We start from the raw sequence: 55,613 nt of genomic DNA, 5'->3' as shown, positions 1-55,613 counted from the left end.
CCGAAGCTTCATGGGGACGGCGGCTGCCGGCCTTCTCATCGGCGGTGCCGGCGGCGCGCTGGCTGCGCCACTTACTGCCTCACCCAGTGCTTTCAAAGTGGACGAACCGCTGACGCCAAAGGAAGCCGTGACCACCTACAACAATTTCTACGAGTTCGGCGTCAACAAGGAGGATCCGTCGCAGAATGCCGGAGATTTCAAGCCGACACCGTGGTCGGTCAAGGTCGAGGGCATGGTCGGCAAGCCAAAGGAATTCGGCCTCGAAGAACTCATGAAGATACCGCTCGAAGACCGCACCTATCGGCTGCGCTGCGTCGAAGGCTGGTCGATGGTCATTCCCTGGATCGGCTTCCCTCTTTCGGCCCTGCTCGATCAGGTGGAACCGCTCGGCAGCGCCAAATATGTCGCTTTCGAAACGGTCGTGCGGCCGGAGGAGATGCCTGGCCAGAAAGGCTTCTTCCAACCTCTGCCCTGGCCTTACATCGAAGGCCTGCGGCTTGACGAGGCCCGGCATCCGCTGACCATTCTTGCAGTCGGTCTCTATGGTGAAACCCTGCCGAACCAGAACGGTGCCCCGATCCGTCTCGTCGTGCCATGGAAATATGGCTTCAAGAGCATCAAATCGATCGTCAAGATTTCGCTGGTCGAACAGCAGCCGCAGACGACCTGGAAGAACGCCAATGCGCGTGAATACGGCTTCTATTCCAACGTCAATCCGGCCGTCGACCACCCCCGATGGAGCCAGGCGACCGAACAGCGGATCGGTGAAGGCGGCTTCTTCGGTGCAGGCCGGCGACCCACCCTGCCTTTCAACGGCTATGCAGAGCAGGTGGCAAGCCTCTATGCAGGCCTCGACCTCAAGGCGAACTATTGAGAATGGCGGTCCTCCCCACCCTGCCCCGCCGATATCACTCCGCCAGCATCTGGATGCTCTATGTGATCGGACTCTGTCCCGCCGCCTGGTATTTCTACCTGGCGGCCACCGGCGGGCTGGGCTTCAACCCCGTCAAGGAATTCGAGCATCTGCTTGGCATCTGGGCGCTGCGCTTCATCATCGCGACGCTCGCGATCACCCCGCTGCGCGATCTCGCCGGCATCAACTGGATCCGCTACCGGCGCGCACTTGGGCTTCTCGCCTTCTATTACGTCCTGATGCATTTTTCGGTCTATGCACTGCTCGACCTCAGGCTCGACCTCGGGGCGGTCGGCGGCGACATTGCGAAGAGGCCTTACATCACCATCGGATTTGCTTGCCTCCTGCTCCTCCTCCCGCTCGCACTCACCTCCAACAACTGGTCTATCCGTAAGCTCCAGCAGGGCTGGAACAAGCTTCACAAGCTCGTCTACCTGATCGCGGCCGGCGGTGCGTTCCACTATGTGCTCGCGGTCAAATCGGTGACACTGGTGCCGTTCATCCACATTGCGCTCGTCGTCCTGCTGCTCGCTTACCGCCCGCTGCGGCGACCGGTTCTCAACTGGAGGCGCGGCAAGCCTGCCTTACGGCCAGCACGTTAAACGGAGGAAGACGACAGAGTTGACGTTTCACGGGGCCGCGACGACTATCCCGCGATGGGAAGAAATGCCGGTAACCAAGTGGAGCCGACAGCGGTCCTCGATCCCGACGGTCTGGGCCAGGGCTGGTGGATAGACTTGCTTTGGTGGTGGCGTTTCCGGCAAAGTCGGCGGAGTGCCATTTCCTGGTTCAAGCCAACGCCGGCCGATGAGGACCGGATAGAACGCCATCCGCAAATCCGTCGTTTCGGCGACGTCACGATCGCCATCGCAAAATTTGATGGCAAACAATGGATCACCCGGGAGCGCGACTGGTTCGGTTGGCCGGATCCCCCGCGTTACGCGTTGTTCGCCCTTCAGGGAGAGACGATCTGGATGGCGAGGGACTTCGATCGCTGGCCACCCTCCTGGTCCGGACCGCCGGCGGCAGACCAGCAACCGCCGGCGACATGATGCGAGCGCCCATCCGATGCAAAGACTGGGCCTCACCGGCGAAATGGTTGTCCCGATAATGGCAAAGGCCGGGCTCGCGCCCGGCCTTTCTTCGGACCGCGGGAAATCGGCCCTGCTGCGCCCTTGGGGGAGGAAGCGCAGATACTAGTATTGAACACCGATGGGAAACGCCGTTCATTGATGCAGCTCAAACATCGGCACAACAACGTCAGTGCTTACGCAGAAAAGCCGGGCGTTGCCACCCGGCTTTTTCTAAATCCGACTATGCGGACAGGATTATGCGGCTTCGGCAGCTTCTGCTTCAGCAGCAACACGAGCCTTGTCGGCTGCGCCCTTGGCGTCGACATCGCGCTCGACGAACTCGATGACGGCCATGGCAGCGTTGTCGCCCTGGCGGAAGCCAGCCTTCATGATACGCAGGTAACCGCCGTTGCGGGTTGCGTAACGCGAGGCAATGGCGTCGAACAGCTTCTTGACGGCGTCCTGATCCTGGATCTGCGAGATCGCCTGGCGGCGAGCGTGCAGGTCGCCGCGCTTGCCGAGGGTGACGAGCTTTTCGACGATCGGACGGATTTCCTTCGCCTTCGGCAGGGTCGTCACGATCTGCTCGTGAGTGATGAGCGAAGCCGCCATGTTGGCGAACATCGCCTTGCGGTGGCTTGCGGTACGATTGAGCTTGCGGCCGGCTACTCCGTGGCGCATGGCTATTCTCCTTTAATGCAGGGACCCACTCTTCTTAGGGCCTGCCGTTTCCTGGCACATACAGACATCCGGATCTTTGGACAAGGTGCCTGCTGTTTGACGGGGAAAGGCAGTCAAAACCTGCCTTTGCTAATTTCAGTACTGGTCTTCGTAGCGCTTGGCGAGATCTTCGATATTTTCCGGCGGCCAGGCGGGAACTTCCATACCAAGATGGAGGCCCATGGATGCCAGAACTTCCTTGATCTCGTTCAGCGACTTGCGACCGAAATTCGGAGTGCGCAGCATTTCCGCCTCGGTCTTCTGGATGAGGTCGCCGATATAAACGATGTTGTCGTTCTTCAGGCAGTTGGCCGAACGGACAGAGAGTTCCAGTTCGTCCACCTTCTTGAGGAGCGCCGGGTTGAACGCCAACTCGGTGACGGATTCTTCTTCGGCTTCCTTCTGCGGTTCGTCGAAATTGACGAACACGCCGAGCTGGTCCTGAAGGATCCGGGCGGCGAAGGCAACAGCGTCTTCGCCTGTGACCGAGCCGTCGGTTTCGATCGTCATGGTCAGCTTGTCATAGTCGAGAACCTGTCCTTCACGGGTGTTTTCCACCTTGTAGGACACCTTCTTGACCGGGGAATAGAGGCTGTCGACCGGGATAAGCCCGATCGGAGCGTCTTCCGCGCGGTTGCGATCGGCCGGAACATAGCCCTTGCCGTTGTTGACCGTGAACTCCATGCGGATTTCTGCGCCCTCGTCGAGTGTGCAGATCACGTGGTCGGGGTTCAGGATCTCAATATCGCCGACCGTCTGAATGTCGCCGGCGGTGACAGCGCCTGGGCCCTGCTTGCGCACGACCATGCGCTTGGCATCGTCGCCATCCATCTTGATGGCGATTTCCTTGATGTTGAGCACGATGTCCGTCACATCTTCCCGGACGCCCGGGATGGAGGAGAACTCATGCAATACGCCGTCGATCTGCACTGCGGTAACAGCAGCACCGCGCAGAGACGACAGAAGCACGCGGCGAAGCGCGTTGCCGAGCGTCAGACCGAAGCCGCGCTCCAGGGGTTCGGCAACCAGCGTTGCCTTGGTACGGCCGGAGGAGGAGAATTCCACCTTGTTCGGCTTGATCAGTTCCTGCCAGTTCTTCTGGATCATGACTAAATACCTTCCGTTCGTTGCCACCATTCAATCGTGGCAACCGAGCATGAGGAACACCGAGAGGAACGAAGATGTTCATCGGCTATATGGGTAAAGCCGCCGAACCTCCGAGAGAGGATCAGGCGGCTATGCCCGAGTTCACGAGAGAGGCCGCCTTTCGGCAGCCCCTTCCATTCCGACGATCAGACGCGGCGCTTCTTGCGCGGGCGGCAGCCGTTGTGCGGGATCGGGGTCACATCGCGGATCGAGGTGATCATGAAGCCGGCAGCCTGCAGAGCGCGCAGAGCCGATTCACGGCCGGAGCCCGGACCGCAAACTTCGACTTCCAGCGACTTCATGCCATGCTCCTGAGCCTTCTTGGCGCAGTCTTCGGCAGCGATCTGAGCCGCGAACGGGGTCGACTTGCGCGAACCCTTGAAGCCCTTAGCACCAGCAGACGACCAGGCAATGGCATTGCCCTGCGCGTCAGTGATGGTGATCATCGTATTGTTGAAGGTTGAATTGACGTGAGCTACGCCCGACGTGATATTCTTGCGTTCGCGGCGGCGAACGCGGGTGGCTTCCTTGGCCATATTATCCCTTTCGTTGATCTCTGCACCGCCGTAATTCCAGCGGCTCCACCTTGGAGTGATCCATAAACGTCACGGCGAGCAGCGGCAACGCCCCTACCCACCAAGACCGATCACCCAAAATTACTTCTTCTTGCCAGCAATCGCCTTAGCCGGCCCCTTGCGGGTACGGGCGTTGGTGTGCGTGCGCTGACCGCGAACCGGAAGGCCGCGGCGATGACGCAGGCCGCGGTAGCAGCCGAGGTCCATCAAGCGCTTGATGTTCATCGAGGTTTCGCGACGAAGATCACCTTCGACCTGATAGTCGCGGTCGATGGTTTCGCGGATCTGAAGGACTTCCGAGTCCGTCAGCTGATGGACGCGCTTCTCAGCCGGAATACCGACCTTTTCCACGATTTCCTGCGCAAATTTCGTGCCGATCCCGTGAATATAGGTCAGCGCGATAACGACGCGCTTCGCAGTCGGGATGTTGACGCCAGCGATACGTGCCACGCCTATTCTCCTTGGTTCCAGTTGCCATCCGGCAAGTGGTACTTCTTCTATGAGAGCAGCCACTCAGCGGCCGCCAGTTCAAACGCCATACGGAACAGGTCAAAACGACCGGTCCCGGATGTCCTTGCGGGAAATCCGCGCCGATCGCTCAATAGCTGTCGCGAGTTGGCGCGGTGTTTAGCGGAATCAGCGCCGAAATGCAACCGCTCCGCCCAAGATTCTTTAACAGATCGATGACGGCCTCCTAGAGAGCCGCCAGGATTGCCTCGATATCAGCCGTGACCTCGTCGATCTCGGCCATGCCATCCACAACCTTGAGCTTGCCCTTGGCGTGGTAATAACCGATCAGCGGCGAGGTCTCCTTGTAATAGACCTCGAGACGCTTGGTCATGGTCTCGGCATTGTCGTCCGGCCGGCGCTTGAAATGCGTCGAGCCGCACTTGTCGCAGACGCCCTCGCTTGCCGGCTTCTTGTCCGTATCGTGATAGACCGTACCGCACTGGGCGCAGGAATACCGGCCCGAGACGCGGCGAACGAGCTCTTTGTCGTCCACTCGCAGCTCGATGACCACGGAAAGATCGAGGCCCTTCGACCGCAACATTTCCTCGGTCGCATCGGCCTGGACGAGCGTACGGGGGAAACCGTCGAGGATAAAGCCGTTGGCGGCATCCGCCTGGTCGATTCGCTCGGAGACGATCGCGTTGACGATGTCGTCGGAGACGAGGTTGCCTGCGTCCATAACCGCCTTGGCACGCTTGCCAACTTCCGTCTCGGCGGCCACCGCGGCCCGAAGCATGTCCCCCGTGGAGAGCTGCGGTATGCCGTGCTTCTCCACGATCCGCTGGGCCTGGGTTCCCTTACCCGCGCCCGGCGGCCCCAAAAGAATCAATCTCATCGTCCCCTCTTTCCTCCGCGCAGTTTCGACTTCTTGATCAGACCCTCATACTGCTGCGCAATGAGATGTCCCTGAATCTGTGCAACCGTATCGAGGGTTACACTGACAACGATCAAAAGCGAAGTACCACCAAGGGCTAATGGCACGCCCGTGCGGGCAACCAGGAACTCCGGCAGGATGCAGACGAAGACGAGGTAAATCGCGCCGACCACCGTGATGCGGGTCAGCACGTAATCGATGTATTCGGCTGTGCGCTCGCCCGGACGGATGCCGGGAATGAAGCCGCCATGCTTCTTCAGATTGTCCGCCGTATCCTTCGGATTGAAGACGATGGCGGTATAGAAGAAGGCGAAGAAGGCGATCAGCATGCCGTAGAAGAGCATGAACAGCGGCTGGCCGTGACCGAGCGCAGAAATGATCATGGTCGCCCAGTTCGGGAGCTGGCTGTTGCCGGCAAAGCCTGCCGCCGTCGCCGGCAGAAGCAGCAGCGACGAGGCAAAGATCGCCGGGATGACGCCCGAGGTATTGAGCTTCAACGGCAGGTGCGACGTATCGCCCTGGAACATGCGGTTGCCGACCTGGCGCTTCGGATACTGGATCAGAAGGCGGCGCTGGGCGCGCTCGACAAACACGATCAGGGCGATGACCCCGATGGCCACCACGATGACAGTGAGAATCAGCGCCGTCGGAAGGGCGCCGGTGCGGCCGAGCTCCAGTGTGCCGGCCAGTGCGGTCGGAAGACCTGCAGCGATGCCCGCGAAGATGATCAGCGAAATGCCGTTGCCGATGCCGCGCGAGGTGATCTGCTCGCCGAGCCACATCAGGAACATCGTCCCGCCAAGGAGCGTCACAACGGTGGAAATGCGGAAGAACCAGCCCGGATCCGCGACGATGCCCTGCCCGCTCTCGAGGCCGACGGCGATACCATAGGCCTGCAAGGTGCCGAGCAGGACGGTGCCGTAACGGGTGTACTGGTTGATGATCTTGCGGCCTGCCTCGCCCTCCTTCTTGAGGTTCTCAAGCGAAGGCACGACCGAGGTCATCAGCTGCACGATGATCGACGCGGAAATATACGGCATGATGCCGAGGGCGAAGATCGCCATGCGCTCGACGGCGCCGCCGGCAAACATGTTGAAGAGGCCGAGAATGCCGCCAGCCTGGCCGCGGAAAGCCTGAGCGTAGGCTTCGGGGTTCAGGCCCGGAAGCGGGATATGCGTGCCGAGGCGATAAACAAGCAATGCTGCAAGGGTAAACCACAGCCGCTTTTTGAGGTCCTCCGCCTTGGCGAAGGTGGAAAAATTCAGATTGGAGGCAAGTTGTTCCGCTGCAGAAGCCATGCAATTCTCCGCCCGACCAAATCTCCGGCGGCGGGGGAAATGCCGGACCCGGAAAGCAGTCTAAAAATTCTGGTTCAAAAAAACCGGGCGCGGAGATTGCGGACGCAATCGGATGCCTCACCCTGTTTTCCGTATGATCCCGGTCAGGCGACCAACAGGATCGCTTCGGGATCGTGAGGCTCACATATGGAGTTAAAATCGCCCGGTGTGAAGCTCAAACCGGGCGATTTTCAAACGATTTATTCCGCCGCAGCTTCAGCTACAGCGAGAAGCTTTACCGAACCGCCGGCCTTTTCGATCTTTTCGACGGCAGCCTTGGAAGCGCCGGCAACTTCGATCGATACCTTAGCCTTCAGCTCGCCGTCGGACAGGATGCGCACGCCGTCCTTCGGGCGACGGATGACACCGGCAGCCTTGAGGGCAGCAGCGTCGATCGTGGCCTTCGGGTCGAGCTTCTTGGCATCGATCGCGGTCTGGATACGGCCGAGCGAAACGACGACGTAGTCAGAGGCGAAGATGTTGTTGAAGCCGCGCTTCGGCAGGCGGCGATAGATCGGCATCTGGCCGCCTTCGAAGCCGTTGATCGCAACGCCGGAACGGGCCTTCTGACCCTTCACGCCGCGACCACCGGTCTTGCCCTTGCCGGAACCGATACCGCGACCGACGCGGATACGATCCTTGGTGGCGCCTTCGTTGTCCTTGATCTCATTCAGTTTCATGGTCAATTCCTCCGTCTCACTTCTCGTCGACAACGCGAACGAGATGCTGGACAGCCCGGATCATGCCACGAACGGAAGGAGTGTCTTCCAGGGTGCGGACCCGGTGCATCTTGTTGAGGCCCAGACCAACCAGCGTTGCGCGCTGGACAGCCGGACGGCGAATAGGCGAGCCGATCTGTTCGACCGTGATCGTCTTTGCTTCAGTCTTCTTCGTAGCCTTGGCCATGGATCAGACTCCTCTTATTCTTCAGACGCGTTGCCGGAAGCGGCGCGGCGAGCCTGCAGCGTGGCGTATTTGAGACCACGCTGAGCTGCAACGTCCTTCGGATGCACCTGATGCTTCAGGGCGTCGAACGTGGCGCGAACCATGTTATAAGGGTTCGACGAACCGGTCGACTTGGCGACAACATCGTGCATGCCAAGGGTTTCGAAAACGGCGCGCATCGGGCCGCCGGCGATGATGCCGGTACCGGCCTTGGCGGAGCGCAGCAGAACCTTGCCGGCGCCGTGACGGCCGTTGACGTCGTGATGCAGCGTACGGCCATCGCGCAGCGGTACGAAGATCAGTTCGCGCTTGGCAGCTTCAGTTGCCTTGCGGATGGCTTCCGGCACTTCGCGTGCCTTGCCATGGCCAAAGCCAACGCGGCCCTTCTGGTCGCCAACGACGACGAGGGCTGCGAAACCAAAACGACGGCCGCCCTTGACGACCTTGGCGACGCGGTTGATCGCGACCAGCTTGTCGACGAATTCGCTATCGCGCTCTTCGCGGCTCTGGCGATCTTCGCGCTGGCCTCTTCTTTCTTGTGCCATTGTCCTTTTCCTTTTTCTTTTCCGGGTGCAACGGGCAATTTCCGGGAGCCAACCATCCCCTGTCCATGAAGGACTAAGATGGAACGACTGATGATTGCGGCAGAACCGCGTTTCGCCCGGCCTCTCCTCTTTGAAGGAAACCGGGCGAAAATTCTTAGAAGCTCAGACCGCCTTCGCGGGCAGCTTCGGCGAGCGCCTTGATGCGGCCGTGATAGATGAAGGCGCCGCGATCGAACACGACTTCCTTGACACCGGCCTTGGCGGCACGTTCGGCTACCAGCTTGCCGACGGCGGCAGCAGCCGCGACGTCAGCGCCGGTCTTCAGCGCCGAGCGCAGATCAGCGTCGAGCGTGGAAGCGGCAGCAAGAGTGCGGCCGGCCACGTCATCGATGACCTGGACATAGATGTTCTTCGACGAGCGATGAACCGACAGGCGCGGACGGCCGTTGGCAACCGCCTTGATCTGGCGGCGCACGCGGCTCGCGCGCTTTGCAAGTGCTTGTTTCCTGCTAGCCATTTCGCGTGATCCTTACTTCTTCTTGCCTTCCTTGCGGACGATCCGTTCCTCGGCGTACTTGACGCCTTTGCCCTTGTAGGGCTCCGGACCGCGGTATTCGCGGATTTCCGCGGCAACCTGACCGACCTGCTGCTTATTGATGCCGGTCACGACGATTTCCGTCGGCTTCGGAACGGCAATGGTGATGCCCTGCGGCGGTTCATAGACCACGTCGTGGGAGAAACCGAGCGCCAGCTGCAGGTTCTTGCCCTGCATGGACGCGCGGTAACCGACGCCGTTGATCTCGAGCTTGCGCTCAAAACCGTCCTTCACGCCTTTGAAGATGTTTTCGATCATCGTGCGGGACATGCCCCACTTGGAACGAGCATCCTTCGAATCGTTGACCGGGGTCACCGAAACGGCATTGTCTTCGAGTGCCAGCTTGATCTCGTCGTTTGCGACGAAGAACAGCTCGCCCTTCGGGCCCTTGGCAGTCACTTTCTGGCCATCAACAGTGGCCGTGATCCCTGCAGGAACCTGAACGGGCTTTTTACCGATACGAGACATGTTTCAATCCTGTCTGTTCGTTATGGAGTTCCCCTGCTCAAGTCTTAGAAGACCGAGCAGAGAACCTCGCCACCAACGTTCTGTTCGCGAGCCTGGTGATCGGCCATCACGCCCTTCGGGGTCGAAAGGATGGTGATGCCGAGGCCGTTCGCGACCTGCGGAATGGACTTTACCGAGACATAGACCCGGCGGCCCGGCTTGGAGACGCGGCCGATCTCACGGATCACCGACGCACCTTCGTAGTACTTGAGTTCGATTTCGATCTCGGACTTGCCGTTACCGTAATCGATTTCCGAATAACCGCGGATGTAGCCTTCCGCCTGCAGAACGTCGAGGACGCGAGCGCGCAGCTTGGAAGCCGGCGTGCTTACGGTCGACTTGCGGCGAGCGGCACCATTGCGGATACGGGTGAGCATATCGCCCAAGGGATCAGTCATGGTCATCTAACGATCTCCTTACCAGCTCGACTTGACGATGCCCGGCACTTTGCCGAGGTTGCCGAGCTCACGAAGCGCGATACGCGACATCTTGAGCTTGCGATAGAAAGCGCGCGGGCGACCGGTGACTTCGCAACGGTTGCGGATACGCGTCTTCGAGCCATCGCGCGGCAGCGAAGCGAGCTTGATAGTTGCTTTGAACCGCTCTTCGATCGGAAGGTCCTGGTTCATGATGGTCGCCTTCAGAACAGCGCGCTTGGCAGCGTGCTGAGCGACGGTCTTGCGGCGGCGCTTGTTCTTTTCAACTGCGCTGGTTTTCGCCATATCGGGAGTTCCTTTTTAACGCTCGTCGTTACGGTTACTGACGGAACGGGAAGTTGAACTCTTTCAGAAGAGCCCGCGCTTCGTCGTCGTTGGTCGCCGTCGTGCAAACGATGATGTCCATGCCCCACATCTGATCAACCTTGTCGTAGTTGATCTCAGGGAACACAATGTGTTCCTTGATGCCCATAGCGAAGTTGCCACGGCCGTCAAAGCTTTTCGGATTCAGGCCGCGGAAGTCGCGAACGCGCGGAAGCGCGATGTTGACCAGGCGATCCAGGAATTCATACATGCGGGCGCCGCGCAAAGTGACCTTCGCGCCGATCGGCATCTGTTCGCGGACCTTGAAGCCTGCGATCGAGTTGCGAGCGCGCGTGATGACCGGCTTCTGACCGGCGATCGCTGCGAGGTCTGCAGCAGCAACGGTTGGCTTCTTCGAGTCAGCCGTCGCTTCGCCAACGCCCATGTTGATCACGATCTTGTCCAGCTTCGGGATCATCATCTCGTTCGCGTAGGAGAACTGCTCCTTCAGCGCGCCGCGGATGCGGGAAACATATTCCTTCTTGAGCCGCGGCTCATATTTTGCCTCAGCCATCGATCACATCTCCCGTACGCTTGGCCACACGCACCTTCTTGCCGTCGACGACGGAGAAGCCAACGCGGGTCGGCTTGCCGTCTTTCGCGGCGATCGCGATGTTCGACAGGTGAATGGAAGCTTCCTTGTTGATGATGCCAGCTTCCTGCGTCTGTGACTGACGCTGGTGGCGCTTCACCATGTTGATGCCACGCACGACGGCGCGGTCTTCCTTCGGCAGAACCTGGAGCACTTCGCCAGTGCGGCCCTTGTCCTTGCCAGTCAATACAACGACGTTGTCGCCCTTCTTAATCTTCTGCATGTCTCGCGCTCCCTTACAGTACTTCCGGAGCCAGCGAGATGATCTTCATGTGGTTCTTGGCGCGAAGTTCGCGCGGAACCGGTCCGAAGATACGGGTGCCGATCGGCTCTTTCTTGTTGTCGATGAGGACCGCTGCGTTGTTGTCGAAGCGGATGACGCTGCCGTCCGGACGACGGATGTCCTTGGCGGTACGCACAACAACCGCCTTCATCACGTCACCCTTCTTGACGCGGCCGCGCGGGATGGCTTCCTTGATCGAAACGACGATGACGTCGCCGATGGAAGCATACTTACGCTTCGAGCCGCCCAGCACCTTGATGCACATGACACGACGTGCGCCGGAATTGTCCGCCACGTCGAGGTTTGTTTGCATCTGAATCATGTCAGGTCGCCTTTTTCTAATGACCGGCGCTACCGAACGCTGAAAACGTACGGAGCCGGCTTTGGACAGAATTTCGATGTGCGCGGGATGGGTCTTGCCAAGGTGGTTTCCCTGAAAGGGACCTTCCCTGCGCTCAAAGCAAAAGAACGCCCGTTACCGAGCGTCCTGCGCCAATGCGCTGCTTCATACAGATATTTCAGCCAGACGCAAGGGCCTGGCCGAAATCTCTGTAAAATTAAGCCTGGGCGGCAACCACCGTCCAGCGCTTATCCTTGGAGATCGGCGCGCATTCCTCGATGGAAACAACGTCACCAACCTTGTACTGGTTGTTCTCGTCATGCGCCTTGTACTTCTTGGAACGGCGGACCGTCTTTTGAAGCAGCGGATGCGCGAATCGGCGCTCTACCCGGACAACAACGGTCTTCTCGTTCTTGTCGGAAACGACTACGCCCTGCAGAATGCGTTTCGGCATATTATTCTTCCTTAAGCCTTGGCTTCTGCCGCCTTCTGGCGGGCAATGGTTTTCACGCGGGCGATGTCCTTGCGGACTTCGTTGATGCGCGAGGACTTTTCCAACTGACCGGTGGCCTTCTGGAAGCGCAGGTTGAACTGCTCCTTCTTGAGGTCGGCGAGCTTGTCCTTGAGCTGATCGGCCGTGAGGCCGCGTACGTCTTCGGCTTTCATCGTGCCTTCTCCTTACTCTGCGATGCGCTGTACGAAGCGCGTCTTGACCGAGAGCTTGGCGGCGCCGAGACGAAGCGCCTCGCGGGCGAGCTCCTCCGAAACACCATCGATCTCGAACATCATGCGGCCGGGCTTGACCTTGCAGGCCCAGTATTCGACAGAGCCCTTGCCCTTACCCATACGCACTTCGGTCGGCTTCGCGGTCACCGGAACGTCCGGGAATACGCGGATCCACACACGGCCGGCGCGCTTCATGGCACGCGTGATCGCGCGGCGGGCCGCCTCGATCTCGCGGGCGTTGACGCGGTTGGGTTCCTGGGACTTCAGGCCGAATTCGCCGAAGGCCAGATCGAAGCCGCCCTTGGCCACACCCTTGATGCGACCCTTGAACTGCTTGCGGTACTTGGTACGCTTTGGCTGCAACATTTTCTTACTTCTCCGAGCTTATCTTTCGCCAGCGTTGATCAAGCGTTTTCGCGTTCGCGGCGACGATCACCACGATCGCCACGGTCACGTTCACGGCTTGCCGGACCCTGCGCGTCGCCTTCCAGCGCGCGACGTTCGGAAGCCATCGGATCGTGCTCAAGGATTTCGCCCTTGAAGATCCAGACCTTGATGCCGCAGATGCCGAATGCGGTTTCGGCTTCCGCCGTACCGTAGTCGATGTCAGCGCGCAGCGTGTGAAGCGGAACGCGACCTTCGCGGTACCATTCCGTACGGGCGATTTCGGCACCGCCGAGACGGCCGGCGCAGGTGATCTTGATGCCTTCGGCGCCAAGACGCATGGCGGACTGAACAGCACGCTTCATCGCACGGCGGAAAGCCACGCGGCGCTCGAGCTGCTGAGCGATCGACTGGGCGACGAGCGTCGAGTCGATTTCCGGCTTGCGCACTTCGACGATGTTGAGGTGCGTTTCCGAATTGGTCATCGTGGCGATCTTCTTGCGAAGCTTCTCGATGTCCGCACCCTTCTTGCCGATGATCAGACCCGGGCGAGCCGAGTGGATCGTAACGCGGCACTTCTTGTGCGGACGCTCGATGACCACCTTGGCGATACCGGCTTGCTTCAGCTCCTGCATCAGGTAGGCGCGGATCTTCAGATCCTCATGGAGGAGCTGGCCGTATTCGGCATTGTCCGCGAACCAGCGGCTGTCCCAGGTACGGTTGATGCCGAGGCGAAAACCGATCGGATTAATTTTCTGGCCCATTATGCGGCCTCCCCTTTTTCCTCGACTTCGCGAACGACGATCGTCAGGTGCGCAAACGGCTTCTCGATGCGAGATGCACGGCCGCGGCCACGAGCGTGGAAACGCTTCATCACGATCGACTTGCCGACATAAGCTTCCGAAACGATCAGCGAGTCGACGTCGAGGTCATGGTTGTTTTCGGCATTGGCGATTGCGGACTCGAGAGTCTTCTTCACCGTGCCGGCGATGCGCTTGCGCGAGAATTCAAGTTCTGCAAGCGCGCGTTCGACCTTCTTGCCGCGGATCATGGCGGCAACGAGGTTCAGCTTCTGTGGGCTGACGCGGAGGGTGCGGGCAACTGCCTGCGCCTCATTGTCCTTCAGCCGGCGTTCGGTCTTAGCCTTCGCCATGATTACTTCCTCTTCGCCTTCTTGTCCGCGCCGTGACCGTAATAGGTACGGGTGGGAGCGAATTCACCGAACTTGTGTCCGACCATGTCTTCGTTGACGCTGACCGGAATGTGCTTCGAGCCGTTGTAGACGCCAAACGTCAAACCAACGAACTGCGGCAAGATCGTGGAGCGACGGCTCCACATCTTGATCACTTCACTGCGTCCGCCTTCACGTACCTTCTCAGCCTTCTTGAGAAGATAGCCGTCAACAAACGGACCTTTCCATACTGAACGAGCCATTGAACGACTTCCCTTCTCTTACTTCTTACGGTCGTGGCGGGAGCGCATAATGAACTTGTCGGTGGACTTGTTCGAACGAGTGCGCTTGCCCTTGGTCGGCTTGCCCCACGGGGTGACCGGATGACGGCCACCGGAGGTGCGGCCTTCACCACCGCCGTGCGGATGGTCGACCGGGTTCATGACGACGCCGCGGTTATGCGGACGCTTGCCGCGCCAGACGGTGCGACCAGCCTTGCCGTCGTTGATGTTGCCGTGGTCCGGGTTGGAAACGGCGCCGACGGTTGCAAGGCACGAGCCCGGCACCAGGCGCTGTTCACCCGAGTTCAGGCGGAGGATCGCCATGCCGGCATCGCGGCCGACGAGCTGCACGTAGGTGCCTGCCGAACGGGCGATCTGACCGCCCTTGCCCGGCTTCATTTCGACGTTGTGAACGATCGAGCCGACCGGGATGTACTGCAGCGGCATGGTGTTGCCCGGCTTTACGTCGACAGCCTTGTCGGATGCGATGACCTTGTCGCCCGCAGCAAGGCGCTGCGGTGCGAGGATGTAGGCCAATTCGCCGTCCTCGTACTTGACGAGCGCGATGAACGCGGTGCGGTTCGGGTCGTATTCCAGACGCTCGACCGTGCCTTCGACGTCGAACTTGCGACGCTTGAAGTCGACCAGGCGGTAAGTACGCTTGTGACCGCCGCCGATGAAGCGGGCGGTGATGCGACCGAGGTTGTTACGGCCGCCACTCTTGGAGAGACCTTCCGTCAGCGTCTTGACAGGCTTGCCCTTCCAAAGGCCGGACCGGTCGACGATGACCAGCTGACGCTGGCTCGGGGTCGTCGGGTTGAAGCTTTTCAATGCCATTATCTTATACCTCAGAGACCGGTGGAGACGTCGATCGTCTGACCTTCGGCCAGGGTCACGACAGCCTTCTTTACGTCCTTCTGCTTGCCGATGAAGCCGCGGAACCGCTTCACCTTGCCCTTGCGGACAAGCGTGTTGACGGCCGTGACCTTCACGCCGAACAGCGCCTCTACGGCAGCCTTGATCTCCGGCTTGGAAGCAGTCTTGGCAACGTTGAAGACGACCTGGTTCTGCTCGGATGCCAGCGTCGACTTTTCGGTGATCGCCGGCGAGACGATCACATCATAGTGGCGAAGATCCGTCATTTGAACCGCTCCTCCAGAGCTTCTACCGCAGCCTTGGAAAGCACGAGCTTGCCGCGGCGCAAGATGTCGTAAACATTGATGCCCTGAACCGGCAGAACATCGACGTTCGGGATGTTCTGAGCGGCGAGCTTGAAGTTGTTGTCGAGCTCGGCGCCGCCGATGAACAGCGCGTTGGTGAAACCGAGTTCGGCGAAGGAGCCGGCCAGAGCCTTGGTCTTCGCTTCAGCGGCCACCAGGTTGTCGACAATGATGAGGTCTTCCGACTTCATCTTGGCAGACAGGGCGTGACGCAGGGCGAGAGCGCGGACCTTCTTCGGAAGATCATGCTCATGGCTGCGGACGACCGGACCATGAGCACGGCCACCGCCACGGAACTGCGGAGCACGGGCCGAATGGTGACGAGCGCGGCCCGTACCCTTCTGCTTGTACATCTTCGCACCGGTGCGGGAAACTTCCGAACGGCTCTTGGTCTTGTGGCTGCCCTGCTGCTTCTTGGCGAGCTGCCAACGAACCATGCGGGCCAGAATGTCTTCGCGGGGATCGAGGCCGAAAATCTCGTCCGACAGGGAGACCTTGCCGGCGTCTTTTCCCTCGAGGGTCTTGACGTTGTATTCCATTGTAGCTGGCTCCCTTACTTCGCGGCCGACTTGACGGCGTCGCGAACGACGATCCAAGCGCCCTTGGAGCCGGGTACGGCGCCCTTGACGAGGATCAGGCCACGGTTCTCGTCGGTGGAGACGATCTCGAGGTTCTGGGTGGTGACACGCGTCTGGCCCATATGACCAGCCATGCGCTTGCCCTTCCAGACCTTGCCCGGATCCTGGTTGTTACCAGTCGAACCATGCGAACGGTGCGAAACGGACACACCGTGTGTGGCGCGCAGACCACCAAAGTTGTGACGCTTCATGGCGCCGGCAAAACCCTTACCAATCGAGGTACCGGTGACGTCCACCAGCTGACCGGCCGTGAAATGATCGGCCTTCAGCTCAGTGCCGACATCGATCATGTTGTCTTCGGAAACGCGAAACTCGACGAGCTTCGCCTTTGGCTCGACATTTGCGACGGCAAAGTTGCCGCGCATTGCCTTGGAGGTGTTCTTTACCTTCGCCGTGCCGGCACCGAGCTGAACGGCGGTGTAGCCATTCTTCTCAACGGTGCGGTGTGCGACGACCTGGCAGTTCTCCAGCCGCAATACGGTTACCGGGATATGCTCGCCGGCGTCGTTGTAGACGCGGGTCATTCCCACCTTCTGTGCAATTACACCCGAACGCATCGGTTCAATCCTTCTCACTCAGTCTGAAACCGAAGTCTCAGAGCTTGATCTCAACATCGACACCAGCGGCGAGATCGAGCTTCATCAGCGCGTCTACCGTCTGCGGTGTCGGGTCAACGATATCGAGAAGGCGCTTGTGGGTGCGCATCTCGAACTGCTCGCGGCTCTTCTTGTCGATGTGGGGGGACCGGTTAACCGTAAACTTCTCGATGCGGGTCGGAAGCGGAACGGGGCCCCGGACGCTAGCACCGGTGCGCTTCGCCGTCGACACGATCTCGCGCGTGGAAGCATCGAGAATCCGGTGATCGAACGCCTTCAGGCGAATGCGGATATTTTGGCCGTTCATTCGACGTTATCCTTGTTGTCTGTTATCCACGTGCCGAACGAAAGGCACGGGTTTGTTCTTTTTCCTAAGGCGGACCACCGGTTTCAAAGATCGAAGGGGACACCGAGCCGGTATCCCTTTCCACTCTCCGGGCCTTTCGACCCACCTTATATTTTGATTGCTGCCCCGATAGCGAAGCAGGGGCAAATCGCGCTCGCGCGCCATTTGCTACATTTTTATGTCATAAGCAAGCGGCTAAACGGCCGCTTGCTTAAAAGAATTCATGCATCCGGCGCAGATCTGGTCTGCACCGGCCCCATCATCGCTTACTCGATGATGGAAGCGACGATGCCGGCGCCGACGGTGCGGCCGCCTTCGCGGATGGCGAAGCGCAGCTTTTCTTCCATCGCGATCGGCACGATCAGCTCGACGTCAACGGTGACGTTGTCGCCAGGCATGACCATTTCCGTGCCTTCCGGCAGCGTCACGATGCCCGTCACGTCCGTCGTGCGGAAGTAGAACTGCGGACGGTAGTTGGTGAAGAACGGCGTATGACGGCCGCCTTCTTCCTTCGTCAGGATGTAGGCTTCGGCCTTGAACTTCTTGTGCGGCTTGACCGAACCCGGCTTGCACAGAATCTGGCCACGCTCGACGCCGTCACGGTTCACACCGCGGATCAGCGCGCCGATGTTGTCGCCGGCCTGGCCCTGGTCGAGCAGCTTGCGGAACATTTCAACGCCGGTCACCGTCGTCTTCGAGGTCGGGCGGATGCCGACGATCTCGACTTCTTCGCCAACCTTGACGATGCCACGCTCGACGCGGCCGGTCACGACCGTACCACGACCCGAGATCGAGAACACGTCTTCGATCGGCATCAGGAACGGCTGGTCGATCGGACGCTCAGGCGTCGGGATGTAGGCGTCAACCGCTGCCATCAGCTCGCGGATCGCGTCTTCGCCGATCTTCTTGTCCGAATCTTCAAGAGCAGCAAGCGCCGAACCCTTGATGATCGGAATGTCGTCGCCCGGGAAGTCGTAGGACGACAGGAGTTCGCGCACTTCCAGTTCGACGAGCTCGAGAAGCTCGGCGTCGTCAACCTGGTCGACCTTGTTCAAAAACACAACGATCGCCGGAACGCCAACCTGACGGGCAAGCAGGATGTGCTCGCGGGTCTGCGGCATCGGGCCGTCGGCGGCCGAGCAAACCAGGATCGCGCCGTCCATCTGCGCCGCACCGGTGATCATGTTCTTCACATAGTCGGCGTGGCCGGGGCAGTCGACGTGCGCATAGTGGCGGTTCGGCGTCTCGTATTCGACGTGCGCCGTCGAAATGGTGATGCCACGGGCCTTTTCTTCAGGAGCCGCGTCGATCTGGTCATAGGCCTTGTATTCGCCGAAATACTTCGTGATCGCGGCCGTCAGCGACGTCTTGCCATGGTCAACGTGACCGATCGTGCCAATGTTGACGTGAGGCTTGTTGCGCTCAAACTTGCTCTTTGCCATTTCCGGCTCTCCGTTCTTGTCCCCGTCAGGGGTTATTCTCTCATTTGATAGGGCGGATTACTCCGGTCACTTCTGACCGGAGTACTTGGCCTGAATTTCATTCGCGACGTTCGTCGGGACCGGCGCATAGTGATCGAAGGTCATCGAGTACTGGGCGCGGCCTTGGCTCATGGAGCGCAGGTTGTCGACGTACTTGAACATGTTCGCCAGCGGCACGTGGGCGTTGATCACAACGGCAATGCCGCGCGATTCCTGGCCCTGGATCTGGCCACGGCGGGAGTTCAGGTCACCGATCACGTCACCGACGTAATCTTCCGGCGTTACGACTTCGACCTTCATCATCGGCTCGAGGAGCTGAGCGCCGGCCTTCTTGGCTGCTTCACGGAAGCAGGCGCGGGAAGCGATTTCGAACGCGAGAACCGAGGAGTCGACATCGTGGAAGGCGCCGTCGATGAGGGTCGCCTTGACGCCCAGCATCGGGAAGCCTGCCAGCGGACCAGACGACAGGACGCTTTCGATACCCTTCTGAACGCCCGGGATGTATTCCTTCGGAACAGCACCGCCGACGATCTTGGATTCGAAGACGAAATCGTCGCCGTCCGGGTTCGGTTCGAACACCAGCTTGACGCGGGCGAACTGACCGGTACCACCGGACTGCTTCTTGTGGGTGTAGTCCTCTTCGTGCTTCTTCGTGATGGTTTCACGATAAGCAACCTGCGGAGCACCAACAGTCGCTTCCACCTTGAACTCGCGACGCATACGGTCGACGAGAATGTCGAGGTGAAGTTCGCCCATGCCGGCGATGATGGTCTGGCCGGACTCTTCGTCGGTCTTGACGCGGAAGGACGGATCCTCGGCAGCCAGACGGTTGAGCGCGAGGCCCATCTTTTCCTGGTCGCCCTTGGACTTCGGCTCGATGGCGATCTGAATGACCGGCTCGGGGAATTCCATACGCTCCAGGATAACCGGCTTCAGCGGATCGCAAAGCGTATCGCCCGTGGTGGTTTCCTTGAGGCCTGCGAGAGCAACGATGTCGCCGGCGAAAGCTTCTTCGATGTCTTCGCGGGAGTTCGAGTGCATCTGCAGCATACGGCCGACGCGCTCGCGCTTTTCCTTGACCGTGTTCATCAGCGACGAGCCCTTTTCGAGCTTGCCCGAGTAGATACGGCAGAAGGTGAGCGAACCGACGAAGGGGTCGTTCATGATCTTGAACGCGAGCATCGAAAGAGGCTCGTTGTCGTCGGCATGGCGGTCGATTTCGGCTTCGGTCTTGACGTCGATGCCCTTGATCGCCGGAATGTCTGCCGGGGACGGCAGGAATTCGACAACGGCGTCGAGGAGCGGCTGAACGCCCTTGTTCTTGAAGGCGGAGCCGCAGAACATCGGGAAGAACTTGACGTCGATCGTGCCGCGACGGATGAGCGCACGGATCTTATCGTTGTCCGGCATGATGCCGTTCAGATAGTCTTCCATGGCTTGCTCGTCGATTTCGACGACGGTTTCGATCATCTTTTCGCGGAATTCTTCGGCGCGTGCCTTCAGATCTTCCGGAATCTCGACGACGTCCCACTGGGCGCCGAGCGATTCATCACGCCAGACGAGAGCGTTCATCTCGATGAGGTCGACAACGCCCTTGAATTCGGTTTCAGCGCCGATCGGCAGCTGGCAGACGACAGCAGTCGCACCGAGGCGGGTCTTGATCATCTCGACGGAGCGGTAGAAGTCTGCGCCGGTCTTGTCCATCTTGTTGCAGAAGATCATCCGCGGGACGTTGTACTTGTCGGCCTGGCGCCAGACAGTTTCCGTCTGCGGCTCGACACCTGCGTTGGCGTCGAGGAGAGCGACCGCACCGTCGAGCACGCGCAGCGAACGCTCGACTTCGATCGTGAAGTCGACGTGGCCGGGGGTGTCGATGATGTTGAAGCGGCGCATCTTGCCGTCACGGCCCTTCCAGAAGGTCGTGGTGGCAGCGGACGTGATGGTGATGCCGCGTTCCTGCTCCTGCTCCATCCAGTCCATGGTGGCCGCGCCATCGTGAACTTCACCGATCTTGTGCGACTTGCCGGTGTAATAAAGGATACGCTCGGTGGTCGTCGTCTTGCCGGCGTCGATGTGCGCCATGATACCGAAATTGCGGTAGTCTTCGATTTTATATTCGCGAGCCATAGGACTGCCTTTCGAAATTCGATCGGGTGAAGATTACCAACGGTAATGCGAGAACGCGCGGTTTGCGTCGGCCATCTTGTGCGTGTCTTCACGCTTCTTGACGGCGCTGCCGCGATTGTTTGCGGCATCCATAAGTTCACCGGAAAGACGATCGACCATGGTCGTTTCGTTACGCTTGCGAGCAGCAGCGATCACCCAGCGGATCGCGAGAGCCTGACGGCGCTCCGGACGAACGTCGACCGGAACCTGGTAGGTTGCACCACCAACACGGCGCGAGCGAACTTCGACATGCGGCGCGACGTTGTCGAGCGCCTGATGGAAGATACCCAGCGGGTCGGCCTTGGACTTGCCCTGCACGGCGTCGAACGCGCCATAGACAATGTTTTCAGCCACGGACTTCTTGCCGTGGAGCATGATCGCATTCATGAACTTCGTGACGACGAGATCACCGAACTTCGGGTCCGGGTTGATCTCACGCTTTTCTGCACGATGGCGTCGGGACATACTTCTTCTCGTCTCTTAAAATGTTGCTGGCGCTTTATCACGCGGAGAACCTCGCGCAGCGCCGGATAGGATGAAATCCGAAGGATTACTTCGGACGCTTTGCACCGTACTTCGAACGGCGCTGCTTGCGGTTCTTGACGCCCTGGGTGTCGAGAACGCCGCGGATGATGTGATAACGAACGCCCGGCAAGTCCTTTACGCGGCCGCCACGGATCATCACAACCGAGTGTTCCTGAAGGTTGTGACCTTCACCCGGGATGTAGCCGATGACTTCGAAGCCGTTGGTCAGGCGGATCTTGGCGACCTTACGCAAAGCCGAGTTCGGCTTCTTCGGGGTCGTCGTATAAACGCGGGTGCAAACGCCGCGCTTCTGCGGGTTTTCCTGCAGAGCAGGAACCTTGTTGCGCTTTACCTGTGCCTGACGCGGCTTGCGGATCAGCTGGTTTACGGTAGGCATATAACCATCCCTTGCAAAATCTTCTTCCAAGCCCTTGCGGGCCATTCTGATGCCGTTTCCGGCGACGACACACACATCTCCTCATGCGCAAAACGTGGCCCGATCCGCTTTTCCGGATGGACCACAAAAGGCAGAGGACGCATTCCTCATGCGTCATGCGTGCAGCATTCGTGTCTTCAACGTGCGTATGGAACCGTGTTTGAGGCCAAACTCCGGAACGAGTCATCCCGGACGGACAAGCCTCACATCGCTTCCGATGCGGGGCGTTTACTGTTTTCCCCCCTGCCCGTCAAGGGCCGCACCGAAAATAATGCCCAAAAACCGGGGTTCCGGCCCCGAACCGGACGCGAGCTGCCCTGTTTTACAATTTTTTGTCGCGCCATGCATTAATATTTGGGAATCGCCGGCAATCGACTAAACAGAGGGGGAACTTTCCGTCCGGCTTCTGTCTTGGACGTAATTGGGAACCAAGCCGCGGAGACAATGATGATCAGCACGCCCGACAATGACAACAGGCTCGATGCGCCGATGGTGTTCATCATCATCGGCAAGGGCTACGAGGTGAAAGGCGGCGAAGGCGTCGAGCTTCACATCATGCTTCGCGCGCCAGACGACGATTCGGCCGTCCGCGAAGCACTCAACGCCCTCTCGGAAGAAGGCTTCCTGGAAGCGGATCTCGATCAGATCGGCGTTCTCACCGACGAACCCACCGAGGAACCACATGCTTCGGCCTACCAGGGGGCGCTCGAGGGCGAAGTGGCGATCATACGCTTCGATTAACAGAGGCAACCGGCCAACGGCGAACATCCGCCGATCTACCAGCTGCAGGCGGAGAACCCAACAAAAACGCCCGGATGTCCTCCGGGCGTTTTCTTATTCGTTTTTTCGAAAAGGCGAGCGCCCGAACCGAGCGCCCTACCCCGCCGTTATTCCGCAGCCGGAGCGTTTTCGCCTGCCAGGTCCTGAAGCATCGGCGTTGCCGCCGATGCGCCGGTGCCCTTCTTGCGCTCCTCGATAATGAGGTCGTCGCGCGAGGTGGCGATGCGGCGGATCTGGGTCATGGTGCCGCCCGTACCGGCCGGGATGAGACGGCCGACGATGACGTTCTCCTTGAGCCCCTGCAGCGTGTCCATCTTGCCGGCGATCGCAGCTTCCGTGAGAACCTTGGTGGTTTCCTGGAAGGATGCGGCCGAGATGAAGGACGGCGTCTGCAGCGATGCCTTGGTGATACCGAGCAGAACCGGCTCGCCGTAAGCGGGCTTCTTGCCTTCTTCGGCAAGACGCTCGTTGGCATCTTCCAGCTCGATCCGGTCGACATTGTCACCCACGATGTACTGGCTGTCGCCGGCATCGGTGATCTCGACCTTCTGCAGCATCTGGCGGACGATCACCTCGATGTGCTTGTCGTTGATCACAACGCCCTGCAGTCGGTAGACTTCCTGGATTTCGTTCACGAGGTAGGAAGCCAGAGCCTCCACGCCCTTGATGGCCAGGATGTCGTGCGGCGCGGGATTGCCGTCGAGGATGTAGTCGCCCTTCTCGATGTAGTCACCTTCCTGAAGGTGGAAGGGCTTGCCCTTCGGAATCAGGTATTCGACCGGTTCGACACCGTCTTCCGCCGGCTCGATCATGACGCGACGCTTGTTCTTGTAGTCGCGGCCGAGACGGATCGTACCATCGATCTCAGCGATGATGGCGTGATCCTTCGGACGACGGGCTTCGAAGAGCTCGGCGACGCGCGGCAGACCACCGGTGATGTCCTTGGTCTTGGCGCTTTCCATCGGCACACGGGCAAGAACGTCGCCCTGGGAGACCTTGGCGCCCGGCTCGACCGACAGAATGGCGTCGACCGAAAGGTTGAAGCGGGCTTCGCCACCGCGGGCCAGCTTCATGATGTTGCCGGACGCGTCCTTGATGACGATCGCAGGCTTCAGGTCCGTACCGCGCGGCGTCGAACGCCAGTCGATAACCTGGCGCTTGGTGATGCCGGTGGATTCGTCGGTGGATTCCGAAACCGAGATCGAGTCGATCACGTCTTCGAACTGAACCGTACCTTCCACTTCCGTCATCATCGGGCGTGTATAGGGGTCCCACTCCGCCAGACGCTGACCGCGACGAACCTTGTCGCCGTCATCCACGAACAGCTTTGAACCGTAAGCGACGCGCTGCGAGGAACGCTCGACGCCGCGCTCGTCGAGAATGGTGACCGCCATGTTGCGGCCCATCGCGACGAGAACGCCTTCGGAGTTCCGCAACATGTTGCGGTTCTTGATCTGGATCGTGCCTTCGTACGAAGCTTCCAGGAACGACTGATCGACCACGTTTGCCGTACCGCCCAGGTGGAAGGTACGCATGGTGAGCTGAGTGCCCGGCTCGCCGATCGACTGAGCCGCGATGACGCCGACGGCTTCGCCCATGTTGACCGGAGTACCACGGGCCAGATCTCGGCCGTAGCAGACCGAGCAGACGCCCGTCTGGACTTCGCAGGTCAGTGCCGAACGGATTCGGATCGACTGGATACCAGCCTTTTCGATCTCGATGACATCCGGCTCGAGGATCATCTTGCCGGCATCGACGATACGGGCACCCGTGACCGGATGATCAATATCGTCAAGTGCGGTACGGCCGAGAACGCGGGCACCGATCGAAGCCACGACCTGGCCGGCGTCAACGATCGCCGTCATGGTGAGACCGGCTTCGGTACCGCAATCGACCATGTTGACGATGCAGTCCTGCGCCACGTCGACGAGACGGCGGGTCAGGTAACCGGAGTTCGCGGTCTTCAAGGCGGTATCTGCGAGACCCTTACGGGCACCGTGAGTCGAGTTGAAGTACTCGTTAACGGTCAGGCCTTCCTTGAAGTTCGAGATGATCGGCGTTTCGATGATCTCGCCCGACGGCTTGGCCATCAGGCCGCGCATGCCGCCCAGCTGGCGCATCTGGTTTGGAGAACCACGGGCACCCGAGTGCGACATCATGTAGATGGCGTTCATCTGCTTCTGGCGACCGGTTTCCGGGTCGAATTCGACGGCCTTGATGCGGGCCATCATGTCTTCAGCGACCTTCTCGGTGGCCTTACCCCAGGCGTCGACGACCTTGTTGTACTTCTCGCCCTGGGTGATCAGGCCGTCGTTGTACTGCTGCTCGTATTCCTTCACCAAGGTTTCGGTGTCACCGACGATCTTTGCCTTGGTTTCCGGGATGATCATGTCGTCCTTGCCGAACGAAATGCCGGCGCGGCAGGCATGGGTGAAGCCGAGCTGCATGATGCGGTCGCAGAAAATGACCGTGTCCTTCTGGCCGCAGTGACGGTAGACCGTGTCGATCATCTTGGAGATGTTCTTCTTGGTCATTTCCTGATTGCAGATGTCGAAGGGCACGTTGACGTTCTTCGGCAGCAGTTCGCCGATGATCATGCGGCCGGGGGTCGTTTCATAGATCTTGGAAACCGGCTTGCCTTCGGCATCCACGGTCTTGAAGCGACCGCGGATCTTGGCATGCAGGGTGACGACCTTGTTTTCCAGCGCATGGTGCAGTTCGCCCATGTCGGAGAAAACCATGCCTTCGCCCGGCTCGTTCTGGTTCATGATCGAGAGGTAGTAGAGGCCGAGAACCATGTCCTGTGAAGGAACGATGATCGGCGCGCCGTTGGCCGGATGCAGGATGTTGTTCGTCGACATCATCAGCACGCGGGCTTCAAGCTGGGCTTCGAGCGACAGCGGCACGTGAACGGCCATCTGATCGCCGTCGAAGTCGGCGTTGAAGGCCGTGCAGACGAGCGGGTGCAGCTGGATCGCCTTGCCTTCGACCAGGATCGGTTCGAAGGCCTGGATGCCCAGGCGGTGCAGCGTCGGTGCGCGGTTCAGGAGAACCGGATGTTCGCGGATGACCTCGTCGAGGATATCCCAGACTTCCGGCTTTTCCTTTTCAACCAGCTTCTTGGCCTGCTTGACGGTCGAGGAGTAACCCTTGGCGTCGAGGCGGGCATAGATGAACGGCTTGAACAGTTCGAGCGCCATCTTCTTCGGCAGGCCGCACTGGTGCAGCTTCAGTTCCGGACCGGTCACGATGACCGAACGGCCGGAATAGTCGACGCGCTTGCCGAGCAGGTTCTGGCGGAAGCGGCCCTGCTTGCCCTTCAGCATGTCGGACAGCGACTTCAGCGGACGCTTGTTGGCGCCGGTGATGACGCGGCCACGACGACCGTTGTCGAACAGCGCATCGACAGATTCCTGCAGCATGCGCTTTTCGTTGCGGATGATGATGCCGGGAGCGCGCAGTTCGATCAGGCGCTTCAGACGGTTGTTACGGTTGATGACGCGGCGATAGAGATCGTTCAGATCGGACGTCGCGAAACGGCCGCCGTCCAGCGGCACCAGCGGACGCAGGTCCGGCGGGATGACCGGAACGACCTTCATGATCATCCATTCCGGGCGGTTGCCGGATTCGATGAAGTTCTCGACGATCTTCAGACGCTTCATCAGCTTCTTCTGCTTGAGATCCGACGTGGTGTCGGCAAGCTCCGAACGCAAGTCGCCGGCGATCTTCTCGAGGTTCATGGATGCAAGCATCTCATAGATGGCCTCGGCGCCGATCATCGCCGTGAACTGATCTTCGCCGTATTCGTCGACAGCGATCATGTATTCTTCTTCGGAAAGAAGCTGGTTTTCCTTCAGCGCGGTCAGGCCCGGCTCGGTCACGATGTAGTTCTCGAAATAGAGAACACGCTCGACATCCTTCAGCGTCATGTCGAGAAGGGTGGCGATGCGGGACGGCAGCGACTTCAGGAACCAGATATGGGCAACGGGAGCGGCGAGCTCGATATGGCCCATGCGCTCACGGCGAACGCGCGACAGCGTCACTTCAACGCCGCACTTTTCGCAGATGATGCCCTTGTACTTCATGCGCTTGTACTTGCCGCAAAGGCACTCGTAGTCCTTGATCGGCCCGAAGATGCGCGCGCAGAAGAGGCCGTCGCGTTCAGGCTTGAACGTGCGGTAGTTAATGGTCTCCGGCTTTTTGATTTCACCGTAGGACCAGGAGAGAATCTTCTCCGGGGACGCGATCGAGATACGGATCGAGTCAAAGTGCTGTGCAGGCACCTGCGGATTGAAAAGATTCATGACCTCTTGGTTCATGCCTATCTCCTTTAGGGGCGGAAGCCCTTGGCTTGCGATCGGTACGGTCCAGATTCCCGGGCGGACAGTCCGATGCTCTAAAACGGTCATAGCCGCGAAATGCGGCGAAAGTTCCCCGACACGGCCGGCAAGCCGGCGGCGGGAGCGGCGCGCGCCATCGTCGGGCGCGCGCCTTTTCCTAGATTATTCTGCAGCGTCAGGCAGTTGCTGGCCGCCCTCGCCCGCCTCGATCTTCGAGTTTTCGAGTTCGACCGAGAGACCCAGCGAGCGCATTTCCTTGACGAGAACGTTGAAGCTCTCCGGAATGCCGGCCTCGAACGTGTCGTCACCACGGACGATCGCCTCGTAGACCTTTGTACGACCCGCCACGTCGTCCGACTTCACGGTCAGCATTTCCTGCAGCGTGTAGGCGGCGCCGTAAGCTTCCAGTGCCCAGACCTCCATTTCGCCGAAGCGCTGGCCGCCGAACTGCGCCTTGCCGCCCAGCGGCTGCTGAGTGACGAGCGAGTACGGACCGATCGAACGGGCGTGGATCTTGTCGTCCACGAGGTGGTTCAGCTTGATCATGTACATGTAGCCGACGGTGACCTTACGGTCGAAGGCTTCACCGGTACGGCCATCGTACAGGACCGACTGACCCGACGGATCGAGACCAGCCTTCTTCAGCATGGAAGCCACATCCGGCTCGTGAGCGCCGTCAAAGACCGGCGTCGCGATCGAAACACCGCGCTTCGACTGCTCGGCGAGACGGACGAGAGACTCGTCGTCGAAGTTCGCGACTTCGTCATTCGCCATGCTCTCGTAGACGTCTCTCAGCTCGCGCTTGAGGTCCGTAATGTCGCTCGACTTCTTGTATTCTTCGAGCATCTGACCGATGCGCTTGCCCATACCGGCGCAAGCCCATGCAAGATGCGTCTCAAGAATCTGACCGACGTTCATGCGCGAAGGCACGCCGAGCGGGTTCAGGACGATATCGACATGCGTACCGTCTTCGAGGAACGGCATGTCCTCGACCGGCACGATGCGCGATACGACACCCTTGTTGCCGTGACGGCCGGCCATCTTGTCGCCCGGCTGGATCTTGCGCTTCACAGCGACGAAGACCTTGACCATCTTCATGACGCCCGGAGGCATTTCATCGCCGCGCTGGACCTTTTCGACCTTGTCCATGAAGCGCTGTTCAAGGCGCGACTTGGATTCGTCGTACTGGCCGCGGAGCGCTTCGATTTCGCCCTGCACCTTTTCGTCCTCGACTGCGAACATCCACCACTGCGAGCGGGGATATTCGGAGATGACGGCGTTGGTGAGCTCGATGCCCTTCTTGAAGCCCTTTGGACCGGCAACCGACATCTGGCCGCGCAGCATGTCCGTCAGACGGCCATAGACGTTGCGGTCGAGGATTGCCTGTTCGTCGTCGCGGTCCTTGGCGAGGCGCTCGATTTCCTCACGCTCGATCGCCATGGCGCGTTCGTCCTTCTCCACACCGTGACGGTTGAAGACTCGGACTTCCACGACCGTGCCGAACGTGCCCGGAGGCATGCGCATGGAAGTGTCGCGAACGTCGGAGGCCTTTTCACCGAAGATGGCGCGCAGAAGCTTTTCTTCCGGCGTCATCGGGCTTTCGCCCTTCGGGGTGATCTTGCCGACGAGGATGTCGCCCGGCTGGACTTCGGCGCCGATGTAGACGATGCCGGCTTCGTCGAGATTCTTCAGCGCTTCTTCCGAAACGTTCGGAATGTCGCGCGTGATTTCTTCCGGACCAAGCTTGGTGTCACGCGCCATCACTTCGAATTCTTCGATGTGGATGGAGGTGAACACGTCGTCCGACACGATGCGTTCGGAGAGCAGGATCGAGTCTTCGTAGTTGTAGCCGTTCCAGGGCATGAACGCGACGAGCGCGTTGCGGCCGAGCGCCAGGTCGCCCAGGTCCGTCGACGGACCGTCGGCAATGATGTCGCCCTTGTTCAGGATGTCACCGACGGCGACCAGCGGACGCTGGTTGACGCAGGTGTTCTGGTTCGAACGCTGGAACTTCTGCAGACGATAGATATCGACACCCGACTTCGACGGATCGAGGTCTTCGGTCGCGCGGATAACGATACGGGTCGCATCGACCTGGTCGACCACGCCGCCACGGCGGGCAGCAATAGCGGCACCGGAGTCGCGAGCAACGACCGGTTCCATGCCCGTGCCGACAAACGGCGCTTCGGCGCGTACCAGTGGCACGGCCTGACGCTGCATGTTCGAGCCCATGAGGGCGCGGTTGGCGTCGTCGTTTTCCAGGAACGGGATCAGCGCGGCTGCAACCGAAACGAGCTGCTTCGGCGAGACGTCCATCAGGTTGATGGTGTCGCGCGGCGACAGCATCACTTCGCCCGCATGACGGCAGACCACGAACTCTTCTACGAACGAACCGTTCTTATCCAGTTCGGCATTCGCCTGGGCGACATAATACTTCGCCTCTTCCATGGCGGAGAGGTAAAGCACGTCGTTGGTCACCTTGCCGTCCACGATCTTGCGGTACGGGCTTTCGATGAAGCCGTACTTGTTGACGCGGGCGAAGGTGGCAAGCGAATTGATCAGACCGATGTTCGGGCCTTCCGGCGTCTCGATCGGGCAGATACGGCCGTAATGGGTCGGATGAACGTCGCGGACTTCGAAGCCGGCACGCTCGCGGGTCAGACCACCCGGGCCAAGGGCCGAAAGACGGCGCTTGTGGGTGATTTCCGAGAGCGGGTTCACCTGGTCCATGAACTGCGACAGCTGCGAGGAACCGAAGAATTCGCGAACGGCGGCAGCTGCCGGCTTCGCGTTGATCAGGTCCTGCGGCATGACAGTGTCGATCTCGATCGAGGACATACGTTCCTTGATCGCGCGCTCCATGCGGAGCAGACCGAGACGGTACTGGTTTTCCATCAGTTCGCCGACCGAACGGACGCGGCGGTTGCCGAGGTTGTCGATGTCGTCGATCTCACCCTTGCCGTCGCGCAGTTCGACAAGCATCTTGACCACGGCCAGGATGTCGTCCTTGCGCAACGTGCGGACAGTATCGGCAACGTCGAGATCGAGACGCATGTTCATCTTCACGCGGCCGACGGCGGAGAGGTCGTAACGCTCCGCATCGAAGAACAGCGAGTTGAACATGGCTTCTGCCGATTCCATGGTCGGCGGTTCACCGGGGCGCATGACGCGGTAGATGTCGAAGAGAGCGTCCTGGCGGTTCTCGTTCTTGTCGGCAGCGAGCGTATTGCGGATATAGGCGCCGACATTGATGTGATCGATGCCGAGAACCGGAATTTCGTCGAAACCGGCATTGAGGATGACCGGCAGGGTCTTCTCGTCGATCTCGTCGCCGGCTTCGAGATAAATCTCACCGGTTTCCATGTTGACGATGTCTTCGGCGAGATAGTTGCCGTAGAGATCGTCATTGGTTGCCTTGAGCGCCTTGAGGCCCTTGTCCGACAGCTGCCGAAGCAGACGTGGGGTCAGCTTCTTGCCCGACTCGACGACCACTTCGCCGGTGTCGGCGTCGATCATGTCGGAAAGGGTCTTGGCACCCTTGAGGGTTTCCGGCTGGAACGGAATCCGCCAGCCATCGCCATCGCGCTCGTAGTTGGACTTGGAATAGAAGGTCGACAGAATGTCTTCGCCGTCCATCCCGAGCGCCATCAGCAGCGAAGATACCGGAATCTTGCGGCGGCGGTCGATACGGGCATAGACGATGTCCTTGGCGTCGAACTCGATGTCGAGCCAGGAACCGCGATACGGGATTACGCGAGCGGCGAAAAGCAGCTTGCCCGACGAATGGCTCTTGCCCTTGTCGTGGTCGAAGAAGACGCCCGGCGAGCGGTGCATCTGGGACACGATCACGCGTTCGGTACCGTTCACGATGAACGTACCGTTGTCGGTCATCAAAGGCATGTCGCCCATATAGACGGATTGTTCCTTGATGTCCTTGATGGACTTCGAGCCGGTATCCTCGTCGATATCAAACACGATGAGACGCAGGGTCACCTTCAAAGGCGCCGCATAGGTCAGATCGCGCTGACGGCATTCCTCGACGTCGAACTTCGGCGGTTCGAATTCGTAGGACACGAATTCCAGCATCGAGGCGCCGGAAAAATCGGTGATCGGGAAGACGGACTTAAAGACGGCGTTCAGACCTTCGTCCGGGCGCCCGCCCTTCGGTTCGTCGACCATCAAGAACTGGTCATAGGATGCCTTCTGAACCTCGATAAGGTTCGGCATCTCGGTGACTTCAGGGATTTTACCAAAAAACTTGCGTACGCGCCTACGACCATTAAAGGAAAGGGTCTGAGCCATCGTCGCTCCTTCAAAATTGCATCCGGGCCTGCAACGGACGGGATTCGCTGGCCATTCGATCTCCCGTCGACATGGTATTCTCAATCTCGTCCCGTCTCCCAAACGCGCCGGCCGGATTGCCTAAAAGCGGTTCGGTTTGGGACCATCCTCTTGAGAACCCATTACCCAGGGACCGTGCCAGACGGTTCCTGGGTAATATGTTCGGAGGAAATCGGTGGGAGAGAGATAGTCCCTCTCCCACCGCATTCCAGTATTACTTGACGTCGACCTTAGCGCCGGCATCCTCAAGCTTCTTCTTGAGGTCAGCAGCTTCAGCCTTGGAAACGCCTTCCTTAACAGCCTTCGGAGCGCCTTCGACGAGGTCCTTGGCTTCCTTGAGGCCGAGGCCGGTGATGGCGCGGACTTCCTTGATGACGTTGATCTTGTTGGCGCCGGCATCCGTCAGGATGACGTCGAACTCGGTCTTTTCTTCTTCGGCCGGAGCAGCAGCACCAGCAGCGCCGCCGGCGGCAGCAACAGCAACCGGAGCAGCGGCAGAAACGCCCCACTTTTCTTCGAGCATCTTGGAAAGCTCAGCAGCTTCCAGGACGGTGAGAGCAGAGAGGTCTTCAACGATCTTTGCGAGATCAGCCATTTTCTAGTTCCTTATATTCGGTTCGATCTGGTTTGATTTGAACAGCAAAAAACCACCTTAAGCGGCTTCTTCGTCCTTCTTGGCGTAGGCCGCGAACACGCGGGCAAGCTGGCTTGCCGGTGCGGCGACAACCGTAGCGACGCGGGTAGCCGGGGCATTCAAGAGGCCCAGCAGCTTGCCGCGAAGCTCGTCCAGCGAAGGCAGGGTCGCAAGCGACTTGACCGCATCCGCAGTGAGCGTGGTTGCACCCATGGCACCACCGAGAACAACGATCTTGTCGTTGGTCTTGGCGAAATCCATGACGACCTTCGGAGCCGTGACCGGGTCTTCGCTGAATGCGATCAGCGTCTGACCCTTGAAGAGATTTGACATCCCTTCCGACTCCGTACCCTGAAGAGCGATCTTGGCCAGGCGGTTTTTCGCGACTTTGACGGTGCCGCCAGCAGCGCGCATCTTCGAACGAAAATCGTTCATCTGCGCAACTGTGACACCAGCATAGTGGGCCACGACAACCGAACCGGAAGCCTTGAAGACTTCGTTCAGCTCCGTGACAAATTCGCGCTTTTCCGCTCTTTCCACTGTCTGTCTCCAGTTGACGGGACCGCAATCCTGCAAGCCCCATCGGTTTGCCTTTGCCTCAAGGGATCCTTCTGATCGGACCCCAAGCGACGCTTGAGGATCCTGTCCCCTCGCACTGTCGCCTTTCGGGCTACAGGCACAAGGCACACTAGGCTCGAACCGAACTCGAAGACGCGTTCGCGTCTCATGAAGACTCGGGTCTTACCCGTCTCATGCAGGCAATTAAGGCCTAAGCCACCTGCAATCTCGGACAGGAATTCCGGATTTCTCCGGAAATCCCGGCCCCGAAGGACCGGAATTCAGTCTTTCCGACGCCCTGAGGCGCCGGAAAATTCGTGTCAGGCCGTAACCGTGGCCGGGTCGATCTTGACGCCCGGACCCATGGTCGACGAAATCGCTACGCGCTTGACGTAGTTGCCCTTCGCGCCGGCCGGCTTGGCCTTGATGACGGCGTCAGCGAAGGCCTTGATGTTTTCTTCAAGAGCCTTGGCTTCGAAGGAAGCCTTGCCGATGCCGGCGTGAACGATACCAGCCTTTTCGACGCGGAATTCGACAGCGCCGCCCTTGGAAGCCTTCACGGCGCCAGTGACGTCCATGGTGACGGTTCCGACCTTCGGGTTCGGCATCATGCCGCGGGGGCCGAGCACCTTGCCGAGACGGCCGACGAGCGGCATCATGTCCGGAGTAGCGATGCAACGATCGAAATCGATCTTGCCGCCCTGGACGATCTCGAGGAGATCCTCCGCACCAACGATGTCGGCACCGGCAGCCTTGGCTTCGTCAGCCTTGGCGCCACGTGCGAAAACGGCAACACGAACGTCACGACCAGTGCCGTTCGGCAGATTGACCACGCCGCGGACCATCTGGTCAGCGTGACGCGGATCGACGCCGAGGTTCATGGCGATTTCGATCGTTTCGTCGAACTTGGCGACGGCACGTTCCTTGACCATCGAGATGGCATCGTTGAGGGCGACCAGCTTGGTCGGATCAACGCCTTCGCGGATCTTCTGAATACGCTTTGCAAGCTTTGCCATGTTACGCCACCACTTCCAGGCCCATGGCGCGGGCAGAGCCCTCGATCATGGCCATTGCGCCTTCGATATCCGCGGCGTTCAGGTCCTTCATCTTGGCTTCGGCGATCGACTTGATCTGAGCCTTGGTGAGAGTACCGGCCTTGGCGCCCTTGCCCGGCGTCTTGGAACCGGAGGTGATCTTCGCTTCCTTCTTCAGCCAGTAGCTGACCGGCGGCTGCTTCATCGCGAAGGTGAAAGACTTGTCCTGGTAATAGGTGATGACGACCGGGATCGGCATACCCTTTTCCATTTCCTGCGTCGCGGCATTGAACGCTTTGCAGAATTCCATGATGTTAATGCCACGCTGACCAAGCGCCGGGCCGATCGGCGGGGACGGGTTTGCCGATCCTGCCTTGACCTGAAGCTTGAGCTGGCCTGCTACTTTCTTAGCCATTTCTCTCTGCCTTTCGTTATGGACCGGTCGCCCGGCCCGACATGCCGGCCTTCGCCGGCGGCTGCGGTTGCGTGGTTCGGTCAAAATGCCCGGCTAAGGCACCATCCCTCCCACGCGGTTGCGGCAAATGCCGCACGAGACCCGCCGCATCAGCGACCGGTCCCATTTTCAAGATCATCAGACCTTTTCGACCTGTGCGTATTCCAGCTCGACCGGCGTCGCACGACCAAAGATCGAAACTTCCACCTTAAGGCGGGACCGCTCTTCGTCGACATCCTGCACGGTACCGTTGAAGGAAGCGAAAGGACCATCCGAGACGCGAACCTGCTCGCCGATCTCAAAGGTAATCGAGGACTTCGGCCGTTCGACCCCCTCCTGAACCTGGCCAAGAATGCGCTCGGCTTCAAAGTCCGGGATCGGAACCGGCTTGTTGTCGGAACCGAGGAAGCCGGTCACCTTCGGAGTGTTCTTGATCAGGTGATAGGCTTCGTCCGTGAGATTTGCACGAACAAGCACGTAACCTGGGAAGAACTTGCGCTCGGAATCGACCTTGCGACCCCGGCGAACCTCTACGACCTTCTCGGTCGGCACGAGGATCTTCTCGAACAAATGCTCAAGCCCCTTCTGGCGAGCCTTGTTCTCGATGTCCTCGGCAACCTTCTTCTCAAAATTCGAATATGCGTGGACGATGTACCAGCGCGCCGCCATCTTTATTCTCCAGAATCAAACGCTGACGTTCAGTACCAAACGTAACAACCAGCCCAGGAGCTGGTCCGCAGCGAAGAAAAACAGCGCAGCGAAAACAACCATCACCAGCACCATGGCCGTAGAGATCATGGTCTCGCGACGAGACGGCCAATGAATTTTCGACGCCTCGGAGCGCACCTGGCGCAGAAACGTGACGGGATTGGTTTTGGATGCCATCGATTGCCCACGCAATTACGGCACGTAAAGCTGACCACGCTCAGCCCCACGCACCGCGTGTCTGTTTTGCCTACATAAACACCACTTCCCCTTTACACAAGAGGGAAAACAGTGTTCGATGAAATTTCGCCGATTTGAACGGCAACCACTTCCAAACGATCCCGCCGCGGATATTTCGCGCCAATCATCAGAAAAATGGCAGGGGCAGAGGGGCTCGAACCCCCGACCTGCGGTTTTGGAGACCGCCGCTCTACCAACTGAGCTATACCCCTTCAACCAGCCGGCATGTGAACCGAACGCATCGCTCCACCGCCAGCAGGCTAGGCGCTCCCTTTAAGGGGATGCGCCCCGCTTTGCAAGAGCGTTTTTTAATATCCCAGCCTTCTATCTCAGGTTTCTGTTGCGCGGCTCAGGGGCATCCGCAAAGCGACCCACGGAGAGAACCGGCTCAGGCCGGCCAACGAGAATTTCCTTGCCCGGCAGATCCAGCCCACCCGACAAAATGCCGGGCTGCACATTCCTTTCGGGCGCAAAGGGAAGACGCCGCCAGGAGAGGCGCGGCGGCTTTTCCACATAGGCGCCAGGCTCATTGACCAGACCTTCGCGGATGCGGTGGACGATCGTCTCGACCGCGAGCTTGCGCCCTTCCGAATGATAGAAGTTGCCCTTTACCTGAATCGTCGCCGCAATCGTCTTGATGAAATCGCGCAGCAGTTCGGCGTCGATCGGTTCCGGATGCCGCCAGAAGGTGTCGAGCCCGCCCTGATGGGTGAGGCCCGGGATATCATAGATTGCGGCACCCAGGGCAATTGTCGGCACGCCGGCGCGAAGGCTCTGGAGGCCGGTGGTGGAGTTGACGATGATCACTCCTGCCGAACGCTTGAGGATACCGCCCAGCTCCCCTTCCTCGATGAAGAAGACTCGCTCGCTGATGCGGAAATCTTCCGCCAGCCTGGCGACGACCTTGCCCCATCGTTCAAGATCATTGTCGAGAGGATGCTGCTTTATCAGAAGCCTCGCTCCCTCGGGAGCGTTTCGTGCGAAGGACCGGAAAACCTGCTGCAGCATCTGGGAGAGATGCCGATAGGGCGAATTGGCGCGGATCTGGTAATCGCTCTGCAATTGCAGGGCAACAAGATAGGTCGGCGGAGACTGCTCCGTCCAGAAGTCTTCCGGCAAGCGGTGACGGCGGCGCATCATGCGTGGAAGCCAGGACATGTAATCGAACAAAGGATCGTAATACTTGTCGGCACGATAGAGCGGGAACATCAGGCGCCCAAAATAGGCTCCGAGGTTGTAGACGACCTCGCTGGTCGCTTCCTGGCCGAAAGTGTGGCCGTAACGCGCCTGCAGATCAGGAACATCGAGCTTTGCGGCAATCTGGCGAATGTGGTCCGGATCATTCGGAAAATGCGAGAATCGCCCCATTCCGTCACGTTCGAGCGTGATCCAATCGGGTCTCAGATAACCGAACTCTACCGCATGGCAGCGGACGCCGAGCTTGCGGCCAACCCGCGCGGCAAGACGATGATAGGGAAGCCGATCAGCATAATAGAGAATATCGGTGATGCCCTCGCGGCGAATCAGGTTCGCCAGATAGCGCGGCCAGGCCCTCAGCGACCCCCGGTAATTGATCGCTCCCCGCTTGAACCAGAAGAGCTGATCGCCAAACGAGAAGTTCACCCTCTTGGTACCGATCCCCTGCGCCTCAAACGCCCCAGCCAGTTCGCGCCAGAAAACCGATGGAGGACCTTGAAGGAACAGAACTTTGGTCATGCGATAGCCGATGCTGCTTGAGACTGAACCAACGACAAGCCTGCGAAAAGCGATTTCAATTGCGCGAAGGCCGATATACACCGAGCGGGTATTTTCACGAAGGTCACCCTCCCGTCAATGCTCAACCACACGCTCCTCATCATTCCACAGGTTGTGTGACATGAAAGCCCGCACGTTCCTGTTCCTCCAAGGTCCTGCCTCGCCATTCCTGAAGCGGCTGGCAGAAACAGTTGAAAACAAAGGAGCTTCGGTCCGAAAGATCAGCCTCTGCCTCGGGGATGTGGTCTTTTGGTGGCCAAAGGCCAGTGACTTCTTTCGCGGCCATGCGAATGATTGGCCGGTGTATCTTAATTGCTACATCCGTGATCACAATATCACCGACATCGTCATGTTGGGTGATGGCCGCGCGCCTCATGCGGCCGCGGCCGAACTCGGGATACGCGCCGGGCTTCGCGTCCATATTCTGGAGCACGGCTATCTCAGACCGGACTGGCTGACGATCGAGCCGGATGGAATGTCCGGGCACTCCCGCTTTCCCAAGAGATCGGCGGACATAAGAGAGCTGGCAGCAGGCAAGCCCGCGGTTTCCTCCGAAAAGCTTTATCCTTCGAGCTTTCTGACCTATGCCCTTTACGACCTTGCATTCCATATTCCGAACGTCGCCCTCGGGTGGCTGGTCCATCCGCACTATCGCACCCACGGGCCGGTTCATCCGGTGGTCGAATACAGCGGCTGGATCTGGAAGGCATTGACACGGCGCAAGCGCCGGCAAGAAGCCGAAACGGCAATCGAAGCCTGTCTGTCCGCCCACAACAAGGCTCCTGCCGCACCCTTCTACTTCTTTCCGCTGCAGCTGCCGGGCGACTATCAGATCAGGCACCACGCGCCGGGCGGAGATCTCTTCAAGCTGGTGGACGCGACGATCAGTTCTTTTGCCGAACACGCGCCTGCGGCCAGCCGGCTTCTCTTTAAGATACATCCAATCGACAATGGCCTCTCACGCTGGCCAAGCCGCATCGGTCTCTCGGCAAAAGACCGCGGCGTTGCCGATCGCGTCTTCGTTGCCGACGGCGGCGATACGGACATGCTGATCGCAAAATCTACTGGCGTGGTAACCGTCAATTCAACGGTCGGTCTGACGGCGCTGGCTGCCGGGAAACCGGTCATCGCGCTGGGCTCCGCGATCTACGACGTGCCGGGCCTCACCTTTCAGGAAAGCCTTGCGGCCTTCTGGCAGAACCCGACCGCTCCAGATCCGGAATTGTTGGACGCCTTTACGCGAGCGCTTGCCTGGACCACGCAGGTCCGTGGCGGTTTCATCGGACAACAGGCCATCAATGCCGGGGTCGAGAATGTCGCCGCGCGTCTCCTGGAAACCGAAGAAAGGCTCCCCCTCACCTTCCGCAAGCCGCGCGACACGCCTCACTACCGTTACGCGAGCGAACTCTTCGGCTAAGTGATCGGCCGATCTTGCGCCTCCCCCAACGTGAAGCTCCAAAGCAAAAGGCCCCGCCGTTTCCGGCAGGGCCCTCTTATGTCAATTCCGGTATCGCTTACTCGATGATGGAAGCGACGATGCCGGCGCCGACGGTGCGGCCGCCTTCGCGGATGGCGAAGCGCAGCTTTTCTTCCATCGCGATCGGCACGATCAGCTCGACGTCAACGGTGACGTTGTCGCCAGGCATGACCATTTCCGTGCCTTCCGGCAGCGTCACGATGCCCGTCACGTCCGTCGTGCGGAAGTAGAACTGCGGACGGTAGTTGGTGAAGAACGGCGTATGACGGCCGCCTTCTTCCTTCGTCAGGATGTAGGCTTCGGCCTTGAACTTCTTGTGCGGCTTGACCGAACCCGGCTTGCACAGGATCTGGCCGCGCTCGACGCCGTCACGGTTTACACCGCGGATCAGCGCGCCGATGTTGTCGCCGGCCTGGCCCTGGTCGAGCAGCTTGCGGAACATTTCAACGCCGGTCACCGTCGTCTTCGAGGTCGGACGAATGCCGACGATCTCGACTTCTTCGCCAACCTTGACGATGCCACGCTCGACGCGGCCGGTCACGACCGTACCACGGCCCGAGATCGAGAACACGTCTTCGATCGGCATCAGGAACGGCTGGTCGATCGGACGCTCGGGCGTCGGGATGTAGCTATCGACAGCGGCCATCAGCTCGCGGATCGCGTCTTCGCCGATCTTCTTGTCCGAATCTTCAAGAGCAGCAAGCGCCGACCCCTTGATGATCGGGATGTCGTCGCCCGGGAAGTCGTAGGACGACAGGAGTTCGCGCACTTCCAGTTCGACGAGCTCGAGAAGCTCGGCATCGTCGACCTGGTCGACCTTGTTGAGGAAGACAACGATCGCCGGAACGCCGACCTGACGGGCGAGCAGGATGTGCTCGCGGGTCTGCGGCATCGGGCCGTCGGCGGCCGAGCAAACCAGGATCGCGCCGTCCATCTGTGCCGCACCGGTGATCATGTTCTTCACATAGTCGGCGTGGCCGGGGCAGTCGACGTGCGCATAGTGGCGGTTGGCCGTCTCGTATTCGACGTGCGCCGTCGAAATCGTGATCCCACGGGCCTTTTCTTCAGGAGCCGCGTCGATCTGGTCATAGGCCTTGTATTCGCCGAAATACTTCGTGATCGCGGCTGTCAGCGACGTCTTACCATGGTCAACGTGACCGATCGTGCCAATGTTGACGTGAGGCTTGTTGCGCTCAAACTTGCTCTTTGCCATTGAAAGCTTCCTGTGAACATAAGAGGTGAACCCGGCGGGCGGGTTTGGTGTCGCCGTTTAAGGCTTTCCACCAGAATGCGCAAGACATAATTACGACGCGTGCCGGGACAAGGGCATCGCGTAAAATGGATGCGGAAGGCCCACGGAATATGCGCTTTCGGCAGCGAACAAAGCGTATGAAACGGCGTAGATGACGGGCAGATGAAATCAGGACCGGGAATCGCCCCGACGGAAATGCTGGCCGCTGGCCGCCGTTTCCTGGAATCCTATTTGCCGGCAGCTTTCAGAGAGCTGATGAGCGCCAGCAGCTCTTCGGCATGCTTTTCCTGCTCGCCCTTGGTCCCCCAATAGGTGATGACCAGCAGCTTGCCCCGCTTCGGCGAGACGAGCGACAGGCCGATGCTCGCCGGGCCGTCCTTGTCCGTACCGCTCCAATCGAAATTCGACATCTTCATGCCATTGAAGGTATCTTCCGACTGCTTCTGGGTGGCTGGATCGATCGTCACGCCATTGTCGTCCAAAAAGGCGATCGCATCCTCAATCACCTTGTCGGTCGTTTTTTCGTCGGCGACATCGATCGAGAGATAGATCGCTTCATCCTCCGACGTCGCCTGGATTCCGGTCTCGGTTTCTTCCGGGCTCCAGGAGTCGGGGATGGTGATTTCTGCAACAGGCGCATCGCTTGGAAACCGCATGGTTTCTGCGAAGGATACAGACGGCAGCAGCATGGTCGCGAATGCCGCGGCGGCAATTATTTTCTTCATGGACGAACTTCCATTCAAGGAGGAGGCGGCTTCAGGAGCCAAGCATGAAGCTTTTATCCGGAATGGCTTAAGAAGTCTCAAGCAACACACCGAAAAAGCCAAGCAACCACGAACAAGCAGTGAATGGAGCGGGTAGCGGGAATCGAACCCGCGTATTCAGCTTGGAAGGCTGCTGCTCTACCATTGAGCTATACCCGCGGGGTGGTCCGATCCGGCGACAGAATGGTGGAGGGAGTTGGATTTGAACCAACGTAGGCTGAGCCAACGGATTTACAGTCCGTCCCCTTTAACCACTCGGGCATCCCTCCAGTTTTCCGTCTGGATCTGAGACCAAGCTCGTCAGAACGAGGAGCATTTCCGTGCCCCTCGATCTGCGCCGCGTATATGACCGTACCGTTCTCGTCTGTCAACACGAGGTTTTTGGAAAAATGAGGAAAAATAATCACCGCTCACTGGACTGCGCGCCGCTCGTGGGGCTTTGCCGAACGAGCCGGCATCGTTATAAGGCGCCATGAGCAAGGACAGCAAACAAGACAAATCCGGCCGCGACGGCCACTATGCGACGCTGAGGCGCGCCGTGCGCGATGCCAAACGCGAGCGCGGAGAAATTCCCACGCCGCAGCAGAAACGGCAGAAATCCAACAAGGATTGGAAGCCCCCGCAGCTGCAGCCCGAACAGGTCTTTCTTTACGGCTTGCATACGGTGCGAGCTGCACTTGAGAATCCCGAGCGTAAGCTGATCAGACTGTCCGCAACACAGAACGCCTTTGCGCGCCTGGACATCGGAGAACCGGGCTCGCTGCCCTTCCCGGTCGAATTCGTCTCCCCTCAGGATATCGACAAGGTACTGGGTCCCGAAGCCATCCACCAGGGCGTCATGCTGGAAACCCGGCCCCTGCCCGCGCGCCGGCTGGAGGCATTGAAGGAAAGCCCACTGCTTCTGGTGCTCGATCAGGTGACCGACCCGCATAATGTGGGAGCGATCATGCGTTCGGCCGTGGCCTTCGGCGCCGGCGCCATCATCACCACCCAGAGACATAGCCCGACCGAATCCGGCGTACTTGCGAAATCCGCCTCCGGCGCGCTGGAGCTCATACCTTATATACAGATCACCAACCTGGCCGACGCTCTCGGTGAACTCCACAAGCTCGGCTTTCAGACGATTGGGCTCGATTCGGAAGGTCCAGCCGCGCTCGAAGGCACGTTTGTGGCCGACAAGGTCGCGCTCGTGCTCGGCTCGGAGGGCAAGGGATTGCGGCAAAAGACCCGCGAGACGGTGACGGCATTGGCGAGGCTCGACATGCCGGGTGCGATCAAATCGCTGAACGTGTCGAATGCCGCGGCGGTAGCGCTTTACGCCACCCGCCAGCATCTGGCCAAGGCAAAGTGAGCCGTTTGGGGTCGCGCTGATGTCCATGCTGGCCGCTTTCGAACACGCCGCCCTGCTCGCCGGAAAAGTGATTCTCGATGTCTACGAGGCGGGACCGACCGCAAGTTACAAGGAAGACCGCTCGCCGGTCACCGAAGCGGATGAACGAGCCGAAGCCATCATCCTTTCCGAACTTGCAAAGGCATGCACGGGAATTCCGGTCATTGCGGAAGAATCGGTTGCAGCAGGCCGAGTGCCGCGGATCGAGGGAGGAGTGTTCATCCTCGTCGATCCGCTGGACGGCACCAAGGAATTCATCAGCAAGCAGGTGGACTTCACCGTCAATATCGCCCTGGTGGAAAATGGAACGCCTGTGCTCGGTGCCGTCTACGCCCCCGCTCTCAAGACGGCTTATCTCGGGGGAAATGGAACCGCTGAAAAACTGGTGATTGGCGACGATCATACGGTTTTACGCCGCGAGAGAATTTCGACGAGAGCGGTCTCCACGCCGCCTGTCGCGGTCGCAAGCCGATCGCACGGCTCCGCCGAGACTGAGGCCTTCCTGAGGCGATCGGGTGCCTGTGATATCCGCTGCATCGGGTCGTCCTTGAAATTCTGCCTGTTGGCCGAAGGGGCTGCCGATCTCTACCCCCGCTTCGGACGGACGATGGAATGGGATACGGCGGCAGGCGACGCGGTTTTGCGCGCAGCCGGCGGCGTCACGCTCGATCTTGACGGCGAGCCGCTTTCCTACGGCAAAATCGGCCGGACGGGTATGATCGACTTCGCCAATCCCGATTTCATCGCCTGGGGAAGGCGCATGGCGGAGGCATAAGACGCCTTCACTCACCGACGATTGTCTCCAGACCCTCATATCGAGGTCATGCGCAACGCCGACGTTCGCGAGCACCACAGTATGCTTAACTGCCGCTTGAGAATCCAGCTCTGGCAAACCGGTGCGGTGGGTGCGGATCGATGCTGCTCTTTGATACATTTGCAATAAAACCTGGATGCGCTAGGAAAAATGATAGTTGACAGCAGAAGGCCTTGCTCGGCCGCTATGAGGACTTGCAGATGCATATTGTAATGGTTGGATCGGGTTATGTCGGTCTTGTTTCCGGAGCTTGCTTTGCCGATTTCGGACATCACGTCACCTGCGTCGACAAGGCTGTCGAAAAAATCGAAGCCCTGAAGAAGGGCGTGATCCCGATCTTCGAACCGGGGCTCGATGCATTGGTCGAATCGAATGTCAAAGCTGGACGCCTTTCATTCACGACCGATCTGAAGGGCGCCGTTGCCAAGGCAGATGTCGTCTTCATCGCGGTCGGCACCCCCTCCCGCCGCGGAGACGGTCACGCCGACCTCGGTTACGTCTATGCCGCCGCGGGGGAGATTGCCGAAGCGATCAATGGTTTCACAGTCGTCGTCACCAAGTCCACCGTCCCCGTCGGTACCGGCGACGAGGTGGAACGGATCATTCGCGAAGCCAATCCGCAGGCCGATTTCGCGGTCGTCTCCAATCCTGAATTTCTCCGTGAAGGCGCCGCAATTGAAGACTTCAAGCGGCCGGACCGTATCGTCGTCGGGCTGTCCGACGAGCGCGCCCGCTCCGTGATGACGGAGGTCTACAGGCCGCTCTACCTCAACCAGTCGCCGCTGCTCTTCACGAGCCGCCGCACATCCGAGCTCATCAAATATGCGGCCAACGGCTTCCTTGCGATGAAGATCACCTTCATCAACGAAATAGCCGACCTTTGCGAGCGCGTCGGTGCCGACGTTCAGGATGTCTCGCGCGGCATCGGCCTCGACGGTCGCATCGGCTCGAAATTCCTGCATGCCGGCCCTGGCTACGGCGGCTCCTGCTTTCCGAAGGACACGCTGGCGCTGGCCAAGACTGCGCAGGACAACGAAAGCCCTGTCCGTCTGATCGAAACGACGATCGCCATCAACGACAACCGCAAGCGCGCCATGGGCCGCAAGGTGATCGCCGCTGCCGGCGGCGATGTACGGGGCAAGAAGGTCGCGATCTTCGGCCTTACCTTCAAACCAAATACCGATGACATGCGCGACAGCCCGGCGATCGCTGTTGTCCAGACCCTGAAGGACGCAGGTGCGATCGTATCCGGCTATGATCCCGAGGGAATGGAAAATGCAAGGCAGATGATGGATATCGAATTCGCCAGCGGCCCGTACCAGGCCGCGGAAGGGGCCGATGTTGCCGTCCTCGTCACGGAATGGAACGAATTTCGGGCATTGGATCTCCAACACCTCAAATCCATAATGAAGAGCCCGGTTCTGGTCGATCTGCGCAACGTCTACCGCAAGCCGGAAGTGGAAGCCCATGGCTTCACCTATTCCGGCATCGGCAAGCCGTTCTGACGACACCAGTAGAAAGCGATTTAAAAGGACGCCCGTAACGCCATGCGTTGCGGGCGTTTTGCGTCCCGGTCTCTGGAGGAGGTTGCTGCGATCCCGGCAGACGCTATTGTAGGCGCTACATCCAGCTCGAGGAGACAAGATAGCCGCGCCTCACTACACGGCGAACTTCGCCTCTTCCTTTTCGCCGACGTGGCGGAAAAAGGATCACGATCGGCGTGATTGAAACAGCGTCATTTCTGGACCTTGCAAAACTGTCCTAGGAGGGGCTCGATCTGCCTCTTCTTAAAAACCATACAGAAGAGGGAACTGCGAAATGAACAAGCTACTCGCCTCCACCTGCCTTGCCTTGGGCATGTTCGGAGCCTTTGCGGGCGCCGAAGCAGCGGAATGCGGTGACGTCACGATCGCGAGCATGAACTGGCAGAGCGCCGAGGTGCTGGCGAGCCTCGACAAGATCATCCTGACCGAAGGCTACGGCTGCGACGCGGAAATCATTGTCGGCGACACGGTTCCCACCATCACCTCGATGGTGGAAAAGGGTGAACCCGACATCGCACCTGAAGGCTGGGTAGATCTGTTGCCGGAAGTCGTCAGCCGCGGCATTGCCGAAGGCAAGCTGGTCGGAGCCGCCGTGGCGCTTTCCGATGGCGCCGTGCAGGGCTGGTGGATTCCGAAATATGTGGCCGATGCCCATCCCGACATCAAGACCATTCAGGACGTCCTCAAGCATCCGGAACTTTTCCCGGATCCGGAAGACAAAAAGAAGGGTGCCGTCCACAATGGCCCGCAGGGCTGGGGCGGAACGGTTGCCACCACACAACTCTATAAGGCTTATGGTGCCGAAAAGGCCGGCTTCACGCTTGTCGACACCGGATCGGCTGCCGGTCTCGACGGCTCGATCGCAAAGGCTTACGAGCGCAAGGAGGGTTGGGTCGGATATTACTGGGCGCCGACAGCGCTTCTCGGGAAGTATCAGATGGTAAAGCTCGGTCATGGTGTGCCGGCCGACATGGCCGAATGGAAGCGGTGCAACACCGTCGCCGACTGCCCGGATCCGAAGCCGAACGACTGGCCGAAGGACAAGGTGCAAACGCTTGTCACCAAAGCTTTCGCGGATCGGGCCGGCGCCGATGTCATGGCCTATCTCAACAAACGGTCGTGGAGCAACGATACCGTCAATGCCCTCATGGCCTGGATGACCGACAATCAGGCGAGCGGGGACGACGGCGCCAAGCAGTTCCTCAAGGAGCATGAAGATCTTTGGACCAAGTGGGTGACGCCGGAAGCGGCTGAAAAGATCAAGTCATCGCTCTGACCAGACGCGCCGTCGCCAGCACCCGTTGGCGACGGCTCTTTTAAGGATGGAGCAGGCGATGGACTGGCTTACCAAATTCCCGCATATGGACGACGAGACGCTGCGGAACCTCAAAAAAGGCATCGATGAAGGATTCCGCGCCTTTACGCGCACCTATGGCGATGCGATCGAATCGTTCTTCGATCCGCTGCAGTTCTTTCTGATCTACGCCGAGCGGATCATGGTCCGAACCCCTTGGCCGATCATCATGCTGGCGATTGCCGTCATCGCCTGGTTCGCCAGCCGCAATTGGAAGATCGTGGCAGGCTGTGTGGCCACCTTGTTTGCCATCGGTTACTTCGACATGTGGGAAGACACGATGAAGACCATGTCGATGATCTTCGTCTGCACGGTCCTGTCGATTGTGATCGGGCTGCCCATGGGGATTGCCATGTCGCGGTCGGAGCGGCTGCAGAATACCATCAATCCCGTGCTCGACGTGATGCAGACGATGCCGAGCTTCGTCTATCTCATACCTGTCGTCATGCTGCTTGGCATCGGCAAGGTGCCCGGATTGATCGCCGTCGTAATCTACGCGATCCCGCCGATGATACGGCTGACGAACCTCGGAATCAGGCTGGTGGACAAGGAAGTGCTGGAGGCGGCCAACGCCTTCGGCTCCTCGAGCTGGCAAAAGCTGCGCGACGTGCAGATGCCGCTTGCCCTGCCGACGATCATGGCGGGGATCAACCAGACCATCATGATGGCCCTGGCCATGGTTGTCATCGCGTCGATGATCGGCGTTCAGGGACTCGGTCAGCCGGTCCTGAAGGCTATCGCCAACCAGTACTTCACACTCGGCATATTCAATGGGATGGCGATCGTCGGCATCGCAATTGTGTTCGACCGTATCAGCCAGGCCTATGGCCGCCGTCTCCAGAGGCATATGGAGATGACGCATCAGTGATGGGTGATGGGAATGCCTGCCGGAACGGCGAACGGCAAGCTGAGCGAAGCGAACGACAGCACATGGACACTTGCAACCCTAGGTCGCCTTGGTCAGTATAAGACACGTTTTATGGCGGAGTGATTGGGTGCGCGCGGTTTCAGATGCGCATGGTCGAGCGCAAATTCGATGGTGACCTCCGCCTCACTGCCGACGATCCCCAAGCGGGTTGTGTGGCGTGGACGATCTTGAGGCTTGTGCTGCCCTCAACGAAGCAGGCTTCAAATTTGTGATGGAGGCAGACTTGAGCGCCGATCGTGACGAGTATGTCACAGCCTGTGTTCACTGTTTTCCTGCAAGCATGACAAGCAGGTCCAAATGGGGCGGCCTGGAACGAGACCGTGCTAGAGGTGACGGACGGGCTTAGAATAATCTTTTGGCAGCCGGCGCGGTCGACGCGTGCGGACGGGTTGAGTTGGCAACGAGGACTGTCGGAGCGAGCTTTGTCGGCCTTGTGGCTGCGAGCCTGGTTATTTCCGAACTCGTACGAGGGATTCATCAAGGGCCGGAACTTGAGGTCCTCCACCACGGCTTAACGTCGCATCAGCGAGCGGCAGTGCCGTCTGCGCGCTCAATCACTGCTCGGATTTACGGTTTCGTAAGGCTGCGCTCTGCTGAAGCCAGGCCCATTACGGGTACTCGGATATAGAGGGCTTAGTGGGGCAGGAAGTCGCATCGTATGGACTTATAGACCCGCGGGCCCTTCTCACTCTAGTCGGATCGGCTTGGCAGCCGGGTCTCGCCACCTGCCTCCGGCTCCCTCTCGCTGAAGTGGCCGCAGTCTGGTTCCTGTGAGAATCCACTAACGGAAGTCAACTACGTCTTCATTTCCACCACTCCGACGCTAATTTTCACAGCCCTTCGCTATCGAGGGGTCCCAATATGGAGGGCCAGATTGGCAGGGGAATTGGCGCTGAAGCCGTCAGAAAACCCTGAATTTCAGCGCATGCCGGCCACTGCAAGGCAGAGGGACAAGGCCCAGAGACGTTAACAAATGATCGTTCACCTACATCTTCTGAAATGACCAGACCGGTTGCCAGCGATACGATATGTCGATAAATTCCGTTTCTATCGACACGTTTTAGCAACATGTCGCCGCCGTCGACATATCCGGAAATCCCACTGACCGGAAAAGGAAGCTTCAGAATGCCTTTCCGGCCGGACCGTCCCTATAATGATCTACCAGCGTTGCCCCCGAAAGAGGATGTCGAGACGAAAGCCGTTCTCAAAGCCTGCATAGCCGCGCGGGCCGCTCTGGCAGAGCTAAAAGTCTCTGGCGAGCTGATCCCGAACCAGTCGGTGCTGATCAATTCGATTCCCTTGCTCGAAGCGCAGGCGAGCTCTGAAATCGAGAATATCGTCACGACGACCGATCGGCTGTTTCGCTTTGCCGGCGAGGACGGAAATCCTCCCGACGCCGCCACGAAGGAAGCTCTGCGCTATCGCACCGCGTTGCACCAGGGATTCCGAATGCTAAAGGAGCGGCCGGTCTCCACCACAATGGCAGTCCAAATGTGTCGGACGATAAAGGGTATTGACCTCGATATACGATCCACACCGGGGACCGCGCTCTACAACGAAGCCACTGGGGAAGTCATTTACACCCCTCCCGAAGGACGCGACCTCCTGAAGGACAAGCTTTCGAATTGGGAGCGTTACATTCACGAGGCCGAAGAGATAGATCCGCTCGTCCGCCTGGCAGTCATGCACTACCAGTTCGAGGCCATTCACCCTTTCACTGACGGTAATGGTAGGACTGGGCGCATTCTCAATCTGCTTTATCTCGTCGACAAGGGCCTGCTAGAGATCCCGGTGCTATATCTAAGCCGCTACATCATCGGCAATAAGCGCGCCTATTACGAGAAGCTGTTGAGAGTGACCACGGAGGGTGCTTGGGAAACGTGGATCCTCTACATGCTCGAGGCAATCAGAGAGACGGCAGAATGGTCGAACAGGAAGATCCACGCAATCCGGGATCTGCTCGGTGAGACGGGCGCCCGGATGCGCCGCGACTTGCCGAAGATATATTCGCGCGAGCTGGCAGAAGTGATCTTCGTCAATCCCTATTGTCGGATCGCCGACGTCGTGTCAGCCGGCATCGCCAAGCGACAGGCCGCGGCAGTATACCTGAAGGCCCTCGTCGACGCCGGAATTCTGGCGGAGATGAAGGCCGGTCGCGAGAACTTGTATATCAATCCCGCGCTTCTTGAGCTCCTGACGGGAACTCGCCCGTGAATTCTTCTGCTCGTGGCCGCCTGATTGGATAGCCGTCGCTCAATCAGGTATCCTCACTGTGTCAGGGTTTCATCCTGTGCGCCGCGGCGACAGTATCTAGATCAATCGATATTCTCGTCCCATGCCCGTGAACGCGGTACCTTTCGCGTAAGCAATGAACTGCCAGCGATGGGTACCCAAAGATGCTGCGATGCAAAGCCTGTCGGGATACGGGATGGGTTTGTGAGATGCACCCCGATCGCCCTTGGACGGGAACGCACGGTTGCGGATGTGGGTCGGCCGGGATGCCCTGTCCTGCATGCAACGAGACCGGCAAGAGCTTTCCCGATGTGTCGAAGGTTTTCCGGTCGGTGATTGATTTGGCCGGGAAGATGGTGAACTAGTTTTAAGACGATGGCTATCATGATCTTCATGGCCGCGCCTTTCAAGCGAATGAGACAACGGAACTGCCGCAAGCGGCTGCTGCTCCCGAGACTGCTCGGATCATAATCATCACAGAATTGCGAGTGGAACATTGGCGGCTTCTTTTGTATCCCAAAAGAATGCTCCAGAATCATAATGCGGCTGCGTCAGCGATAGAGCCGAACGAGCTCCAGATGCTTCAGCGTGTCTTCGACCTCGCATGCCAACGGCGCGGTATTGCCAAAAACACCAGCAAAGCGAAATTGCTGGCCGCTGACGTCATAGATCTCTTCCAGCATGGAGTTCGGAGTGAGGCACAGCTCATCGCGATGCTTTCCGGGGACAGGGATTACCCTTAATCGGTTCTGTGAAGCGGCTTAGTGGCTACGCGCTTTCAGTGTAGATCGTGGAGGCCGGAACGTTTCCCGATCGATTTGGTTTGGGCCGGGAAGCGGGTTATCCCCCCGCACGATCCCTTGGCCCGCTTCGCCCTGATGATGTCGACGGAAAGGTCTGCTTTCGGGCAGGCCTTTCCTTTCAAGGCCGCGAGACTTTGCATGAAAACGAGATGATCTTTCCAGCGTCCGCTTCGGAATAGCGAAGCGGATTTGCCAGGCGTTTATCAAGTGCTGAAGAGACGGTTGCGGCCACCTTATTTGCCCCCTTTGTGCCCCCGGTTATTTTTCTTGGACGAGGCGGAGGCATAAGTGCCTCAATATTAATGGTGCACCAAGTCAGACAAAAATCTGAACCACGGTAACCACTGGAAAATATTGATAAAAACGGAGCCGTACAAGAATGCAGGGCAACGTGTCGAAGCGCGCAGGCTGAGAGAAGTGGGGTTAAACTGGAATGACGTCGCTCCAAAACTCGGGATTTCCCTCTCTACGGTGAAGCGACTGTTGAAACTTGACGTCGTCGACCCGGTGCAGTTTCCCTACACAAGGGCAACTCCGATATTGATTTAATCTGAGCTTTTTTGCGCAATTAGGTAGCAACTGCCACCAAGCATTTGCCAGAACTTCCATCGCGCCGACCAACCGACGGCGCAGGTCTTTCGACACGGGCAAAGTGTATTAGAGAGTGTATTGTTTTTCGGCCCATTCGGCGAATTCTTCGAGTCGCTCTAAAGCTCTCTCGGCATCCCTCCGCGTCTTTGCCCTTGAGCCATACTGGACCTCGTCCTTCTGCTCGAGGAGTGCCCGCAGATTGGATTCCTGCTTGGAAGGAAACTGCTTGCCCAACGCCGCTTTTAGCAGCTTGGTTACCGCCTGATGGTCATCCTGGTTGATTTCGCCACGAAACTTGGCTGTCAGAGCGTCAGCATAGGCGATAGCGCAATTGATGACGGTCGACATGGACGGGTTGCCGATATCGCCGGGGTCTGCCACAGCATTGCTGTTGCGCGCATCTTTGAGGTATCCGCGGGCTATCAGAAGTCTGCCGTTTGCAAAAGCCTCATCCTTCTTCTTGGCCGATCCCGTTCTAACCAATTCCGTCTCCTACCACGCCAATGCCATCCTCGGGACGCTTTCCAGAAAGGACTATTGCCTCCGAGATGACGTTCTTCCACCAAGGGTCTGCGTCTCTATCCAATCTTTTGATGTCAGCAAAGTCCAAGCCAACCACATTCGGGAGAAAGCCGAGCCGCTCCGCCACGTCTCTCAGATTCTCACGCACGCTCTCGGTTACCTCGGCGAGGTCGCCAGTCTGCGCGATTATCCCGATATCCAAATCGCTATCCATACTGTCCTCCCCACGCGCAACGCTGCCGTAGTAGAAGAGACTGAAGATTGGCATTGCGCTAGCGGACGCACGCACCGCATCTAGGATCGCCGCGAAGCGATCACTTTCTGCCTTGAAAAGCTCTGATAACACGGGAGCAAAATAGTGGTCGACGTTGAGGCGGTACACGCTTGATCGTCCCATTCCGGACGACGATACGATCCCAATCGAGACGAGATCGATCAATGCCCTTCTCACGCTTTCCTGAGCCAAGTGGGTTTTCCGGAGTATCTCTATGGAAGCTAGTATCCCTCCATGAAGCGACAGTACCCGCACCACCCGCAAGTTGGAGTCGACGCCTAGGATGGCAGTCAGAGGATATCGGAGTGCACTTTCTCTTGATGATCTGGCCATACGATTCTCGAAGGAGAGTGAAGTCTGACGTTAACTCGATATCTAGTTTTAAAGCTCGATATTGAGTTTTAAAACTAGATATCGAGTATTAGGCCAACTGTCAATCTGGAGGGGGTCGGGATGCTCTCGCTGTGAAGTTGCCTGGCTTTCGCCCTTTGATTGCATCGAGTTTGGTGGCAGTTGCTACCTAAATTCGCTTTTTTGCGGGCGTGTTGCTGGTCACTGGAAGTCACCAGCAAGACGCCTCACCTCCTTTGGGGTTCACCGTAGTTAATCCCTTTTGAGGTACCGCCGGTGTCAACTCTTCATGGTAGTGTGGATGGGGGTGGTCGATTGTGAGTTATCGAACACGCCCCAGCCGTTCCCGTGAGCGGGTCGAACGAAAACAACTCCTTGAGTTTCATACCACTCTTGCAGGACGATTGACGTAGCGGTCCGGTCGAACTCGCCTACCTCCAGCCGCTGAACTGTACGTCTCGACAGTCCGCTTGCTTCGGCAACGCCTCACGAACCCATGCGGTTAGAGTTCCTCGACCGGGATAGCCGAGCGCCCTCATCGTCGCAGAGATGCAACGATCATGGGTGCGAAAGTGCTCAAGTGCCGCCTGCCTCTGAGCCTCTGAATATTTTGGCGCTCGCGCAACCGGCTGAGTACGCAGGTCGAAATGCTGTACGTACTCGCGATACCAGCCCCTCAACGCATTCTTGGTGGGGTATCCCAGCTGGCGAATGGTCGCGTTAAGTCGCTTGCCAAGCCGGATATAGAGCTCAACCGCTCGAAGTCTGTCTGCATAGGAATACATGAACTACCTCCTTGGTGGTCCAAGTTTTCGTCCGCATCCCCACCGGCTCAGTTCCGCGTGGAAACCAACAGGCAGGGCAAGATTGCGTGTGACGGCAAGCCGATACCTGAGGCGCTGTTAGACGACATGGTACTCACAGAAGTTGAGGCGCACCTCCTGGGCAGTGGTCGCCTGGCAAATGTGCTTGGTCGCCTAAAAAGCGAAATGAGTAAAGAGAAAGAACAGAGCAACCTCAGGCTCGCAACCCTTCGACAGGAAACCGCGAAGGCGCGATTAGTCTTTAACAACCTGCTGAACGTCGCTTCACTCACGGATGATCTGCAATCCGATCCCGCCCTCATTGAACGGATCGCAGAAGCACAGGGCAACGCAATGAGGCTGGAACGCGCGCTAGAAAGCCAAGTCTCTCTCATCGACGTTTCGGCCGACCCTACGCCTGATCAAATTGATCAGTTCTCTACGGTAATGGCGGAACGATTGAGGGCGCACGATCGCCGACTCGCCAAAGGTTTTCTTAACATCATGTTGTCGGAGGTTCTCGTCGCTGCCGACCAAATAACGATTACGGGATCTTTAACGGATCTAAAGCGGCATATCGCGAAAGTGGAGACAGATGTCACTGAAAACCAGGCTATGCCAGCGGTTCATAGATATGGACGTAGATGGTGCCCCCGGCAGGGTTCGAACCCGCGACCCCCTGATTACAAATCAGGTGCTCTACCAACTGAGCTACAAGGGCACTCTCCAGACGGGGAGTTACCAGATTTTCTCTTTCTGTAAAGGGAAAATCGCCCGCCGCCTCCGGCTGAGATGCGATCTTCACGCAAAGACGGAACGGTTGGGCAGCGGAAGGCGCTTGTCCAGAAGCCGGTTTCTCCTGTACCAAGGCGCTCTCACCGGCAGGCTTCATCCGGAGCCGTGCCAGATCAACCCGTCAAGCGGCCCTGCGCGCCTTCGGGCGACGGCGCCGTCGAAAGCTCGTTCATGTCGCTGCAGTCGAAAAAGCTTTCCTTCATAGCATCCGCGACACCGGAGGCGCAGTCCGGACTGGAAGAACTGAGCCGATTGTACGGCAATGTTCCGACTGCGGAGGCCGATGTGGTCGTTGCTTTGGGCGGCGACGGGTTCATGCTGCAGACACTGCACGAGACGATCAATACCGCAAAACGGGTCTATGGCATGAATTGCGGTTCGGTCGGCTTTTTGATGAACGACTACCGCACAGAAAACCTTCACGAGCGGATCGCCTCCGCCATCGAGAACGAATTTCATCCGCTCAAGATGACGACCACCAATGCCGACGGGACGACCTCCGTCGCGCTGGCCATCAATGAGGTCTATCTCTTCCGCCAGTCCTATCAGGCAGCCAAGCTCAAGGTCGTGATCGACGGTCATGTTCGGTTGGAGGAACTGATCTGCGATGGTCTCATGATTGCCACCCCAGCCGGATCGACCGCCTACAATCTCTCCGCTCACGGACCGATCCTGCCGCTGGAAGCGCCTCTTCTGGCCATGACGCCGGTTTCGGCTTTTAGGCCGCGGCGCTGGCGCGGGGCGCTGCTCCCGAACCATGTCTGCGTCGACATAGACATCCTCGAACCGGAAAAGCGGCCGGTCAACGCCGTTGCCGACAATGCCGAAGTCAAGTCCGTGCTGCATGTGAGGATCGCGCAATCCGCCGAGGTTACCGCGCGCATCCTCTCCGATCCGGATCATTCCTGGTCGGATCGCATCCTGGCGGAACAATTCAACAACTGACTCTGCGTCAGGCGACCTTACGGAAGCGTCTGACTCTGCGGGAGGATCAATGCCTGCGGGCGAAGGCGCGCAGAAAGGTGCGCGTTGCGTTGGCAGCCATCTGGTCGATCTCGGATTCCGGCGTCTGCCGTCCAAGCTGCTGGTCGATGCGAAGATCAGCACCCAGCAGAGCCATATATTGACGGGCAGCGAGAGCCGGGTCGTCGAGGTCCAGATAGCCCGCAAGGGCAAGCTGGGCGAGACGGGCGGCAACGGCCGGATATTTCTTTCCCGGACCATATTCCTTCCAGGTTTCGAAGAGCTTTGGAAAACGGGTGCCTTCTGTTTCCACGAGCTTGCGCAACCAACGGCCATTCGGGTCACACATCGCCTTGCGCAGAAGCCGGGCGGAAAATTCGGTCAGCTCCTTTTCAAGGTCCTGCGGCGCAACAGGAAACGTGTCCAGAACCCGAAAGAAACCTGCGGTCGAACGTTCGGTAATCTCGGTCACGACAACTTTGAAGAGATTATCTTTGTCACCGAGCTGATTGTAGATCGTCTGCCGCGATACCCCTGCCCTCACCGCAATCGCATCGATGCTCGCTCCAGCAAACCCTTCTTCGGCGAAAATATCAGCCGCGGCATTCAGGATTGCCTGACGCTTGTTTTGCGCCGGCGGCCATGTGTCCTGGTCCTGACTGCGTTCGGCAGACGAATTTTTCATGACACTACCATACCGGCACTTGACGAATTGGACAATTGTGTCCAAAATATTTTACATGACTGCTGTGCACCCGTCATATTCACGCCGGCTCTCATATTCATCTTCCATAGTCGTCTTCCGCCCTGCCGTACCACGGCAGATGTGGTGACGGGAAAGGTTTTTTCCAATGCCAAGCAGAGCCTCTTCGCATGCCCTTTCGCTCGGGCTGCTCTCGGCCATCGGGCTTTTTGCCCTCGACATGTATCTTCCATCGCTTCCCACCATCAGCGCCAGCCTGAATGCCGACACGCACGCGGTACAGGCGAGCCTGATTTCCTTTTTCGCAGCCATGGCGGTCTCGCAGATCGTCTATGGCCCACTCTCCGACATGTTCGGACGCAAGCGGCCTCTTTATGCCGGCCTTGTCCTTTACAGCATCGGCGCAATCGGCTGTGCTCTGTCGCCCTCCATCGAATGGCTGATTGCGTTCCGTTTCCTGCAGGGCATGGGCGCCTGCGCCGGCGTCGTCATCTCTCGCGCCATCGTCCGCGATCTCTATACCGGTCCTGCTGCGGCCCAGTTGATGTCGCGGCTGATGCTGGTCTTCAGCGTCTCGCCGATCCTAGCCCCGCTTGCCGGCAGCATGATCACGGCCTTCGGCGACTGGCGGGTGATCTTCCTCGTCATGGTTGGCGCCGGGGCTCTGGGGCTTGTCGTTGCGATCTTCTTCCTTGAAGAAACGCGACTGCCGGCCGCCCGCAGCGAAAGCAGCATCGCCAGCGCGCTTTCGTCCTATACGACGCTGCTCAAGGATCCCTACTATCTCGGGCTCGTGCTGATCGCTTCCTTCGGCATGTCCAGTTACATGATCTATGTCGCGAACTCGTCCTTCGTACTGATCAATCACTACGGTCTGTCGCCATCCTTCTTCAGCGTGGTCTTCTCCTGCAACGCGGTCGCCTTCATCGGCATGTCTCAGATGAACGGCTGGCTTTCCCGCAAGATCGGGCTCAGAAGGGTCATTCGCGGCGCGGTCGTCGGCTATTCCACGATGATGGTCATGCTGGCGCTCGTCACCTCGCTCGGATTCGACCAGCTCGAGGTGATGGCGGTTTTCCTGTTTGGAGGTTACGGCTTCCTCGGCATGATCATTCCGACCGCCGCGGTGCTGGCACTCGAACATCACGGCCGGATCGCAGGTACGGCTTCCGCCATGATGGGCACTCTCCAGTTCGTGACATCGGCGATCGTTGTCGGTATCGGCGGCCTTTTCACCGACGGCACTTCGAGGCCGATGGTGACCGTCATCGCGATCTGCTCGGTGGTGGTCCTCATGCTGTCGCTGATGGTGCTGCGCAGCCAGCGTGGCGCCATGGCTGCCGCGGAATAGGCCCCTTCGCCCAATCGGGATAGGGGGGAGCCTATTGGCTCCGCCCCTCCCACACCACCCGGCATGCGGGTCCGCACCGGGCGGTTGGAGCAGTTGAGGTCGTCAGGCCCGTAGTTCTCCCGGCCTGGCGCCTGGG

At 59.1% G+C, this 55,613-nt stretch carries 59 protein-coding genes, 4 tRNA genes and 1 pseudogene (1 of these 64 running past the window's edge); 13 read left to right on the top strand and 51 right to left on the bottom strand.

The window, feature by feature from the left end; genetic code table 11:
• The 3 genes from msrP to C5L12_RS23175 all read left to right on the top strand — a co-directional run.
• On the top strand, positions 1-874 hold the 3' portion of the coding sequence (gene msrP, locus C5L12_RS23185; RefSeq protein WP_105374420.1) for a protein-methionine-sulfoxide reductase catalytic subunit MsrP. The gene continues 68 nt to the left of window position 1, outside the view; the window shows 874 of its 942 coding nt (coding positions 69-942); its start codon lies off the left edge, out of view; it ends in the stop codon at positions 872-874.
• Between the two features lie 2 nt (positions 875-876).
• Positions 877-1,515 (top strand): protein-methionine-sulfoxide reductase heme-binding subunit MsrQ, encoded by a 639-nt coding sequence (gene msrQ, locus C5L12_RS23180; RefSeq protein WP_105374419.1) that lies wholly within the window; start codon positions 877-879, stop codon positions 1,513-1,515.
• A 78-nt stretch (positions 1,516-1,593) separates the two neighbouring features.
• Positions 1,594-1,965, top strand: a complete 372-nt coding sequence (locus C5L12_RS23175; RefSeq protein ID WP_245423002.1) for a hypothetical protein — start codon at positions 1,594-1,596, stop codon at positions 1,963-1,965.
• Between the two features lie 276 nt (positions 1,966-2,241).
• On the opposite strand, the gene rplQ is transcribed toward C5L12_RS23175, so the two are convergent.
• From rplQ to rpsL, 31 genes are all read right to left on the bottom strand, one after another.
• Positions 2,242-2,667 (bottom strand): 50S ribosomal protein L17, encoded by a 426-nt coding sequence (gene rplQ / locus C5L12_RS23170; protein ID WP_038585860.1) that lies wholly within the window; start codon positions 2,665-2,667, stop codon positions 2,242-2,244.
• A 135-nt stretch (positions 2,668-2,802) separates the two neighbouring features.
• Positions 2,803-3,813, bottom strand: a complete 1,011-nt coding sequence (locus tag C5L12_RS23165) for a DNA-directed RNA polymerase subunit alpha (RefSeq protein ID WP_105374417.1) — start codon at positions 3,811-3,813, stop codon at positions 2,803-2,805.
• 185 nt (positions 3,814-3,998) lie between these two features.
• Entirely contained in the window at positions 3,999-4,388 is a 390-nt protein-coding gene (gene rpsK / locus C5L12_RS23160; protein ID WP_007766864.1) for a 30S ribosomal protein S11, read from the bottom strand.
• A gap of 120 nt (positions 4,389-4,508) precedes the next feature.
• On the bottom strand, positions 4,509-4,877 hold the full coding sequence (rpsM, locus tag C5L12_RS23155; RefSeq protein WP_105374416.1) for a 30S ribosomal protein S13: 369 nt from the start codon (positions 4,875-4,877) through the stop codon (positions 4,509-4,511).
• A 244-nt stretch (positions 4,878-5,121) separates the two neighbouring features.
• Positions 5,122-5,772, bottom strand: coding sequence for an adenylate kinase (locus C5L12_RS23150; protein WP_105374415.1), 651 nt, complete (start codon positions 5,770-5,772; stop codon positions 5,122-5,124).
• Entirely contained in the window at positions 5,769-7,109 is a 1,341-nt protein-coding gene (gene secY / locus C5L12_RS23145; protein ID WP_105374414.1) for a preprotein translocase subunit SecY, read from the bottom strand. Before secY ends, C5L12_RS23150 begins: the two co-directional genes overlap by 4 nt.
• Before the next feature lie 239 nt (positions 7,110-7,348).
• Entirely contained in the window at positions 7,349-7,828 is a 480-nt protein-coding gene (gene rplO / locus C5L12_RS23140; protein ID WP_105374413.1) for a 50S ribosomal protein L15, read from the bottom strand.
• Between the two features lie 16 nt (positions 7,829-7,844).
• The gene (gene rpmD, locus C5L12_RS23135; RefSeq protein ID WP_006728669.1) at positions 7,845-8,054 is read right to left on the bottom strand and encodes a 50S ribosomal protein L30; all 210 of its coding nucleotides are present in this window, start codon (positions 8,052-8,054) and stop codon (positions 7,845-7,847) included.
• A gap of 14 nt (positions 8,055-8,068) precedes the next feature.
• The gene (gene rpsE, locus C5L12_RS23130; protein ID WP_105374412.1) at positions 8,069-8,638 is read right to left on the bottom strand and encodes a 30S ribosomal protein S5; all 570 of its coding nucleotides are present in this window, start codon (positions 8,636-8,638) and stop codon (positions 8,069-8,071) included.
• A 154-nt stretch (positions 8,639-8,792) separates the two neighbouring features.
• On the bottom strand, positions 8,793-9,155 hold the full coding sequence (rplR, locus tag C5L12_RS23125) for a 50S ribosomal protein L18 (protein ID WP_105374411.1): 363 nt from the start codon (positions 9,153-9,155) through the stop codon (positions 8,793-8,795).
• A 12-nt stretch (positions 9,156-9,167) separates the two neighbouring features.
• Positions 9,168-9,701, bottom strand: a complete 534-nt coding sequence (gene rplF, locus C5L12_RS23120) for a 50S ribosomal protein L6 (protein WP_105374410.1) — start codon at positions 9,699-9,701, stop codon at positions 9,168-9,170.
• A 44-nt stretch (positions 9,702-9,745) separates the two neighbouring features.
• Positions 9,746-10,144 carry a 30S ribosomal protein S8 gene (gene rpsH / locus C5L12_RS23115; protein WP_105374409.1) on the bottom strand — a complete coding sequence of 133 codons (399 nt, stop codon included), beginning with the start codon at positions 10,142-10,144 and terminating at the stop codon, positions 9,746-9,748.
• 12 nt (positions 10,145-10,156) lie between these two features.
• A complete protein-coding gene (gene rpsN, locus C5L12_RS23110; RefSeq protein ID WP_105374408.1) occupies positions 10,157-10,462 on the bottom strand; it encodes a 30S ribosomal protein S14 in 306 nt (101 codons plus the stop codon).
• Between the two features lie 34 nt (positions 10,463-10,496).
• Positions 10,497-11,054: a 50S ribosomal protein L5 gene (gene rplE / locus C5L12_RS23105; RefSeq protein WP_105374407.1), complete on the bottom strand. Its 558-nt coding sequence runs from the start codon at positions 11,052-11,054 to the stop codon at positions 10,497-10,499.
• Complete coding sequence (gene rplX, locus C5L12_RS23100; RefSeq protein ID WP_105374406.1) at positions 11,047-11,355, bottom strand: 50S ribosomal protein L24; 309 nt, start codon at positions 11,353-11,355, stop codon at positions 11,047-11,049. Before rplX ends, rplE begins: the two co-directional genes overlap by 8 nt.
• 13 nt (positions 11,356-11,368) lie before the next feature.
• Positions 11,369-11,737, bottom strand: a complete 369-nt coding sequence (rplN, locus tag C5L12_RS23095; protein ID WP_105374405.1) for a 50S ribosomal protein L14 — start codon at positions 11,735-11,737, stop codon at positions 11,369-11,371.
• Positions 11,738-11,972: 235 nt separating this feature from the next.
• A complete protein-coding gene (gene rpsQ / locus C5L12_RS23090) occupies positions 11,973-12,209 on the bottom strand; it encodes a 30S ribosomal protein S17 (protein ID WP_071008864.1) in 237 nt (78 codons plus the stop codon).
• 11 nt (positions 12,210-12,220) lie between these two features.
• A complete protein-coding gene (gene rpmC / locus C5L12_RS23085; protein WP_037151107.1) occupies positions 12,221-12,421 on the bottom strand; it encodes a 50S ribosomal protein L29 in 201 nt (66 codons plus the stop codon).
• A 12-nt stretch (positions 12,422-12,433) separates the two neighbouring features.
• On the bottom strand, positions 12,434-12,847 hold the full coding sequence (gene rplP / locus C5L12_RS23080) for a 50S ribosomal protein L16 (protein ID WP_105374404.1): 414 nt from the start codon (positions 12,845-12,847) through the stop codon (positions 12,434-12,436).
• Between the two features lie 38 nt (positions 12,848-12,885).
• Complete coding sequence (gene rpsC / locus C5L12_RS23075) at positions 12,886-13,629, bottom strand: 30S ribosomal protein S3 (RefSeq protein ID WP_105374403.1); 744 nt, start codon at positions 13,627-13,629, stop codon at positions 12,886-12,888.
• Positions 13,629-14,018: a 50S ribosomal protein L22 gene (rplV, locus tag C5L12_RS23070; RefSeq protein ID WP_093000487.1), complete on the bottom strand. Its 390-nt coding sequence runs from the start codon at positions 14,016-14,018 to the stop codon at positions 13,629-13,631. Before rplV ends, rpsC begins: the two co-directional genes overlap by 1 nt.
• 2 nt (positions 14,019-14,020) lie before the next feature.
• Positions 14,021-14,299 (bottom strand): 30S ribosomal protein S19, encoded by a 279-nt coding sequence (gene rpsS / locus C5L12_RS23065; protein ID WP_029620128.1) that lies wholly within the window; start codon positions 14,297-14,299, stop codon positions 14,021-14,023.
• Positions 14,300-14,317: 18 nt separating this feature from the next.
• Complete coding sequence (gene rplB / locus C5L12_RS23060) at positions 14,318-15,154, bottom strand: 50S ribosomal protein L2 (protein WP_105374402.1); 837 nt, start codon at positions 15,152-15,154, stop codon at positions 14,318-14,320.
• An 11-nt stretch (positions 15,155-15,165) separates the two neighbouring features.
• Positions 15,166-15,459 (bottom strand): 50S ribosomal protein L23, encoded by a 294-nt coding sequence (locus C5L12_RS23055; protein WP_037151093.1) that lies wholly within the window; start codon positions 15,457-15,459, stop codon positions 15,166-15,168.
• Complete coding sequence (rplD, locus tag C5L12_RS23050; RefSeq protein WP_105374401.1) at positions 15,456-16,076, bottom strand: 50S ribosomal protein L4; 621 nt, start codon at positions 16,074-16,076, stop codon at positions 15,456-15,458. The genes C5L12_RS23055 and rplD overlap by 4 nt, the downstream gene beginning before the upstream one ends.
• A gap of 14 nt (positions 16,077-16,090) precedes the next feature.
• On the bottom strand, positions 16,091-16,732 hold the full coding sequence (gene rplC, locus C5L12_RS23045; protein ID WP_105374400.1) for a 50S ribosomal protein L3: 642 nt from the start codon (positions 16,730-16,732) through the stop codon (positions 16,091-16,093).
• A gap of 37 nt (positions 16,733-16,769) precedes the next feature.
• Positions 16,770-17,078 carry a 30S ribosomal protein S10 gene (gene rpsJ / locus C5L12_RS23040; protein ID WP_003547547.1) on the bottom strand — a complete coding sequence of 103 codons (309 nt, stop codon included), beginning with the start codon at positions 17,076-17,078 and terminating at the stop codon, positions 16,770-16,772.
• A gap of 305 nt (positions 17,079-17,383) precedes the next feature.
• The gene (tuf, locus tag C5L12_RS23035; protein WP_105374399.1) at positions 17,384-18,559 is read right to left on the bottom strand and encodes an elongation factor Tu; all 1,176 of its coding nucleotides are present in this window, start codon (positions 18,557-18,559) and stop codon (positions 17,384-17,386) included.
• Between the two features lie 66 nt (positions 18,560-18,625).
• Complete coding sequence (fusA, locus tag C5L12_RS23030) at positions 18,626-20,725, bottom strand: elongation factor G (protein WP_105374398.1); 2,100 nt, start codon at positions 20,723-20,725, stop codon at positions 18,626-18,628.
• A gap of 33 nt (positions 20,726-20,758) precedes the next feature.
• A complete protein-coding gene (rpsG, locus tag C5L12_RS23025; protein ID WP_037151038.1) occupies positions 20,759-21,229 on the bottom strand; it encodes a 30S ribosomal protein S7 in 471 nt (156 codons plus the stop codon).
• Between the two features lie 85 nt (positions 21,230-21,314).
• Positions 21,315-21,686 (bottom strand): 30S ribosomal protein S12, encoded by a 372-nt coding sequence (gene rpsL / locus C5L12_RS23020; RefSeq protein WP_003507760.1) that lies wholly within the window; start codon positions 21,684-21,686, stop codon positions 21,315-21,317.
• A gap of 486 nt (positions 21,687-22,172) precedes the next feature.
• Here rpsL and C5L12_RS23015 point away from each other — a divergent pair, with 486 nt between their 5' ends.
• Positions 22,173-22,466 carry a transcriptional regulator gene (locus C5L12_RS23015; RefSeq protein WP_105374397.1) on the top strand — a complete coding sequence of 98 codons (294 nt, stop codon included), beginning with the start codon at positions 22,173-22,175 and terminating at the stop codon, positions 22,464-22,466.
• Between the two features lie 146 nt (positions 22,467-22,612).
• Here the strand turns inward: C5L12_RS23015 and rpoC are convergent, their stop codons facing one another.
• From rpoC to C5L12_RS22965, 10 genes are all read right to left on the bottom strand, one after another.
• The gene (rpoC, locus tag C5L12_RS23010; protein ID WP_105374396.1) at positions 22,613-26,824 is read right to left on the bottom strand and encodes a DNA-directed RNA polymerase subunit beta'; all 4,212 of its coding nucleotides are present in this window, start codon (positions 26,822-26,824) and stop codon (positions 22,613-22,615) included.
• Positions 26,825-27,007: 183 nt separating this feature from the next.
• Positions 27,008-31,147 (bottom strand): DNA-directed RNA polymerase subunit beta, encoded by a 4,140-nt coding sequence (gene rpoB / locus C5L12_RS23005; protein WP_105374395.1) that lies wholly within the window; start codon positions 31,145-31,147, stop codon positions 27,008-27,010.
• A gap of 253 nt (positions 31,148-31,400) precedes the next feature.
• A complete protein-coding gene (gene rplL, locus C5L12_RS23000) occupies positions 31,401-31,781 on the bottom strand; it encodes a 50S ribosomal protein L7/L12 (RefSeq protein ID WP_105374394.1) in 381 nt (126 codons plus the stop codon).
• Between the two features lie 57 nt (positions 31,782-31,838).
• Positions 31,839-32,360, bottom strand: coding sequence for a 50S ribosomal protein L10 (gene rplJ, locus C5L12_RS22995; RefSeq protein ID WP_105374393.1), 522 nt, complete (start codon positions 32,358-32,360; stop codon positions 31,839-31,841).
• 338 nt (positions 32,361-32,698) lie between these two features.
• The gene (rplA, locus tag C5L12_RS22990) at positions 32,699-33,394 is read right to left on the bottom strand and encodes a 50S ribosomal protein L1 (RefSeq protein ID WP_105374392.1); all 696 of its coding nucleotides are present in this window, start codon (positions 33,392-33,394) and stop codon (positions 32,699-32,701) included.
• 1 nt (position 33,395) lies between these two features.
• Entirely contained in the window at positions 33,396-33,827 is a 432-nt protein-coding gene (gene rplK / locus C5L12_RS22985) for a 50S ribosomal protein L11 (protein WP_105374391.1), read from the bottom strand.
• 177 nt (positions 33,828-34,004) lie between these two features.
• Positions 34,005-34,535, bottom strand: a complete 531-nt coding sequence (nusG, locus tag C5L12_RS22980) for a transcription termination/antitermination protein NusG (RefSeq protein WP_105374390.1) — start codon at positions 34,533-34,535, stop codon at positions 34,005-34,007.
• A gap of 15 nt (positions 34,536-34,550) precedes the next feature.
• On the bottom strand, positions 34,551-34,751 hold the full coding sequence (gene secE, locus C5L12_RS22975; RefSeq protein ID WP_105374389.1) for a preprotein translocase subunit SecE: 201 nt from the start codon (positions 34,749-34,751) through the stop codon (positions 34,551-34,553).
• Between the two features lie 196 nt (positions 34,752-34,947).
• Positions 34,948-35,023 (bottom strand) — tRNA-Trp (locus tag C5L12_RS22970).
• A gap of 112 nt (positions 35,024-35,135) precedes the next feature.
• Positions 35,136-36,527, bottom strand: coding sequence for a capsule biosynthesis protein (locus C5L12_RS22965; RefSeq protein ID WP_105374433.1), 1,392 nt, complete (start codon positions 36,525-36,527; stop codon positions 35,136-35,138).
• Positions 36,528-36,687: 160 nt separating this feature from the next.
• Here C5L12_RS22965 and C5L12_RS22960 point away from each other — a divergent pair, with 160 nt between their 5' ends.
• Positions 36,688-37,983 carry a capsule biosynthesis protein gene (locus C5L12_RS22960; RefSeq protein WP_105374388.1) on the top strand — a complete coding sequence of 432 codons (1,296 nt, stop codon included), beginning with the start codon at positions 36,688-36,690 and terminating at the stop codon, positions 37,981-37,983.
• 97 nt (positions 37,984-38,080) lie between these two features.
• On the opposite strand, the gene tuf (C5L12_RS22955) is transcribed toward C5L12_RS22960, so the two are convergent.
• The 4 genes from tuf (C5L12_RS22955) to C5L12_RS22940 form a co-directional block, all read right to left on the bottom strand.
• Positions 38,081-39,256 carry an elongation factor Tu gene (gene tuf / locus C5L12_RS22955; RefSeq protein ID WP_105374387.1) on the bottom strand — a complete coding sequence of 392 codons (1,176 nt, stop codon included), beginning with the start codon at positions 39,254-39,256 and terminating at the stop codon, positions 38,081-38,083.
• Between the two features lie 266 nt (positions 39,257-39,522).
• Positions 39,523-40,020, bottom strand: a complete 498-nt coding sequence (locus C5L12_RS22950; protein WP_105374386.1) for a histidine kinase — start codon at positions 40,018-40,020, stop codon at positions 39,523-39,525.
• Between the two features lie 124 nt (positions 40,021-40,144).
• Positions 40,145-40,218 (bottom strand) — tRNA-Gly (locus C5L12_RS22945).
• A 25-nt stretch (positions 40,219-40,243) separates the two neighbouring features.
• A tRNA-Tyr gene (locus C5L12_RS22940) sits at positions 40,244-40,328 on the bottom strand.
• A 203-nt stretch (positions 40,329-40,531) separates the two neighbouring features.
• Here C5L12_RS22940 and C5L12_RS22935 point away from each other — a divergent pair.
• From C5L12_RS22935 to fic, 6 genes are all read left to right on the top strand, one after another.
• The gene (locus C5L12_RS22935) at positions 40,532-41,410 is read left to right on the top strand and encodes a TrmH family RNA methyltransferase (protein ID WP_105374385.1); all 879 of its coding nucleotides are present in this window, start codon (positions 40,532-40,534) and stop codon (positions 41,408-41,410) included.
• 16 nt (positions 41,411-41,426) lie between these two features.
• Entirely contained in the window at positions 41,427-42,224 is a 798-nt protein-coding gene (gene cysQ, locus C5L12_RS22930; protein ID WP_425350821.1) for a 3'(2'),5'-bisphosphate nucleotidase CysQ, read from the top strand.
• Between the two features lie 239 nt (positions 42,225-42,463).
• Positions 42,464-43,768 carry a UDP-glucose dehydrogenase family protein gene (locus C5L12_RS22925; protein ID WP_105374432.1) on the top strand — a complete coding sequence of 435 codons (1,305 nt, stop codon included), beginning with the start codon at positions 42,464-42,466 and terminating at the stop codon, positions 43,766-43,768.
• 313 nt (positions 43,769-44,081) lie between these two features.
• Entirely contained in the window at positions 44,082-45,083 is a 1,002-nt protein-coding gene (locus C5L12_RS22920) for an ABC transporter substrate-binding protein (protein ID WP_105374383.1), read from the top strand.
• Positions 45,084-45,141: 58 nt separating this feature from the next.
• Positions 45,142-46,029, top strand: coding sequence for an ABC transporter permease (locus C5L12_RS22915; RefSeq protein WP_105374382.1), 888 nt, complete (start codon positions 45,142-45,144; stop codon positions 46,027-46,029).
• Positions 46,030-47,214: 1,185 nt separating this feature from the next.
• A complete protein-coding gene (gene fic, locus C5L12_RS22910) occupies positions 47,215-48,303 on the top strand; it encodes a protein adenylyltransferase Fic (protein WP_105374381.1) in 1,089 nt (362 codons plus the stop codon).
• A 569-nt stretch (positions 48,304-48,872) separates the two neighbouring features.
• On the opposite strand, the gene C5L12_RS29095 is transcribed toward fic, so the two are convergent.
• The 5 genes and pseudogenes from C5L12_RS29095 to C5L12_RS22880 all read right to left on the bottom strand — a co-directional run bounded on the left by C5L12_RS29095 (position 48,873) and on the right by C5L12_RS22880 (position 52,386).
• Entirely contained in the window at positions 48,873-49,004 is a 132-nt protein-coding gene (locus C5L12_RS29095) for a hypothetical protein (protein ID WP_280952547.1), read from the bottom strand.
• Between the two features lie 777 nt (positions 49,005-49,781).
• Complete coding sequence (locus C5L12_RS22895; RefSeq protein WP_105374378.1) at positions 49,782-50,198, bottom strand: hypothetical protein; 417 nt, start codon at positions 50,196-50,198, stop codon at positions 49,782-49,784.
• Complete coding sequence (locus C5L12_RS22890) at positions 50,191-50,844, bottom strand: DUF294 nucleotidyltransferase-like domain-containing protein (protein ID WP_105374377.1); 654 nt, start codon at positions 50,842-50,844, stop codon at positions 50,191-50,193. Before C5L12_RS22890 ends, C5L12_RS22895 begins: the two co-directional genes overlap by 8 nt.
• A 491-nt stretch (positions 50,845-51,335) precedes the next feature.
• Positions 51,336-51,647, bottom strand: a pseudogene (locus C5L12_RS22885) (IS3 family transposase); the annotation flags it as partial.
• A 663-nt stretch (positions 51,648-52,310) separates the two neighbouring features.
• Positions 52,311-52,386, bottom strand: a tRNA-Thr gene (locus C5L12_RS22880).
• A 245-nt stretch (positions 52,387-52,631) separates the two neighbouring features.
• On the opposite strand from C5L12_RS22880, the gene C5L12_RS22875 reads away from it, so the two are divergent.
• Positions 52,632-53,405, top strand: coding sequence for an NAD kinase (locus C5L12_RS22875; protein WP_105374376.1), 774 nt, complete (start codon positions 52,632-52,634; stop codon positions 53,403-53,405).
• A 46-nt stretch (positions 53,406-53,451) separates the two neighbouring features.
• Here the strand turns inward: C5L12_RS22875 and C5L12_RS22870 are convergent, their stop codons facing one another.
• A complete protein-coding gene (locus tag C5L12_RS22870) occupies positions 53,452-54,108 on the bottom strand; it encodes a TetR/AcrR family transcriptional regulator (RefSeq protein ID WP_105374375.1) in 657 nt (218 codons plus the stop codon).
• A 166-nt stretch (positions 54,109-54,274) separates the two neighbouring features.
• On the opposite strand from C5L12_RS22870, the gene C5L12_RS22865 reads away from it, so the two are divergent.
• Complete coding sequence (locus tag C5L12_RS22865; RefSeq protein ID WP_105374374.1) at positions 54,275-55,477, top strand: multidrug effflux MFS transporter; 1,203 nt, start codon at positions 54,275-54,277, stop codon at positions 55,475-55,477.
• Positions 55,478-55,613: the final 136 nt, after the last annotated feature.

This window comes from Neorhizobium huautlense (assembly GCF_002968575.1).
Lineage (GTDB): Bacteria > Pseudomonadota > Alphaproteobacteria > Rhizobiales > Rhizobiaceae > Neorhizobium > Neorhizobium huautlense.
This window is presented reverse-complemented; position numbering and strand designations above follow the sequence as displayed.

Bases quoted from the DNA above. Each gene is read 5' to 3' on its own strand.
- msrQ (WP_105374419.1), top strand. From the start codon at position 877: ATGGCGGTCCTCCCCACCCTGCCCCGCCGATATCACTCCGCCAGCATC.
- rplQ (WP_038585860.1), bottom strand. From the start codon at position 2,667: ATGCGCCACGGAGTAGCCGGCCGCAAGCTCAATCGTACCGCAAGCCAC.
- C5L12_RS23165 (WP_105374417.1), bottom strand. From the start codon at position 3,813: ATGATCCAGAAGAACTGGCAGGAACTGATCAAGCCGAACAAGGTGGAA.
- rpsK (WP_007766864.1), bottom strand. From the start codon at position 4,388: ATGGCCAAGGAAGCCACCCGCGTTCGCCGCCGCGAACGCAAGAATATC.
- C5L12_RS23150 (WP_105374415.1), bottom strand. From the start codon at position 5,772: ATGAGATTGATTCTTTTGGGGCCGCCGGGCGCGGGTAAGGGAACCCAG.
- secY (WP_105374414.1), bottom strand. From the start codon at position 7,109: ATGGCTTCTGCAGCGGAACAACTTGCCTCCAATCTGAATTTTTCCACC.
- rplO (WP_105374413.1), bottom strand. From the start codon at position 7,828: ATGAAACTGAATGAGATCAAGGACAACGAAGGCGCCACCAAGGATCGT.
- rpmD (WP_006728669.1), bottom strand. From the start codon at position 8,054: ATGGCCAAGGCTACGAAGAAGACTGAAGCAAAGACGATCACGGTCGAA.
- rpsE (WP_105374412.1), bottom strand. From the start codon at position 8,638: ATGGCACAAGAAAGAAGAGGCCAGCGCGAAGATCGCCAGAGCCGCGAA.
- rplR (WP_105374411.1), bottom strand. From the start codon at position 9,155: ATGGCTAGCAGGAAACAAGCACTTGCAAAGCGCGCGAGCCGCGTGCGC.
- rplF (WP_105374410.1), bottom strand. From the start codon at position 9,701: ATGTCTCGTATCGGTAAAAAGCCCGTTCAGGTTCCTGCAGGGATCACG.
- rpsH (WP_105374409.1), bottom strand. From the start codon at position 10,144: ATGACCATGACTGATCCCTTGGGCGATATGCTCACCCGTATCCGCAAT.
- rpsN (WP_105374408.1), bottom strand. From the start codon at position 10,462: ATGGCGAAAACCAGCGCAGTTGAAAAGAACAAGCGCCGCCGCAAGACC.
- rplE (WP_105374407.1), bottom strand. From the start codon at position 11,054: ATGGCTGAGGCAAAATATGAGCCGCGGCTCAAGAAGGAATATGTTTCC.
- rplX (WP_105374406.1), bottom strand. From the start codon at position 11,355: ATGCAGAAGATTAAGAAGGGCGACAACGTCGTTGTATTGACTGGCAAG.
- rplN (WP_105374405.1), bottom strand. From the start codon at position 11,737: ATGATTCAGATGCAAACAAACCTCGACGTGGCGGACAATTCCGGCGCA.
- rpsQ (WP_071008864.1), bottom strand. From the start codon at position 12,209: ATGCCGAAACGCATTCTGCAGGGCGTAGTCGTTTCCGACAAGAACGAG.
- rpmC (WP_037151107.1), bottom strand. From the start codon at position 12,421: ATGAAAGCCGAAGACGTACGCGGCCTCACGGCCGATCAGCTCAAGGAC.
- rplP (WP_105374404.1), bottom strand. From the start codon at position 12,847: ATGTTGCAGCCAAAGCGTACCAAGTACCGCAAGCAGTTCAAGGGTCGC.
- rpsC (WP_105374403.1), bottom strand. From the start codon at position 13,629: ATGGGCCAGAAAATTAATCCGATCGGTTTTCGCCTCGGCATCAACCGT.
- rplV (WP_093000487.1), bottom strand. From the start codon at position 14,018: ATGGCGAAGGCTAAGACCGAACGCCGGCTGAAGGACAATGAGGCGCAG.
- rpsS (WP_029620128.1), bottom strand. From the start codon at position 14,299: ATGGCTCGTTCAGTATGGAAAGGTCCGTTTGTTGACGGCTATCTTCTC.
- rplB (WP_105374402.1), bottom strand. From the start codon at position 15,154: ATGGCATTGAAAAGCTTCAACCCGACGACCCCGAGCCAGCGTCAGCTG.
- C5L12_RS23055 (WP_037151093.1), bottom strand. From the start codon at position 15,459: ATGACGGATCTTCGCCACTATGATGTGATCGTCTCGCCGGCGATCACC.
- rplD (WP_105374401.1), bottom strand. From the start codon at position 16,076: ATGGAATACAACGTCAAGACCCTCGAGGGAAAAGACGCCGGCAAGGTC.
- rplC (WP_105374400.1), bottom strand. From the start codon at position 16,732: ATGCGTTCGGGTGTAATTGCACAGAAGGTGGGAATGACCCGCGTCTAC.
- rpsJ (WP_003547547.1), bottom strand. From the start codon at position 17,078: ATGAACGGCCAAAATATCCGCATTCGCCTGAAGGCGTTCGATCACCGG.
- tuf (WP_105374399.1), bottom strand. From the start codon at position 18,559: ATGGCAAAGAGCAAGTTTGAGCGCAACAAGCCTCACGTCAACATTGGC.
- fusA (WP_105374398.1), bottom strand. From the start codon at position 20,725: ATGGCTCGCGAATATAAAATCGAAGACTACCGCAATTTCGGTATCATG.
- rpsG (WP_037151038.1), bottom strand. From the start codon at position 21,229: ATGTCCCGACGCCATCGTGCAGAAAAGCGTGAGATCAACCCGGACCCG.
- rpsL (WP_003507760.1), bottom strand. From the start codon at position 21,686: ATGCCTACCGTAAACCAGCTGATCCGCAAGCCGCGTCAGGCACAGGTA.
- C5L12_RS23015 (WP_105374397.1), top strand. From the start codon at position 22,173: ATGATCAGCACGCCCGACAATGACAACAGGCTCGATGCGCCGATGGTG.
- rpoC (WP_105374396.1), bottom strand. From the start codon at position 26,824: ATGAACCAAGAGGTCATGAATCTTTTCAATCCGCAGGTGCCTGCACAG.
- rpoB (WP_105374395.1), bottom strand. From the start codon at position 31,147: ATGGCTCAGACCCTTTCCTTTAATGGTCGTAGGCGCGTACGCAAGTTT.
- rplL (WP_105374394.1), bottom strand. From the start codon at position 31,781: ATGGCTGATCTCGCAAAGATCGTTGAAGACCTCTCTGCTCTCACCGTC.
- rplA (WP_105374392.1), bottom strand. From the start codon at position 33,394: ATGGCAAAGCTTGCAAAGCGTATTCAGAAGATCCGCGAAGGCGTTGAT.
- rplK (WP_105374391.1), bottom strand. From the start codon at position 33,827: ATGGCTAAGAAAGTAGCAGGCCAGCTCAAGCTTCAGGTCAAGGCAGGA.
- nusG (WP_105374390.1), bottom strand. From the start codon at position 34,535: ATGGCGGCGCGCTGGTACATCGTCCACGCATATTCGAATTTTGAGAAG.
- secE (WP_105374389.1), bottom strand. From the start codon at position 34,751: ATGGCATCCAAAACCAATCCCGTCACGTTTCTGCGCCAGGTGCGCTCC.
- C5L12_RS22965 (WP_105374433.1), bottom strand. From the start codon at position 36,527: ATGACCAAAGTTCTGTTCCTTCAAGGTCCTCCATCGGTTTTCTGGCGC.
- C5L12_RS22960 (WP_105374388.1), top strand. From the start codon at position 36,688: ATGAAAGCCCGCACGTTCCTGTTCCTCCAAGGTCCTGCCTCGCCATTC.
- tuf (WP_105374387.1), bottom strand. From the start codon at position 39,256: ATGGCAAAGAGCAAGTTTGAGCGCAACAAGCCTCACGTCAACATTGGC.
- C5L12_RS22950 (WP_105374386.1), bottom strand. From the start codon at position 40,020: ATGAAGAAAATAATTGCCGCCGCGGCATTCGCGACCATGCTGCTGCCG.
- C5L12_RS22935 (WP_105374385.1), top strand. From the start codon at position 40,532: ATGAGCAAGGACAGCAAACAAGACAAATCCGGCCGCGACGGCCACTAT.
- C5L12_RS22925 (WP_105374432.1), top strand. From the start codon at position 42,464: ATGCATATTGTAATGGTTGGATCGGGTTATGTCGGTCTTGTTTCCGGA.
- C5L12_RS22920 (WP_105374383.1), top strand. From the start codon at position 44,082: ATGAACAAGCTACTCGCCTCCACCTGCCTTGCCTTGGGCATGTTCGGA.
- C5L12_RS22915 (WP_105374382.1), top strand. From the start codon at position 45,142: ATGGACTGGCTTACCAAATTCCCGCATATGGACGACGAGACGCTGCGG.
- fic (WP_105374381.1), top strand. From the start codon at position 47,215: ATGCCTTTCCGGCCGGACCGTCCCTATAATGATCTACCAGCGTTGCCC.
- C5L12_RS29095 (WP_280952547.1), bottom strand. From the start codon at position 49,004: ATGCTGGAAGAGATCTATGACGTCAGCGGCCAGCAATTTCGCTTTGCT.
- C5L12_RS22890 (WP_105374377.1), bottom strand. From the start codon at position 50,844: ATGGCCAGATCATCAAGAGAAAGTGCACTCCGATATCCTCTGACTGCC.
- C5L12_RS22875 (WP_105374376.1), top strand. From the start codon at position 52,632: ATGTCGCTGCAGTCGAAAAAGCTTTCCTTCATAGCATCCGCGACACCG.
- C5L12_RS22870 (WP_105374375.1), bottom strand. From the start codon at position 54,108: ATGAAAAATTCGTCTGCCGAACGCAGTCAGGACCAGGACACATGGCCG.
- C5L12_RS22865 (WP_105374374.1), top strand. From the start codon at position 54,275: ATGCCAAGCAGAGCCTCTTCGCATGCCCTTTCGCTCGGGCTGCTCTCG.